The organism is Rhizobium leguminosarum bv. viciae USDA 2370, assembly GCF_002008365.1.
Taxonomy (GTDB): domain Bacteria; phylum Pseudomonadota; class Alphaproteobacteria; order Rhizobiales; family Rhizobiaceae; genus Rhizobium; species Rhizobium leguminosarum.
The window spans coordinates 55,294-111,282 of the sequence record NZ_MRDL01000007.1; the positions used below are offsets into that span (position 1 = coordinate 55,294).

Sequence of the window (55,989 nt, forward strand, 5' to 3'; positions counted from 1 at the left end):
AATGCGGGCAATCAGGATGATGACGTTGGACATGGATGTTGTCTCCGTTTGAAGGACTCTGGAGATCTGGGTGCCCCGGCACCGGATGGACCTCGGATGTCACCTATGTCGCCTTTTTCTTGCTTTATGGAAAGATAAACGGAAGCGGACAGTTCGTTCAATAATATGGAACGATGATCGGCCATCGCTTGCCTTTGTGAAGCCTCGTCTCCTATGGTCGGCTGATAACATGGAGGCTCCGATGGCAGATCTTTCCGCATTTCCGATCACGACGCGCTGGCCGGCTAGAAATTCCGATATCATCCAGCTCTATTCCCTGCAGACGCCGAATGGGGTGAAGGTCTCCGTCGCCCTCGAAGAGCTCGCTCTCGCCTATGAGCCGCATTATATTTCCTTCGCCGCCAACGAGCAGAAGTCGCCAGAATTCGAATCTCTCAATCCGAACGGCCGCATTCCGGCGATCATCGATCCAAACGGTCCCGACGGGAAGCCGATCGGTCTTTTCGAATCCGGCGCCATCCTGCTTTATCTCGCGGAAAAAACCGGCAAGCTCATCCCTGCTGATGCTGCCGGTCGCTACGAAACCATCCAGTGGGTGTTTTTCCAGATGGCGGGTATCGGCCCGATGTTCGGCCAGTTCGGACATTTCCACAAATTCGCTGCCGACAAGGTCGCCAACAACGCCTACCCGGTGGAGCGCTATCGCGATGAATCCAAACGCTTGCTCGGCGTGCTCGAGGGCCGGCTGAAGGGTCGTCAGTGGATCATGGGCGATCAGTATACGATCGCCGACATCACCACCTTCACCTGGGTTCGCGGCGCCGATGTCTTCTATGGCGGTCGCGAGGTGCTCGAATATGCGAAATTCCCCGCCGTCTCGGACTGGCTGGAGCGCTGCATCGCCCGTCCGGCAAGTGCCAGGGGCCTCAACATCCCGGTCAAGCCGGAGTAACCAACAGATCGCTGGAAAGTAGAAAGGCCGCCCTCGAAGACGTCGGGAGCGGCCGTTGATTTTGCTCTTCCGGCCTATCGCCGGCTCCTGCACAACTCTTTAGATCGGAACCGATTTAAGGAGTTTGCAGCAATTTGCGGGCTACAGCGACTTTTGCGCATCTGAAAAGACCCGCGGCGCTGTCGTGATCTGGCTTGCCCCTTCCAGCTTGAAGCGTGGAAAGATGAAGACGCCAACCATGCTGCCGCTGTATTTCTGCTCAAGCCCGTTCGACTCGCCCATGCAGAACAGCGGCTGGCGGAAGCCGTTCGGCATGATGATCGTCGTCGAAAAACAGAAGGAGGAGCAGAGCGTCGCCGCCTGCTCAAACAGCTCCAATATGTGGCTGCGCTCCTTGGCGTCGTAGCAGCGGATCAGGCTTAAGAGTCCACATTCCTGTGCGGCAAGGCCGTGCAGCATCGCGCTCCATTCGCCGAGACGGAGCATCCCGCTCGAAAAATCTCCAGTCCAGGCTTCGGAAACGGAAAACTGCGCCAACATCTCGTGATTTTGATTGGCGTCATCAAGCGAGCCGGGCGTCAAGGGTGCGGCTGCATTGGCTCTGGCGATCTTAAACAAGGCGTTCCCCAGTTCGGATGCGGCTATTCCGCCGCACGCTCGGCAAACACAAAGAAACAGGATCACGCAGCAGCGGGCATGATGCCCGCGCTTACCTCCGGCGATGATTGCCACGGCCATCTGGCCTCCGTAACCGGAGCCCTTCGAAGCCGAACGTTCACGCATCGCCTTCCGCGCTCCGGTCTCGTCTATTGGCGAAAAATTATCGCCGGGCGCGCTTTAATTGCAGCGCGGATTTATAGGGGCTTTTGGACAAACGGCAACGGCTTTTTAAGGGGTATTCGGATTCGCATCCTTTCACGGGATGTCTGCATTTGCGCGCGATTTCGCGAGAAACAGCATCGGAAGATCATCCTTGAGGGTTTTGGAAGCGTTTTCACTCCGCGTCAGGCCGGAAATCTTGCCGCAACACTGTGTTCTCTCGCATGTTGGCAAGCTGAGAAAGACGCGGGCAGCGCAAGCCTGGCGCAAGCTTCGCGCCGCGGAGTCGGCAATAGGAGCCAGGCAAACGTTTCATCGCTATGCCAATTGGGCCGGGCGTCGAATCGCTTTGGACAAAAGAAAGGGCGACCCGAGGGCCGCCCTTCCTGTTCCGGATACCGGAATGGTGGTCAGTGATGGCTTTCGCCGATCACATCATGTCCATACCGCCCATGCCGCCCATGCCGCCCGGCATGCCAGCTGGGGCATCCTTCTTCGGCAGTTCGGCGATCATGGCTTCGGTGGTGATCAGCAGCGATGCGACAGAAGCGGCGTTCTGCAGCGCCGTGCGAACGACCTTGAGCGGGTCGACGATACCCATGGCGATCATGTCGCCATATTCGGATGTCTGGGCGTTGTAGCCGAAGTTGTCTTCGTTCTTGTCGAGGACCTTGCCGACAACGATCGAGGCTTCGTCGCCTGCGTTTTCAGCGATCTGACGAACGAGCGACTGCAGGGCGCGGCGAACGATGTTGATGCCGGCTTCCTGGTCGTCGTTTGCACCCTTGACGGTGATCTTCGTGGAGGAGCGGAGCAGAGCGATACCGCCGCCGGGGACGATGCCTTCCTGAACAGCAGCGCGGGTCGCGTTGAGCGCGTCGTCGATGCGGTCCTTCTTTTCCTTCACTTCAACTTCCGTCGAGCCGCCGACGCGGATGACGGCAACGCCGCCAGCGAGCTTGGCAAGGCGTTCCTGCAGCTTCTCGCGGTCGTAGTCGGAGGTGGTTTCTTCGATCTGAGCCTTGATCTGGGCAACACGGCCTTCGATGTCGGTCTTGGCGCCCGAACCGTCGACGATCGTGGTGTTTTCCTTGGAGATCGAAACCTTCTTGGCACGGCCGAGCATGTCGAGCGTGACGGATTCGAGCTTGATGCCGAGATCTTCAGAGATGACAGTGCCGCCCGTCAGGATGGCGATGTCTTCGAGCATGGCCTTGCGGCGATCGCCGAAGCCGGGCGCCTTGACGGCAGCGATCTTGAGGCCACCGCGCAGCTTGTTGACGACGAGCGTTGCGAGGGCTTCGCCTTCTACGTCTTCAGCGACGATGAGGAGCGGCTTGCCGGTCTGGACGACAGCTTCGAGAACCGGGAGCATCGACTGCAGGTTCGAGAGCTTCTTCTCGTGAAGGAGAATGAAGACATCTTCGAGGTCTGCGATCATCTTTTCCGGGTTGGTCACGAAGTAGGGGCTGAGGTAGCCGCGGTCGAACTGCATGCCTTCGACGACTTCGAGTTCGGTTTCGGCGGTCTTGGCTTCTTCAACCGTGATGACGCCTTCGTTGCCGACCTTCTGCATGGCTTCAGCAATGTCGAGACCGACCTGCTTGTCGCCATTGGCCGAAATCGTGCCGACCTGTGCAACTTCTTCCGAGGTGGAGATCTTCTTGGCCTTGGCCTGGAGATCCTTCACGACGTCAGCAACAGCAAGATCGATGCCGCGCTTCAGGTCCATCGGGTTCATGCCGGCGGCAACGGCCTTGTTGCCTTCGCGAACGATCGCCTGGGCAAGAACGGTTGCAGTCGTGGTGCCGTCGCCGGCGATGTCGTTGGTCTTCGAAGCAACTTCGCGGACCATCTGGGCGCCCATGTTTTCGAACTTGTCTTCGAGTTCGATCTCCTTGGCGACCGAAACGCCGTCCTTGGTGATGCGCGGAGCGCCGAAGGACTTGTCGATGATGACGTTACGGCCCTTCGGGCCGAGCGTGACCTTCACTGCATCGGCGAGAATGTCGACGCCACGCAGCATCTTTTCGCGCGCGGTGCGGCCAAACTTGATTTCTTTAGATGCCATATTCTTAACTCCTGAATTCGAGTTGTTCGGGCAAAGAGCCCGTCAGCCATTTCGGGAAAGCAGGTCGGCCGATCAGCCGATAATGCCCATAATGTCGGCTTCCTTCATGATCAGAAGGTCTTCGCCGTCGATCTTGACTTCGGTGCCGGACCACTTGCCGAACAGGATGCGGTCGCCAGCCTTGACGTCGAGTGCGACAACCTTGCCGGACTCATCGCGCGCGCCGGAGCCGACGGCGACGATTTCGCCTTCCTGCGGCTTTTCCTTGGCGGTATCGGGAATGATGATGCCACCCTTGGTCTTGGCTTCGGACTCAACGCGGCGAACAACGACGCGGTCGTGAAGGGGGCGGAAGTTGGTGCTTGCCATTGTCTAATCCCTCGATCGAATGACATTCGCGGACCGGAGTGGCCCACATGGATAGGTGTTAGCACTCCCTTGCGGTGAGTGCTAGCGACGAGCATTTAGGGATGGCTCCGAAAGGAGTCAATGAGAGCAATCACGAATTTTTGCGCCGGAATTGTGAAGAGGCCGGAGAATAGTCGGAGATTGCGGCCGAAACCCGGCGCAGCCGTACCCCTCCGCCTCGGGATGGGATCGTCAAGCTTTGCCCATCCACTCCCGCCGATCGCCGGTCGAAATCTTCCCATTGGCCGGCAGCAAAGAAAATGCCTTGCCATCGCCTTGCGCCTTTGCAATGTCACCGGTGACTGAAGCAAATCGGGAAATCGGAATGGCGAAGCGGATAGAAAACTTCTCGGAGATAACAAGTCACTATGATGTGGTGCTCTGTGATGTCTGGGGCGTCGTTCACAACGGCGTCGATCCGTTCCCGAAGGCGGCAGCCGCCCTTGAAGCGGCACGCGAGAGTGGCGTCGCCGTCGTCCTCATCACCAATTCGCCGCGTCTTTCCTGGCAGGTGGTCGAGCAGCTGCGCCAGATCGGCGTTCCCGACAGCGCCTATGACAGGATCGTCAGTTCAGGCGACGTCACTCGCGGTCTGATCTCCGAAGGGCCGAAGACGGTCTTTCTGCTCGGTCCCGAGCGCGACACCCCGCTCCTCGACGGCCTCGACGTCGAGCATAAGCCCGCGGGCGAAGCGCAATCGCTGGTCTGCACCGGCTTTTACGACGACGAGACCGAGAAGCCGGAGGATTACACCGATATGCTTCTCGACTTTAAAGCCCGCGACGTGCCGATGATCTGCGCCAATCCCGACCTCATCGTCGAGCGCGGCCATCGCATCATCCCCTGCGCCGGCGCCATGGCCGCCTATTACGAACAGCTCGGCGGCAGCACCCGCATCGCCGGCAAGCCGCACCGGCCGATCTACGAGGCGACGCTGGCCGCTGCCCGCGAGCTTCGCGGTGATTTCCCCGTCGACCGAGTGCTGGCGATCGGCGACGGCATGCCGACCGATGTGCGCGGTGCCTTGAATTATGGCCTCGACCTTCTTTACATCAGCGGCGGTATCCACGCCAAGGAATACACCCTCAACGGCGAAACAGACGAGGCGATCCTCAACGCCTATCTCGAACGGGAAAAAGCCGCGCCGAAGTGGTGGATGCCACGCCTTGCATGAAGAGAAGCCAGCCGATGACCGTCTTCCACCGCAATGAAACCCGGGAACCCTTGCCCGCCCATCTGAAGGGCGGCGTCATTGCCATCGGTAATTTCGACGGCGTGCACCGCGGCCATCAATCGGTGCTGAGCCGCGCGCTCGAAATCTCCAAGGCGCGCGGTATCCCCGCTTTGGTGCTGACCTTCGAGCCGCATCCGCGCACGGTCTTTCGGCCGCAGGCGCCGGTCTTCCGCCTGACGCCCGCGCCGCTGAAGGCCCGCATCCTGGAAACGCTGGGTTTCAGCGCCGTCATCGAGTATCCCTTCGACTACGAATTCTCGCAGCGCTCGGCCGATGATTTCATCCATTCGATCCTGAAGGATTGGCTCGGCGCCTCCGAAGTCGTCACCGGCTTCGATTTCCATTTCGGCCGCGGCCGCGAGGGCGGTCCCGCCTTCCTGATGAATGCCGGCCATAGCTACGGCTTCGGCGTCACCTTGATCGATGCCTTCCGCGACGAAAACGCCGATGTCGTCTCTTCAAGCCATATCCGCGCGCTCCTGAAGGAGGGCAGCGTCAGCGAAGTCGCCGGCATGCTGGGCTACCGCTACACGGTGGAAGCCGAGGTGATCGACGGCGAAAAGCTCGGCCGCCAGCTCGGTTTTCCAACAGCCAACATGCGCCTGCCGCCGGAGGTCGATCTTGCCGCCGGCATCTACGCCGTCCGCTTCCGCCGTCAGGACGGCACGCTCCACGATGCCGTCGCAAGCTACGGCCGCCGGCCGACGGTGACGGAAAACGGCGCGCCGCTGCTCGAAACCTATCTTTTCGATTTCAGCGGCGATCTCTACGGCCAGCTCTGCTCAGTCTCCTTCTTCGGCTATATTAGACCCGAGCTGAAATTCGACGGCCTCGATCCGCTCGTCGCCCAGATCAAACGCGATGAGGAAGAGGCGAGGGCGCTGCTTGCGGGTGTTACGCCGCTCAGTGCGCTTGATGGGAAACTGTGCTTTTCCTAAGGTCGCCTTGAGTGCGGCTGTCGCTGGCATACCGTCAATTTCAGCCGTTGATGCCGATTGCTAGCCGCCAATTCTTCTCTTCCTTTTCCCGGCAAAAACGCCTATGAACCGGCGCGATGACGAAATTTCGGCTGGCAATGATGATGCGAATTATCGGCCCGGCCTTCCGCGCGCGCTAAGCGGCCGGAAGGTCCGGGTTTTCAGCGCTTGGAAACGAGCGCTTCCGCCACCAGCTATTTCACGCCCGCTGCGCCCTTTCCGGGCCGCCAGAAACGATTGCCAGACATGACCGACACAGCCGAAAAGATCGACTATTCGAAGACCCTCTATTTGCCCGAGACTGATTTCCCCATGCGCGCCGGCCTGCCGCAGAAGGAGCCGGAACTCGTCAAGCGCTGGCAGGAGATGGGTCTCTACAAGAAACTGCGCGCTTCCGCCGCTGGCCGCGAGAAATTCGTCCTTCACGACGGTCCGCCCTATGCCAACGGCAACATCCATATCGGCCACGCGCTGAACAAGATCCTCAAGGACGTCATCAACCGCTCGTTCCAGATGCGCGGCTACGACGCCAATTACGTGCCCGGCTGGGATTGCCACGGCCTGCCGATCGAATGGAAGATCGAAGAGAAGTACCGCGAGAAGGGCAAGAACAAGGACGAGGTCCCGGTCAACGAATTCCGCCGGGAATGCCGTGAATTTGCCGCCGGCTGGATCAAGGTCCAGGCGGAAGAGTTCAAGCGTCTCGGCATCGAGGGTGACTTCGACAATCCCTATACGACGATGAACTTCCACGCGGAGTCGCGCATCGCCGGCGAACTGTTGAAGATCGCCGCAAGCGGTCAGCTTTATCGCGGCTCCAAGCCGATCATGTGGTCGGTCGTCGAGCGCACCGCGCTGGCCGAGGCCGAGGTCGAATACCAGGACTATGAGAGCGATACGATCTGGGTGAAATTCCCCGTCGTCGAAGGTCCGGCTGCGCTCAAGGATGCATTCGTCGTCATCTGGACGACCACGCCCTGGACGATCCCCGGCAACCGCGCGGTCTCCTTTTCCGAGCGTGTTTCCTACGGCCTCTATGAGGTGACGGCCGCCGAGAACGATTTTGGCCCGCGCCCGGGCGAAAAGCTGATCTTTGCCGATAAGCTGGCCGAGGAATCCTTTGCCAAGTCCAAGCTGCAGTACAAGCGCTTGAGCGATGTCTCTTCGGCTGACTTCGCAGCGATGACCTGTGCGCATCCCTTCAAGGGTCTCGGCGGTGGCTATGAATTCCTCGTGCCGCTGCTCGATGGCGATCACGTCACCGACGATGCTGGCACCGGTTTCGTGCACACGGCGCCAAGCCACGGTCGCGAAGACTTTGATGCCTGGATGTCGGCTGTCCGCACGCTTGAGGCCCGCGGCGTCGAGACCAAGATCCCGTTCCCGGTCGACGACGGCGGCTTCTACACATCAGACGCCCCCGGCTTCGAAGGCGCCCGCGTCATCGACGACAACGGCAAGAAGGGCGATGCCAACGACCGCGTCATCAAGGAGCTGATCGCCCGCGGCGCGCTCTTTGCCCGCGGCCGGCTGAAGCACCAGTATCCGCATTCCTGGCGCTCGAAGAAGCCGGTCATCTTCCGCAACACGCCGCAATGGTTCGTCTATATGGACAAGACCCTTGCCGACGGCACGACGCTGCGTTCGCGCGCGCTCGGTGCAATCGACGATACGCGCTTCGTGCCCGCCGCCGGCCAGAACCGCCTGCGCGCCATGATCGAAGGTCGCCCGGACTGGGTGCTCTCGCGCCAGCGCGCCTGGGGCGTGCCGATCGCCGTCTTTGCCGACGAGCAGGGCGAGGTCCTGGTCGATGAAGCCGTCAACGCCCGCATCCTCGAAGCCTTCGAACATGAGGGCGCCGACGCCTGGTTTGCCGAAGGCGCCAAGGAGCGATTCCTCGGGAATGATCATGACCATTCCCGCTGGACGCAGGTCATGGATATTCTCGACGTCTGGTTCGATTCTGGCTCGACGCACACCTTCACGCTCGAAGACCGTCCGGATCTGAAGTGGCCGGCCGATCTTTATCTCGAAGGTTCCGATCAGCATCGAGGCTGGTTCCATTCGTCGCTGCTGGAATCGGCTGCCACCCGTGGCCGTGCGCCTTACGACGCCGTCCTCACCCATGGCTTCACCATGGACGAGAAGGGCGAGAAGATGTCCAAGTCGAAGGGCAACGTGACCGCACCGCAGGAGGTGATGAAGGATGCCGGCGCCGATATCCTGCGCCTCTGGGTCATGACCTCGGATTATGCCGACGACCTGCGTGTCGGCAAGACGATCATCCAGACCAATGTCGACGCCTATCGCAAGCTGCGCAACACCATTCGCTGGATGCTCGGCACGCTCGCCCACGACAAGGGCGAGGAGATCGCGTTTTCCAATCTGCCAGAGCTGGAGCAGCTGATGCTGCACCGGCTTGCCGAGCTCGACGAGCTGGTGCGCGAGAACTACGATGCCTTCGACTTCAAGAAGATCGCCCGCGCGCTGATCGATTTCGCCAATGTCGAGCTTTCGGCCTTCTATTTCGATGTCCGCAAGGATGCGCTCTATTGCGATGCGCCGTCGAGCCTGCGCCGGCGTGCCAGCCTGCACGTCATCCGCCAGATCTTCGATTGCATGGTGACCTGGCTCGCCCCGATGCTGCCCTTCACCACCGAGGAGGCCTGGCTGTCGCGCAACCCGTCCGCCGTGTCCGTGCATCTTGAGCAGTTTGCTCCGGTCGCAAAGGAATGGCGCAACGACGCCTTGGCCGAGAAGTGGAAGAAGATCCGTACAGTGCGTTCGGTTGTGACCGGCGCCCTGGAAATCGAGCGCAAGGACAAGCGCATCGGCTCCTCGCTGGAAGCGGCTCCGCTTGTCCACATTGCCGATCCGGAGCTGTTAAAGGCGCTGGAAGGCCAGGACTTCACCGAGGTCTGCATCACCTCGGCAATCGAGATCAAGGCCGGCGAAGGACCGTCGGATGCTTTCCGCCTTGCCGAGGTGCCTGAGGTTAGCGTCGTGCCGAAGCTTGCAGAGGGTGAAAAATGCGCTCGGTCATGGCGCATCACCAGGGATGTCGGCTCCGATCCGGAATATCCCGATGTTTCGGCCCGCGACGCTGCTGCCCTTCGCGAGCTTGCCGCGCTCAAGTGAAGAATATTGCCGGATGAATTGCGCTTTCGCGGTTCATCCGGTAAAAGCTGCCTGAAAATGGCCGGATTTTTGCGTCAGGGGGACGGTTGTCCGGTTGGGCGAGGATTGCACCGGCAGGGCTGGAAGGGTTTTCATGTTAGCAACGCATTGGTTCCGTATGGGCGCCTGCCTGTCTGTTGTAGTGGCGGGATGCTCCCTGGTGTCCAGTTGCGCCAGCAGCCCGACCTACGGCACGGACAAGACCGCCATGGAACAGCTGACCGACGATCTCGGCCAGTCCGTGTCGTTGACCGGACCGGACCCGAAGAACAAAGGCGTCAAGTACACGCCGCGGCCGACGCTGGTGCTGCCGGCACAGGCGCAGAAAGAGACCCTCGTTGCGCCGCAGCAGACCGTCGCCAACAAGGACAATCCGCAATGGCTTGAATCGCCGGAGGAGACCCGCGCCCGTCTCGTTTCGGAAGCCGACGAGAATTCGGACAATCCGAATTACCGCTCGCCGCTCGCAAGCTCTGCGATCGAAGGCGGCCGACGGACGACGGAAGCCCAGACCAAGGCCTATCGTGAAGCCCGTGCCCTGCAGAAGGGCTCCTATGTCGATCAGCGCCGCTATATATCAGATCCGCCGCCCGGCTACCGCACCGTCGACGATCCGGCAAAGCTCGATGATGTCGGCGAGCCCGAGCTCAAGAAGCAGAAGAAGCGTAAGAAGGATGCAGCTGTCGCCAACACCGGCAAGCAGTGGTGGAACCTCCTGCAGTAGCTTTTTCGGCGCGCCGGCAAGGATGACGGCGCTGCGTACCGGCGCTGGAGACTAGGGCGCCTCTCTCCTTTGCGAAAAGAACTTTCGCAGCATATCGGCCGATTGGACCTCGTTGAAACCGGAATAGACCTCCGGGGCGTGGTGGCAGGTCGACTGCCCATAGAATCGCACGCCATTGTCGACGGCGCCGCCCTTCGGGTCCTCGGCGCCGTAATAGAGCCTGCGGATACGCGCAAACGAGATGGCTGCTGCGCACATGGTGCAAGGCTCCAGCGTCACGTAGAGATCGGCACCGGTAAGACGTTCCTGTCCGAGCGCTTCGCAAGCGAGCCGGATCGCGGCGATTTCGGCATGCGCGGTGACGTCTTTGAGCTCGCGCGTACGGTTTCCCGAGCGTGAAACGGCAATATCGTCGATAACGACGACGGCGCCGATCGGCACCTCACCGCGTTTTCCGGCCGCGCGCGCTTCTTCAAGCGCCATCTCCATGAAACGATTTGTCTTCACGATCGCAAGAATTTCCACTTAACCGCAGATGCGTGACCTGATAGACAGGCCCAAAAGGCAGGCAAACAACAAATGACACCCAAAGACAAGCCAAAACGCCCGGGCGCAAAGCCCCTTTCACGGGATATCAGGTCGAAAGCCGGCCCGAAGGCGGACGGCGAGAAGCCGGCAAAGCCTGCGGCCGCACGCGCGATCGCCGCCGAGACCGATGGTGAGGCCAAGGCCGAACGCATTTCCAAGGTGATGGCGCGCGCCGGCGTTGCCTCCCGCCGCGACATCGAACGCATGATTATGGAAGGCCGTGTGACGCTGAACGGCAGGGTGCTCGAAACCCCCGTCGTCAACGTCACGCTAGCCGATCGGATCGAAGTCGACGGCGTGCCGATCCGCGGCATCGAGCGCACCAGGCTGTGGCTCTATCACAAGCCCGCCGGTCTCGTGACCACCAATGCCGATCCGGAAGGCCGCTCGACCGTGTTCGACAACCTGCCGGAAGAGCTGCCGCGCGTCATGTCGATCGGCCGCCTCGACATCAATACCGAAGGCCTGCTGCTGCTGACCAATGATGGTGGTCTCGCCCGGGCGCTCGAGCTGCCGGCGACCGGCTGGCTGCGGCGCTACCGCGTCCGCGCCCATGGCGAGATCGATCAGGACGCGCTCGACAAGTTGAAGGACGGCATCGCCGTCGACGGAGTGCTCTATGGCTCGATCGAGGCGACGCTCGACCGCACGCAAGGCTCGAACGTCTGGATCACCATGGGCCTTCGCGAAGGCAAGAACCGCGAAATCAAGAACGTGCTCGGCGCGCTCGGCCTCGACGTCAATCGCCTGATCCGCATTTCCTATGGCCCGTTCCAGCTCGGCGACCTGCCGGAAGGCCATGTGATCGAAGTGCGCGGCCGGACACTGCGCGACCAGCTCGGCCCGCGCCTCATCGAGGAGGCCAAGGCGAATTTCGACGCGCCGATCTACAATGCGCCGGCCGTCGCTGCCGAGGAAGAGGCAGAGCCAGCAGCACCGGAAAAACGCGAGCGTCCGCGCCGCGACGAGGACAAGCGCGAACGGGCGCTGAGCCGCCTCGACACCAAGCGCGACGACCGCCACGGTGGCGCGCGCAAAGAGGACGACCGCCGCGATGGCGGGCGCCGGGACGATGAAAGGCCAAAGCGTCCGCAGCCGCTCGGTCAGCGCCGCAGCGCCAATGTCTGGATGGCGCCGGGCGCCCGGCCGCTCGGCGAAAAAGCAGCTGCAAAAGCTGCCAAGAATGCGCAGACCGCGCGCCGGCGTGGCGAGCCGGCGCCGGCAAAGAATGATCGCATCGAGGATCGCCCGCGCACACAGGTGAACCGCGTGCGCGAAGAGGATGGCGAATGGATCCGCTCGAGCGAGCAGCCCCGTCGCAAGGATGAGGGCGAGGGCTTCGGCCGCAAGCGTTCCTTCGGGGATCGCCCCGCCCGCGAAGACCGCGGTTTTGGCGACCGCCCGGCGCGCGGCGAACGGCCGTTCAGTGATCGTCCCTCGCGTGGGGATCGGCCCTTCGGCGACAAACCGCGCGGTGATCGCAAGCCGCGTGCGGAAGGTGTCGAGCGTCCTCGTGCCGCCAGAACCTCCGCCGGCGAAGGCCGTTCTGCGCGTCCGCGCGGCGAACGGCCGTTCGGTGATCGCCCCTCGCGTGGGGATCGGCCCTTCGCCGACAAACCGCGCGGTGATCGCAAGCCGCGTACGGACGGCGACGAGCGTCCTCGTGCCGCCAGAACCTCCGCCGGCGAAGGCCGTTCTGCGCGTCCGCGCGGCGACCGGCCGTTCGGTGATCGCCCCTCGCGTGGAGACCGGCCCTTCGGCGACAAGCCTCGTGGCGATCGCAAGCCGCGCGAGGACGGTGATGAGCGTCCGCGGGCAGCCAGAAGCTTTGCCGGCGAGGGGCGCTCCGAGCGTCCGCGCGGTGAAAGACAGTTCGGCGACAAGCCCTCGGGTGACAGGCCTTCTGGTGACAGGCCGCGCGGCAAGGGCTTTGCGGCCAAGCCCGGTGGGGCCAAGCCTGGTGGGGCCAAGAGTTTTTCCGGCAAGCCGAAAGGCGCCAAGCCGGGCGGTGACAGGCCGGGCGGCGACAGGCCTGCAGGCGGGCCGTCCAGAGGTGGTGCTAAAGGAAAGGGAATGACGCGCGGTGCGGATCGTCGGCGGTGAGTTTCGCGGACGGCCTCTCGCCGTGCCAAAATCCAACGAGATCCGGCCGACTGCCGACCGGACGCGCGAGAGCCTGTTCAATATATTGAGCCATGCCTATCCGGAATGCGTCGATGGCACCCGGATCCTCGACCTTTTTGCCGGCACCGGCGCCGTCGGCCTCGAAGCCGTTTCACGCGGCTGTCGCCATGCGCTCTTCGTCGAAAACAGTGTCGAGGGCAGGGCGCTGCTCTGGGAGAACATCGATGCGCTCGGCTTGCACGGCCGCACGCGCATCCTGCGCCGGGATGCGACCGATCTCGGCAGCGTCGGCAATCTCGAACCCTTCGACGTGCTCTTTGCCGACCCGCCCTATGGCAAGGGTCTCGGTGAGAAGGCGATGGCGGCGGCGGCCGAAGGCGGCTGGCTACGGCCTGGCGCAATCGCCGTGCTCGAAGAACGCGCCGATATTGTCGTTTCCGTCCATCCTTCCTATGTTTTCCTCGAAAGCCGCATCTTTGGCGATACGAGGGTGCATTTCTTCCGATATCAGCCGCAATAAGCGGGGGCGGGCGTGCAGCAGGCAGAGATCATCAGCCCGAAATTGCCCGCGATCAGCGATCTGCCAACGGTTGCGGTCGCTTTCGGCGGCGGCGGCGCGCGCGGGCTTTCTCATATCCACATCATCGAGACGCTGGATGAACTCGGCATCCGCCCGGTGGCGGTATCGGGCTCGTCGATGGGCGCGATCATGGGCGCCGGCATGGCTGCCGGCATGTCCGGCGCCGAAATCCGCGAACATGCGCTGACGACCGTCGGCAACAAGACGGCGGTCGTCGCCCGCATCTGGGGGCTGAGGCCGGCGACGGTGCGCGATGCGGTGGCCAAGGGTATCCGCATCGGCCAGTTCAATCTGGAGCGGATCCTCAAAGCCTTCCTGCCGTCCGAACTGCCGGCCCGCTTCGAGGACCTGCTGGTCCCGATGAAGGTCATCACTACTGATTATTACGGGCAGTGCGAAGTCATCATCGAGCAGGGCGAACTGTTTCCGGCGCTGGCCGCCTCGTCCGCCATCCCCGCCGTCTTCATGCCGGTGCGCCTGCGCGACCGCGTGATGATCGACGGCGGCATCAGCAATCCGGTGCCCTATGAATGCCTGATGGATCTTGCCGACATCGTCGTCGGCATCGATGTCGTCGGCGCGCCGGAAGGCGACGGCACCCATATTCCGAACCGCATGGAAAGCATTTTCGGCTCCGGCCAGCTGATGATGCAGACGGCGATCTCGCTGAAGCTCAAGCTTCGCCCGCCGCATATCTTCCTGCGCCCGACGGTCGGCCGCACCGGCGTTATGGATTTCCTCAAGGCCCGCGAAGTCCTCGCCATGTCCGTCGGCGTCAAGGACGATTTGAAATTCGCCCTCGACCGGGAAATCGAGGCGCGGCTGAAGCGCTAGAGCAATTCCAGGAAAAGTGCGAAGCGGTTTTCCGCCCGGAATTGCGTAAGAATAAAAAGTTAGAGCGGCTCTGCGCTTCAATGAAAAGCTGAACCGCTCTGTCGGTCGGATTGACCGTTGGTCCACGGATGAAGGCTTGGTCAGCCGATGTTCGGTGCGATGGGCCGTGTAGAACCGCGCGAAGATGGACGGGTCAAGGAAGCAGAGGCTGGGGCCTGTGCTGTTTTTCGGGAGGTTCCAAACCGGTCGGGCAGCCCAAATTCCGCGGGCGTTTCACCGAGCATCGCTTCGGCTATCAGCTCGGCATCGTCATTGTCGATCTCGAAGAGGCCAAAGCGCAGTTGATAGCCCCAGCTTGCCCGACCGCTTGTGAAGGATAGTCGGTCGAGCAGTGGCCGGATAGGCGTTTCGATGGCCGGCCACCAGGCGACATCCCGCCTCCAGGGGCGGAAGTCGGGATGAACTTCCACCTGATATGCATCAGTTTCCTTGACCATGCCAATTGCAGTCAACGCTTGCAGCCGATCCCTGCCGCCAAATGTTTCGGTCGGCGAATAGTAGATCACGCGGTCACCAGGCGCGCTCCGCCTAAGCGGAGCGGCCTTTCCGTGACAAACCTGCATGAAACCCGCTTCCCGCCCGATGCGCACATGGTTTGCCGATGCCACTGCGATCCAGTTGCGGGACATGTTTCAGCCTTCCGCCACGTTATAGACGCGCAGGCGATGCCCGTCGGGATCCGCCGCGACAAAGCTACGGCCGAAATCGAGGTCGGTCGGCGGCAAAAGGATGGTCGCGCCCTTGCCTTGCCATTCGGTGTGAAGCGTATCGACGAGGTCTGCTGTCGCGACCTTGAAACCGAGGTCGCAGCCGCCGCCCGTGGGAGCTGGCGCCGGCTCAACGCCCTTCTCGCCCCAGAGTCCAAGTGCCAGACCCGAAGGCAGGATGAACATGGCGAAGGTCGGGCTGGCCTCAACGGCGTCCAGCCCGAGCAGTCGGGTATAGAAGCTGGCGCTCTTTGGCGCGTCGACGACGAAGAGTAGAATGCTGTTGCTGTCGATCACGGTAAGCTCCTGTTTGTCAGTCAGGAGGACATTTACAGAAACATGCTGACAGATTCTGGCAGTAGCGAGTCCCCGGCGGCGAGTTCGCCACGCTCAAGCTTCGCACGTCCTGGAGTTGATCTAAGCGTCCGCCGTCGCATCCGCCGTTCCGGCCAGCGGATCGTCCTCGAAGGGATCGGCAGCACGCTTCGGCTTGACCAGCGGTTCGGGGCGGACGGGGTGGGAAAACAGCATGTCGCGCCCGGCCTGCAGCCCTTCGGACACCTGCAGCACCAGACGCGCCTCGTCGCGCTTGCGGATATCCTCGCCGATTTCATAGGCGTCGACCTCGGAAACGCCAAGCGCCTCCAGTGTTCGCCGCCCGAAGAGCAGGCCCGATTCCAGCGTTTCACGCAGCTCGTAGTCGACACCCTTGTTGCGCAGTTCGATCGAATGGATGCGGTCGTAGGAGCGCACGTAGAGCCGCGTCTGCGGATAGTCGGCCTGCACCAGCTCCACCACCTTGTCGGTGATTTCCTTCTTCTGGGTGCAGACGAGCACGATCTTCGCCCGGTCGATGCCGGCCGAGCGTAGCACGTCCTTGCGGGCGCCGTCGCCGAAATAGATGCGGAAGCCGAAGGAGGAGGCCTGGCGGATGCGGTCGGCCGAAAAATCGATGACGGTGACGCTGCGCCCTCCGGCAAGCAGGATCTGGGCGGCGATCTGGCCGAAACGCGAGAAGCCGACCATCAGTACGTCGGCGCTGGCGCCCTCGAAATCCTCGTCCAGCTCCTCCTGCTCGTCGCCGCGCAGCAGCCGCTTCGAAAGGGCCGATCCGATCGGCGTCAGCGCCATGGACAGCGTGACGACCGCGACCAGCAGCGAGGCCGTACTCGTCGACATCAGCCCGACCGTACCCGCCGTGGTGAACAGCACGAAGCCGAATTCGCCGCCCTGCGGCAGCAGGAAGGCGATGCGGATCGCATCGTCGTGCAGGGAGCCCGAGATCCGGCAGAGCCCATAGATGACGATCGCCTTGACGGCCATGACGATCGGCACGGCGACAATGACGAAGAGCGCGTTGTCGGCGAGAACGTCGAGTTCCAGCGACAGGCCGACGGCGATGAAGAAGATAGCGAGCAACACGCCGCGGAAGGGCTCGATATCCGCCTCCAGCTCGTGCCGGTACGAGGATTCGGCAAGCATCACGCCGGATAAGAAGGCGCCCATCGCCATCGAAAGCCCGGCAAGTTGCATCAGGCTCGCCGATCCCATGACGACGAAGAGGGCGGCGGCAATCATTGCCTCGCGCGCGCCGGTCCGGGCGATGATCTGGAAAAGCGGCGTCAGCAGGTAGCGTCCCATGACGATCATCGCCGCAACCGCACCGACGGCGACCGCGAAATCCAACAGCGGTGCGTTGTTGCCCTTGTCGCCGCCATCGAGGATGGTGATCAGCGCCAGCAGCGGCACGATTGCCAGGTCCTGGAACAGCAGCATCGAAAAGGAACGTTGCCCGTATCTGGTGTTGACGTCGCCGTCGCCCTCGAGGATCTGCATGGCAAAGGCGGTCGAAGACAGCGCCAGGCCAAATCCGGCAACGATGCTGCCGCGCCAGTCGAGAACTTGGGAAAACCAGGCAAGTGCGGTCAGCGCCAGCCCCGTCACCACCACCTGCGCCGTGCCGAGGCCGAAGATGTCGCGCCGCATCTGCCACAGACGGGTGGGCTTCAGCTCCAGTCCGATGATGAAGAGCAGGAAGACGACGCCGAGTTCGGCGACGGCGAGGATCTGTTCGCCATCGGTGATGCCGTGGAAGACCGGGCCGATGACGATGCCGGCGGCGAGGTAGCCGAGCACCGTGCCGAGCCCGAGCTTCTTGAAGATCGGAGCGGCGACCACCGCGCCGCCAAGCAGCAGGATCGTTTCGGAAAAAAGGGCATTGGGCGCTGACATGCTGACAATTTCTTTCAACGGCAGGGAGCACGCAGGCAGCCCCGATAAAGAATCGGCGGCGGCGGCCTTGATGCTTGGGAGAGTGCACAATAAATGGAAGCCGAAGGAAAGGCCAAATCATGTCCTCTGAAATTGATTCCTCGACACTTCTTTCCCGCGCAACTCAATTGATCGATCTGGCAAGGAAGGCAGGGGCTGATGCCGCCGATGCCGTCGTCGTCCGGTCGCGCTCGCAATCGGTCAGCGTGCGCCTCGGCAAGGTCGAGGGCACGGAATCCTCCGAAAGCGACGATTTTTCCCTACGCGTCTTCATCGGCAAGCGCGTCGCCAGCGTTTCGGCCAATCCGGGCTTCGATCTTCAGGCGCTTGCCGAACGCGCCGTTGCCATGGCCAAGGTTTCCCCGGAAGACCCCTTCGCCTGCCTGGCGGATGAGGCGAGCCTTTCGAGATCCTATCCCGACCTGCAATTGCTCGATACCACGGAGGTCTCCTCCGAAATGCTGCGCGAGGCGGGTCTTGCGGCTGAAGCGGCCGCGCTTGCGGTCAAGGGTGTCACCAATTCCTCCGGCGCCGGCGCCTCAGCCGGCATGGGCGGCCTCGTTCTTGCCACCTCGCACGGATTCGAAGGTAGTTACATGGCCTCGCGTTTCGGCCATTCCGTCAGCGTCATCGCCGGTGAAGGCACCGGCATGGAGCGCGATTATGATTTCGACAGCCGTCTCTATTATGCCGAGCTCGACGACCCCGCTGAAATTGGCCGTCGCGCCGGCGAACGGGTGATCAAGCGCGTCAATCCGCGCCAGGTGCCGACCGGCAAGGACGTCACGGTGATCTTCGACCCGCGTGTCGCCCGCGGCTTCGTCGGCCATATCGCCGGTGCGATCAATGGTGCTTCCGTCGCCCGCAAGTCCAGCTTCCTGCGCGACAGAATGGGTCAGCAGGTGCTGAAGTCGGGCCTGTCGATCACCGATGATCCGCTTATCGTGCGTGGGCCCTCCTCGCGGCCCTTCGATGGCGAGGGTGTGTCCGGCGAGCGGCTTGTCATGATCGAGGATGGTGTTTTGAAGCACTGGTTCCTCTCGACCTCGACCGCGCGCGAGCTCGGCCTTGAGACCAACGGCCGCGGCGTACGCGGCGGCACTGCCGTCTCGCCTTCCTCCACCAACCTTGCGTTGGAACCCGGCGACATTTCGCCGGAGGATTTGATCCGCAGCGTCGGCAACGGTTTTTATGTCACCGAATTGATCGGCCACGGCGTCAACATGATCACCGGCGAATACAGCCGCGGCGCCACCGGCTTCTGGATCGAGAACGGCGAACTCACCTTCCCGGTCTCCGAGGTGACGATCGCCTCGAACCTCAAGGAGATGTTCATGCGCCTGACGCCGGCAAACGACATCGATCGCAAGTTCGGCGTCGCGGCCCCCACCTTCGCCATCGAAGGCATGACGCTTGCCGGACGCTAGAGCATGATGCCGAAAAGTGTGCGCGGTTTTCGGACGACATCATGCTCCAACTGTAGTTCAGAAATGGATTGATCTGATGAGCGACATGGAGAAAGCCCGGTGGCAGAGCGATCTCACGCTGATCGCCGATGCTGCGAGAGAGGCGGGCGCCGTCGCTTTCGGCTTCTTCAACCAGTCTCCCGAGGTCTGGTGGAAGAATGAGGATCGTTCTCCCGTCAGCGCTGCCGATTTCGCTGCAAACAAGACGCTCGAGACCTTCCTGCGCAAGGCCCGGCCGGATTATGGCTGGCTGTCGGAGGAAACCGACGACGATGCCGACCGTCTCTCACGCGAGACGCTGTTCATCGTCGATCCGATCGACGGCACGCGCGCCTTCCTCGGCGGGCAGAAGGTCTGGTGCGTCAGCGTTGCGGTGGTTCATCGCGGCCGGCCGGTGGCCGGCGTGCTCTATGCCCCGGCGCTTGAGGAGCTCTATGAGGCGGTTGAGGGCGGCGTGGCGCTGAAGAATGGCGTGCCCTTCACCGTCTCGGCCGCCGGACCGGAAGAGATGAGCCGCCTTGCGATCGGCGATGACCTGCTGAAGACCTTTCCGACGGCGTTCCGCGACCGGGTGACGCGCGAGAAATACATTCCCTCGCTCGCCTATCGCATCGCCATGGTGGCGGACGGTCGTCTCGAAGGCACCTTCGTCAAGGGCAATTCCCATGATTGGGACCTTGCCGCCGCCGATCTGATCCTTGTCTGCGCCGGCGGCGGCCTCGTCGACATCGAAGGCCAGCCGATCGTCTACAACCGTGCCGAAGTCACCCACAAGGTCCTCTGCGCGGCCCCAACACCCCGCCTCGGCGAATTCCTCGCGGCCTTTGCGGAGCGACGAGACAGTTGACGTTTCCGTCAAAATCCCGCAGATGGGTGGCGGAGGAGAATAGGCAGAAAGAGAACAAAAAATGACTGAATCCGGTGACAAGAAGCAACTTCTGCATCTCGTTTTTGGCGGTGAACTGGAAAGCCTCGATGACGTCCAGTTCCGTGATCTGCAGGGTCTCGATATCGTCGGCATTTTCCCGGATTATGCCACGGCGCTGACGGCCTGGAAGGCGAAGGCGCAGCAGACGGTCGACAATGCGCATATGCGCTACTTCATCGTCCACATGCATCGTTTGCTTGATCCGCAGGAAAAGGCCAGGGGCAACTGACCTTGGCAAGTGCTGCCGGCCGGCCTCGTCGAGCGGGGCTTTGGTGCATCGGGCGCCCGTCGATCCGGATTGTTGGACGCATTCTGAACAAATTAATCGGCCATTGCGGCCGCAACGATAATTAGGGAATGGGTTTGATGTCGATCGGTTTTGATCGGAGGCTGGCGCAATGAGCTCCCGGATGGCGCGCTTCGGTCTGAACGCATACCGTCTGGCGGGAACCGTGGCCTCTCCTGTGGTCGGCCTCTACATCACCTACCGCACGGCCAAGGGCAAGGAAGACCGGGCCCGCCGCCTGGAACGTTTCGGCTATCCGAGCGCCAACCGGCCGCAAGGCCCGCTCGTCTGGTTCCATGCCGCAAGCGTCGGTGAAACCAACGCCGTCATCCCGCTGATCCGCGAAATCCGCCGCCGCGACATCCATGTCATCCTGACGACCGGCACCATCACCTCCGCCAAGCTCGCCGCCGAGCGCCTCGGCCAGGAAGCGATCCATCAATATGTGCCGCTCGACCTGAAGCCCTCCGTCAGCCGCTTCCTCGATTATTGGCAGCCCGATTGCGCCATCATCGCCGAATCCGAGATCTGGCCGGCAACGGTGTTGGAACTCGGCCACCGCCGCATTCCGCAGATCCTGATCAATGCCCGCATGTCGGACCGCTCCTTTGCCCGCTGGCGCCGGCGCCCGGCGATCGCCGAAGCCTTGTTCGAGAATCTTGCCCTCGTCATCGCCCAGTCGGATGTCGATGCCGAACGTTTCCGCGATCTCGGCGCTGTCCCTGTCCTCACCTCGGGCAATCTGAAGGTCGATACCGACGCACCGCCTTATGACAGCGCTGTCCTCGCCCGCTATAAGAAGCAGATCGGCGAGCGCAAGACCTGGGCGGCGATCTCGACCTTCGACGGCGAGGAGAATGCCGCCGCCATCGTTCATCGGGCGCTGAGGGAGCGCGACCATCAATTGACGATCATCGTGCCGCGCCATCCCGAGCGCAGCGACGAGATCGAAGCGGCCCTGGTCAAGCAGGGGCTGAAGGTCGCCCGCCGCACCCGCGACGATGTCTTGTCCGCCGATGTCGATATCTTCCTTGGCGATACGATCGGCGAAATGGGCCTCTATTTGAGACTGACGGAAATCGCTTTCGTCGGCCGCTCGCTCTTTGCCGAAGGCGGCCAGAACCCGCTGGAGCCTGCCATGCTCGGCTGCGCTATTCTCTCCGGCGGCCATGTGCAGAATTTCCGCGATGCCTATCAGAAGCTTGCCCGCAGCGGCAGCGCCCGCATGGTGCGCGATACCGAAATGCTGGCCAAGGGCGTGCATTACCTGCTGATCAATGACGACGCCCGCCGCAACATGATCGAGGCCGGCATCACTGCCGTGCACGAGATGCGCGGCGCGCTGACGGCGACAGTGAAGGGGCTGGAACCCTATATCAATCCGCTGACGGTGAAGGCGCGGCTGTTGCCCAAGGCCGTGGCCCAGGTCTAAGGAGATATGATGTCGGTAGCGTCCCCTATCAAAGGCATTCTCTTCGACAAGGACGGCACGCTGCTCGACTATGATGAGAGCTGGCTGCCGGTCAACCGCGAGCTTGCCCGCATCGCAGCCCAGGGGGATGAGCTTCTCGCCGACCGGCTGCTTTCCGCTTGCGGCATGGATCCGGTGACCGGCCATATCGTTCCCGACAGCCTGCTTGCCGCCGGCAATACCCGCCAGATCGCCGAGGGTCTCGTTGCCGCGGGCTCGATGGTCGATGTCGGCGAACTGACGGTCCGCCTTGACGAGCTCTTTTCCAGCGCTGCCGAATTTTCCGTGCCGGTGACCGATCTTGCCGGTTTCTTCGCCCGGCTGCATCGGCGCGGCTTCAAGCTCGGTGTCGCCTCCAGCGACAATGAACGATCGATCCGCCAGACGGCGGAACGTTTCGGTTTTGCCCCCTATGTCGATTACATCGCCGGCTACGACAGCGGCTTCGGCGTCAAGCCGGAGCCGGGCATGGTGCTCGGCTTCTGCGCTGCAACCGGTCTTTCGCCTGAAGAGGTCGCCATGGTCGGCGACAACAACCACGATCTGCATATGGGTCTGAATGCCGGGACGGGGCTGCGGATCGCGGTGCTGACCGGCACCGGTTCGCGGGATTCGCTTGCTGCCGCAGCCGATCACGTGCTTGACGATATCACCGCCATCGAGACCCTGCTGCCCGATCTGCAGCTCGCCTGACCGCCGGCACTTAACCCCGAAATTCGGAATCGATTTTCGCGGTTAAGTGCCGGTTCAAAATCATAGAGCGTCCTTGACGCGTCCTGTCGGAGGCGCAGTGCTGTAAGGGCTTGCATTTTTTCAGGTTTTGGCTTCTCAATCCGGCCGGTCGAAAAGCAAGGGGCTGGCTGTGGCTAAAGCAATTCCAGCAAAAGTGCACAGCGGTTTTGCCGGGAAAAGCGCGCAGCGACTTTCCCAAGGGATTGCGTGAGAACAAGCCGGGCAGGGGAGCGGGACGGCAAGATGATATCCGAAGCGCCACCGTTCTGGTGGAGGAAAGCCGATTGGCGGGCCTGGCTGCTGCTGCCGCTTTCTTTTCTGTATGGCCGTATCGCGGGCCACCGCATGGCCCATGCGCGCCGCGCCTCCGTTCCGGTTCCCGTCATCTGCGTTGGCAATTTCACCGTCGGCGGCGCCGGCAAGACGCCGACGGCGCTAACGATCGCCCGCGCCGCCAAGGCGAAGGGGCTGAAACCCGGCTTTCTCAGCAGGGGTTACGGCGGTTCGCTCGATGTGACGACGGTGGTCGACCCTGATCATCACCGGGCGGGCGCCGTCGGCGACGAGCCGTTGCTGCTTGCCCAGGAAGCGCTGACGGTGATTTCCCGCCGGCGCGTCGAAGGGGCTGCGCGCCTGGTGGCGGAGGGTGCCGATCTCATCATCATGGACGATGGCTTCCAGAGCGCCCGGCTGGCGATCGACTATGCCCTGCTCGTCATCGATGCGACCCGCGGCCTCGGCAACGGCCATATCGTGCCGGGCGGGCCGGTCCGCGCGCCGATCCGTCAGCAGCTGCGTTCTGCGACGGCCTTGCTCAAGGTCGGCGGCGGCAATGCCGCCGACAGGATCGTCCGGATGGCGGCGCGCGCGGCAAAGCCCTATTTCACCGCATCGCTGAAAGTGCGCGGCGACAATACGCTTGCCGGCACGAAGGTACTCGCCTTCGCAGGCATCGCCGATCCCGCCAAATTTTTCCGCACCGTTGAATCACGCGGCGCCGAGATCGTCGTCGCCAAGTCCTTCGGCGATCACGAGCACCTGACCGAGGAGGAGATCGACGACATCCTGACGACTGCCGAGCGTCAAGGTCTCTTGATCGTCACCACGTCCAAGGATTTCGTCCGCCTCTCCGGCCATCAGGGCAAGGCGGCACGGCTCGTCGAAAAGAGCCGGGTGATCGAGGTCGACATGGTCTTCGAGGATCACCTCGCCCCCAGCTTAATCATTGACCGGGCGATCGTCGCCTGCCGCGAGCGGAGGCTGCGGGAGATGAAGGCCGGAGTTAAAACGATTCCAAGAAAGGCTGAACGGCTCTAACAGGCAGCTGCAAACGCCTCGTCCTGCGTACATCTCCACATGCAACGCTATCACGCGATCGAGTGAAGCAAAGTTTCGCGGGCGGAAGTCAGATGCAACCGGCATGCGCGATCGATCAAGGCGATATTGCGGCTTTCGAGGGCTTCGATCAGGGCGAGATGTTCCTTGATGGCGACCTCATTCCGGGCGCGTTCATCACGCTTGTTCCACTGATAATGATAGTGGAAGACCATGGCTATCACGTCTTGGAAGCTTTCGATAAAGCGGTTTGGCGCGACTGCGGTAATTAGCCGGTGGAACCGGCTGTCCAGCTCCGAGAAATCCTGAAACCGGGCGTCGATATCCGCGAGCAGTTCCAAATGTGCCGCCCGCATAGATTGGATCTGTTTCCAGACGGGCGACCCGTCGGGCAGGGCAGCGAAAAGCCGTGCGGAGCGCATTTCGAACATCTCTCTGATCTCGAACAGCTCGAGTGCGAAACTGGCTGTGAACCCTTTAAAAACCCAGCCTGCATTCTGACGCTTCTCGATCAGCCCATATTTCTGAAATCGATTGAGAAACTCACGGACAATCGTTGTCGCGACGCCGAATTTCCGAGCTAGTTCCGCCTCGTTGATTTCTGTGCCCGGACAGGCATCGCCGCGCAGCATCCATTCCATGAAGCTCGTCTCGACCTGTTCCGAAATTGCCAAGGTCTCTTTCTTCGGATAGCGCTCTTTCTGTCGTGGCTGCTCACGTATGATCCGCCTGTGTGCTTCAGATATGATGATCCCACGTGCGGACATCCCCGCCAGCACCTTCCGCACCGTTGTTCTGCTCACGCCAAGCTGGGCGCGCAGTGCATTTTCGGACGGCAATTCCGCCCCAAGATCGAGCGTGCGAATGATATCGATCATATCATTGAATGCCCGCTTGAAAGTCGTATCCGTTCTAATAGTGCAACTCGTGATATGATTAGATATCCATAAAAAACAATTTGACGCACGTGTATCATATGTTTCTTATGTATAAAAAACGGGGGAGGCTAGGGGAATTTGGAAGACTCCGGGATTCTGCCTCAGAATTCGTCCCGGCCTGGTGGTTCGCACGATGCAACCTTCCAGCCGAGACAATCTGGCATCACATTCGCACTGAAGCTATTGAGCCTTGGCCCTCTATTGATCCTGATTATGCTCATCGCCGTCGTCAGTTTGATCACACCGGCTTTTCTAAAGCCGGTTAACCTGGGGAACATCCTGGCGCAGACTGCAGTGATTGCTGTTGTAGCAATGGGGCAGCAACTCGTTATCCTGACGCGCGGCATCGACCTGTCTGTCGGCTCGAATCTTGCGCTGGCAACAGTCATCGGCGGACTTGTCTATCAGCAGGTTGATTCTTCAGTCGTCGTCATTATGGCCATGCTGCTTGCCGGCGCTGCCATTGGTGCGGTCAACGGCCTGGTCTTTGTCTACGGTCGGCTGCCACACCCCTTTATCATTACACTTGCGACCTTGAGTATCTGCCGCGGTCTGGCACTTGCATTGGCGCCCGGCCACACCACCATGCGCGGGATGCCCGATGCAGTGACCGCGATCGGTGGCGGTACGACGCTTGGTGTGCCCAATTCCTTCTTTGCCGTTGCGATGTTCGCGCTTCTTTTTCTGATCCTGACGAAGTCGATTGTCTTTGGCCGTTGGATCTATGCGGTCGGCGGCGCGCCGAATGCCGCCAGAAGCATGGGTATCCCGGTAAAGGGCGTTCTGCTCGCAACCTACATTATTTGCGGCTTTTGTGCAGGTGTCGGCGCGGTGCTGCTCGCAGGACGGACCGCCGCCGCCTCGCCAATCTACGGCAATCTTTTGGAACTCGACACGATTGCTGCGGTGATTATCGGTGGCGCCAGCTTCCTTGGCGGACGAGGCCATCTCGGCCACGCCCTGATCGGCGCGGTGCTGATCGGCGTCATCCGCAACGCCCTTAACCTTCTAGGGGTCGACGTGTTCTTTCAAATGATCGCGATTGGGCTCGTCATCGTCATCGCCGTAGAGGCCGACGTGCTTCGTAACCATCTCGAGGCGCGCGCGCGTGTGCTTCAATCGGCGAGAGTGCAATGAACACTGCATCCACCACACCGGCACTTTCGGTTCGAAACGCCCAGAAGCGCTTTGGCGCCATCCATGCCCTGAAAAATGTAAGCTTTGATGCCTATGCAGGTGAGGTAACCGCTCTCTTGGGTGACAACGGCGCCGGCAAGTCGACGCTCGTCAAATGCATCAGTGGGCTTCATAGTCTCGACGAAGGAGAAATCCTCGTGGATGGTGCGCCCGTATCGCTCCATTCAACGGCCGCCGCCCGCCGCGCCGGTATTGAAACCGTCTATCAGGATCTGGCGCTTTTCGACAACCTGACCCCCGTACAGAATTTCTATTGCGGACGAGAAATCTCTTTCCCCTCCTGGCTGCCGCGTCCGCTCCGCATCCTCAACACGGGCCTGATGAAGCGGGAAGCAGCGAGCGTCATCGATCGCCTGAAGGTTAAGCTGCCGAGATTCGATGCGCCGGTCGCGCTGATGTCTGGGGGACAGCGACAGGCGATCGCGGTCGCGCGCGCCATTGTTTTTGCGCGCAAGCTGGTAATCCTTGACGAACCAACCGCCGCCCTCGGTCTTCGCGAGTCTCGCCAGGTTCTTGACCTTATCCATCAGCTCAAAGCCGACGGCAATGCCGTGATCATCATCACGCACAATATGGAGCATGTCGTCGAAATCGCCGATCGGGCGGTTGTGCTGCGGCAGGGGCGCAAGGTGGGTGAACTGAAGCCAACGCAAGCGAACAAGCAGGACCTTGTCGCGATGATTGTCGGCGCCGAGGCTTAAAAGGAGATCGCTGCTTCTTTGGGGCAGCGGACAACGAGATCGCTCTAGAGGAGGGCGGTCGAAACATGGGAGGTCTATCATGAAACTGCAATCCCTGCTGGGCGCTCTTGCGCTCCTGGCCGTCGCTATAGTCCCGTCCTGGGCGCAGGAGCCGGTCAAGCTCGGCTTTATAACCAAATTCCCTGTACCGTTCTTCGCAACAATGGAGAACGCAGCCAAAGATTATGCAAAGAGAAATCCCGGCGTCGAGATCATCTACGGGCAAGGTACATCGGCAACCGACATCGAGGGCCAGATTGCACAGATCGAGTCCATGGTGACACGAGGCGTGCAGGGCATTGCCCTCACGCCCGTCGATCCCACCGTGTCCACTGCGCTGGACAAGGCGGTGGCGGCCGGTGTCAAGATCGTGCTGATGGATAACAACATTCCGGATTGGAAAGGCAGGACGGCACTTGCCACGACCAATAATTTCGCTGCGGGCAAAATCGCTGGCGAATATCTCAAAACCGTTCTTAAAGCCGGCGACACGCTCGGGATTCTCGAGGGCGTGCCCGGTGTGCCGGCGCTTGATGACCGCGTGAACGGTATGCTTGAAGGGCTGAACGGCCTTGATGTCAAGATCGTCGGGAAAGGCGCAACAAACTGCACCGAGGAGCTCGGGATCAGTGTCGCCGAGGATCTGCTCACGAAGAACCCGGATCTCAAGGCCATTTATGCCGCTTGCGGCCCGCCCGCTGCTGGCGCGGCGCGCGCAATCAAGAACGCTGGCACTGCCAATGACAAGATTGTGCTGGTCGGTTTCGATTTCTGCTGCGGCGAAGAGGAAGCGCTGAAGAGTGGAGTCGAGGATGCGTCGGTTGCGCAGTTCCCCACCAAGATGGCTGAACTCGGTGTGGATGCGCTGGTAAAATCGATTCGCGGAGAGAAGGTTGAGTCCTTGATTGACTCCGGCGCTGCGCTCGTGACGCCGGAGAATATGGCGAAATTCAAGTGAACCGTCGCCCCTGTGGGGATCGGATCACGCAAACGGTCCGTCCTTCGCTGGGCGGGCCGGCGGGTGACCGCTCGTTGTGCCCAGATTTCAATCTTTTATCGGGACGGCCAGCACGCCTTCAGCAAAGCCTTGGCTGATCGTTATCGATGGTGAGGCGCGCGACGCTTTAGCGCCGCTGGTTCGGCAGCACGCCGGCGCGTTTGTCGGCCTCGATCGCCGAGATCACGTCGGCATAGGGCTCCTGCCGGGCAACACTCCAGTAGCGCAATTCATCGAGCGGGATCTGTTTTCCCGTCATCGCGCAGACGACATAGGAGCCGGGCGAGAGAATCTGGAAATCGCCATCGAGATACCGGATCTTCGCTTCGCGGTTTCCGTGTCCTTCGAACAAATTCATGCGCTCCGTTCCCTGCAGTCTGTCATTAAAGCATGTTGCGCAAAAGTGTGCCGCGGTTTTGCGATCACGACATGCGGAACACCAAAGACCTAAAGCGTGGCAAGCGAATCTGAAAGATCGCGACACGCTTTAGTCTGCCATACTCCCGAAAGGGTTGCTTTTCCAGCTTTTTTAGCTTCTGCCGAAAAGCCGCTCGATATCGCTGAGCTTCAATTCGATATAGGTCGGCCGGCCGTGATTGCACTGGCCGGAGCCGGGCGTCACTTCCATTTCCCGCAGCAGCGCGTTCATTTCCTCCGGTCGCAGCCGCCGTCCGGAGCGCACCGAGCCGTGGCAGGCCATGGTCGCCGCCACATATTCGAGCTTGGCCGATAGGCCCGACGCCGTGTCCCATTCGGCAATCTCGTCGGCAAGCTGGCGGATCAGCCCATGCGCATCGACCTCGCCGAGCATTGCCGGCGTCTCGCGCACGGCAATAGCGCCTGGGCCGAAACGCTCGATCGCAAGGCCGAGTTCGGAAAGCTCGGCCGCATGCTGCATCAACCGGTCGCAATCCTCTTCCGGAATGTCGATGATTTCGGGGATGAGCAGCACCTGAGAGGCCAGCCGCTTGGAGTGCAGCGCCTTGCGCATTGCTTCGAAGACCAGCCGCTCATGCGCGGCATGCTGGTCGACGATGACGAGCCCGTCCTCGGTCTGGGCGACGATATAGTTGGCGTGGATCTGCGCCCGCGCCGCGCCGAGCGGATACCGTGCGTTTGGTTCGGGGGCTGACGGCGGCGAAAACTGTGGCTCGGCCCGCGCCGTCGGCATCGAAAGTCCGTCGAAGGACGCCTGTGGTCGCTCGCCGAAACCCGTTGTCGGCTGAAAGGGCCGGGAGGGCGATGTCTCGGCCGACCATCCGCCCTGCGGCCGCTGGCTATTCGGCTGGAAGCCGGGGCGGAAGGAACGCAGCATGTCGCTCGCACCGGTCGTTGCCGCTCGGCTGCCGTCGCGCGCCAAGGCCTCGCGGATGGCGCCGACGATCAGACCGCGCACCAGGCCAGGATCGCGGAACCGCACGTCGGATTTTGCCGGATGCACATTGACGTCGACGAGAGCGGGATCGAGCGTGATCGACAGCACCGCCACCGGATAGCGTCCGGATGGGATCGTCTCGGCATAGGCGCCGCGGATCGCCGAGAGGATCAGCTTGTCCTGCACCGGCCGGCCGTTGACGAAGGCATATTGATGAGCGGAGTTGCCACGGTTGAAGGTCGGCACGCCGGCAAAGCCGGTCAGCGAGATCTCTTCGCGCACGGCGTCGAGCGCAATCGCATTGTCCCGGAATTCCTTGCCGAGCACCTGCGCCATGCGCGCCAGATGATCGTCGGCGGTCGCCGGGAATTCCAGCGTCGTACGGTCCGAACCCGACAGCACGAAGCGCACCGCCGGAAAGGCGATCGCCATGCGCTTGACGATCTCGGTAATGGCGCCGGCCTCGGCCTTCTCCGTCTTCAGGAATTTGAGCCGGGCCGGTGTGGCAAAGAACAGGTCGCGCACTTCGACGATCGTCCCGGGATTGGCGGCAGCCGGCCGCATATGCGCGATTTTGCCGCCGATCACGGCGATCTCGTGGCCGCCGGTGCTGTCGCGCTTGCGGCTTGCGATGCTGAGCCTCGCGACCGAGCCGATCGAGGGCAGCGCCTCGCCGCGGAAGCCGAGCGTACGGATATCTTCGAGCGTCTCCGATATCTTCGAGGTGCAGTGGCGCCTGACCGCCAGTTCCAGATCGGCCGCGTCCATGCCCGACCCGTTGTCGCTGACGCGCAGCAGCGCCTTGCCGCCGCCAGCCGTGGCGATTTCGATGCGCGTCGCGCCCGCGTCGAGCGCGTTTTCGATCAGTTCCTTGGCAGCGCTCGCCGGCCGTTCGATGACTTCGCCGGCGGCGATCTGGTTGATGAGAGTTTCGGAAAGCTGTCTGATGGCCATGGGCTATTTTCGGGGATTCGCGGGCCGGAGGGAAGGGCTTTCGATGCGCTTTCCCAAAGCGTGATCACCGCCGTCTCCGAATTTGGGGGTGGCTAGTGTTAAGCCGGTTTTAACATAAAAATGGCATTTCTAATCACATACTTCCGGAAGCTGTGAAATCGAACAGATGTGGGACGCAATGGAATGAGTGCCGGCTTCGAAAAGGCGGACACATCATCAGAAATCGATGGGTCTCCCGCCGAGGCCGATCTGCAGACGGCGCTTTTCGATGTGGTGTGCGACAGCCTTTCCGCAGCTTTCATCATCTACGACAAGAACGATCACCTGATCTTCGCAAGCCGCCAGACCCTCGAATTCTTTCCGCTGCCCGCCGAAATGCTGAAGCCGGGCACGCGGCTTCGCGATTTCCTCGGTGCGATGTACGACACCGGCATTCGCCAGCAATATGATGTCAGGCAGGGCGGCTCGCTGAGCCGCGAGGACTGGCTGTCGCAGAAAATCGCCTCGCATTGGCGTGAGCGCTTCGACGCCGTCGAGCGCCACGGCGCCGATAGCTGGGTCCGCTTCGTCAAGCGCAGGCTGCCGGGTGGTTACGGCGTCACCATCATCTCCGACATTTCCGAAAACAAGAAGCGCGAAGAGCAATGGCGCTCCGATCTGGAGCGCGTGCAGCTGACCGAGGACATTCTCGACAATCTGCCGTTTCCGCTTTTCGTCAAGGACCGCAACCTCACCTATGTCGCGGTCAATCTCGCCTTCTGCGAGAAATATCAAACGAGCGCCGACGAGGTGCTCGGGCGCAAGAGTGGTGATCTTTTTTCAGAGGAGATCGCCAAGCGTTTCGAGGAGAGCGACCGCCACGTACTGGAGACCGGCGAGATGTCCGTCTCTCGCCAGCGTCAGATCTCCCGCGACGGCATCGAGCGCGACATCGTCAGCCGCAAGCACCGCATCGGCAAACCCGGCCGCTATTTCCTGGTATCGACCATGCAGGACCTGCCGCGCGACGGCGCCGATCTCGACGAGTTCGGCCAAGCGTCCGCGATCACCGCCTCCAGCAATCAAAGCTACCGCCGGGCCTATGTGCCGGTACCAACCGGCGTCGAGCGGCGCGAACCGGCGGCGATGGAAGCGATCGTTCCGGAGAATTTCTCCGGCCGCAAGGTCCTCGTCGTCACTGCCGACCTCGCAGCCGAGACCGCCGCGTTGCGGACGCTGACGAAATACGGCTTCGAATCCTGCTCGGTCCGCGGCGAGGACGAAGAGGAGCGGTTCCTGGAGATCGCCACCTCCTCCGGCATCTCGCTCGATCTCTTGATCATCGACAACCAGATGGGCATGCGCTGCCTCGAGCTCGCCGAGCAATGCGGCATCCCGGCGCTCGTCATGGACGGTTTCCAGATCGCCAACGAGCTCACATTCCAGATCGCCCGCCATTTCAATCGCAACAGCCGCAGTGCTGCCGGTTCGGATACCGATTGGGAAATCAGCATTTCCGACGATGTGGTCGGCCTGCAGGTTCTCGTGGCCGAAGACAACGACATCAACCAGATCGTCTTCTCGCAGATCCTCGAAGGCCTCGGCTACCGCCATATGCTGGCAGCGACCGGCGACGAGGCCGTGCGCCTCTGGGCCGAGCACCGGCCACAGATCGTGCTGATGGATATTTCCCTGCCCGGTTTTAACGGCTTCGAGGCCGCGCGCCTCATCCGGCAGATGGAGGAAACCGGCGGCGGCACCCGCACTCCGATCATCGGCGTGCTCACCCAGGCCTTCGAGCGCGACCGCGCCGAATGCGTCAAATCAGGCATGGACGACGTCATCATGAAACCCGTCAGCCCCGATATGCTTGAGACGGTGTTTCAGAAGTACCTGATGGACGAACCTATGCGGGCGCGAAACTAGAAGGCGATACCCGTCAACTCCCTAGAATTTGGGCGTTTCAGGCGGCAGAGGCCGCTGATTTCCTATCGAATTGTTAAGACATGCCGGTCATTCTTTTGCATGGCTGCGGGGGAAGCTCGGGTTTGCATGATGAAATCGGCGGAAATAGCTTTCTTGACCGTGGGTCAGAATGAGCTTCAGGCGATGGCCTATACCGATCCGCTGACCGGATTGGGAAACCGCAATCGCATGCGGGAGAAGGTCCTGCAAATCTCTTCCGAGCGCGCCAGCGATCCGGCCCCCTTCACCATCGGCATCGTCAACCTCGACAGTTTCAAGCCGATCAACGATCTGTTCGGCTCGACAGCCGGCGATGAAATCCTCTGCCAGGTCGCCCATCGTCTCAGGGCCTGTATTCCTGATGGTGCGCTTGTGACCCGCCATGACGGCGACGAATTTGCCTTCGTGCTGCCGTTGATCTTCGAGCGGGCGAGCGCCGAGAAATTCGGCCAGATGATCCGCGAGGTGCTATCGGCCCCTTATGACCTCGGCGACCGCAACGTCCGTCTCTCCGCTTCCCTCGGCTTCTCCATCTATCCGTTCGCCGGAGAGGATTGCGAGGAACTGCTGAAGAGCGCCGAGACCGCCCTTTACCGTTCCAAGCGCCGCGGTCGCGGCCAGATCACCGTCTATTCGCGCGAGATCGCGCAGGAAATGAAGCGCGCCACGCAGCTGGAGCAGGCGCTCAGAAACGCCATCATCTCGGATGCGATCGACGTGCATTTCCAGCCGATCGTCTCGCTGTCCAACAATCAGGTCGTCGGCTTCGAGGCGCTTGCCCGCTGGAACGATCCCGATCTCGGCTTCGTGTCGCCCGGCGTCTTCGTGCCGCTCGCCGAAGAGCGCGGCTTCATCGACGCGCTGTCGGAGGCGTTGCTGCGTAAAGCTGCCGAAGCAGCACTTTCCTGGCCGCGCGAACTCTTTCTGTCGTTCAATCTTTCCTCGGCCCAAATGATGGATCCGGGCACGAGCAGCAGCGTCCTGTCGATCCTTGGGCGCGTCGGCTTCGATCCGCATCGCCTGGAGCTGGAGATCACCGAGACCGCGGTGATGAGTTCGGCCGATACAGCTCATCGCATCATCGCTGATCTGCGTGCCGCCGGTGTGCGCATCTCGCTGGACGATTTCGGCACCGGTCAGTCGAGCCTCGGGCGCCTGCGCGACTTCATCTTCGACAAGATCAAGATCGACCGTGCCTTCGTCTCGCGCATCAATTCCGATCGCGCCTCCGAACACATCATCAAAGCGATCCTTACCATGTGCGAGGGCCTGGAGCTGGAAGTTGTGGCGGAAGGTATCGAGGATTATGCCGAGGCGGTGAAGTTGCGCACGCTCGGCTGCGGCATGGGCCAGGGCTATCATTTCGGCCGTCCGGCGGACGGTATCGCGACGCTGCGCTTCCTGCACGAGAATTATTATGATCCGACCGTGATGGAGCGTGTCAGCGCGTAAAACGATGGCGCCCCTGGGAGCGCCATCGCCTACGCTATACTACCGCGCACGGATTACTTAGGCGTGGTCGAGCCGGTTGCCGTGGTGTCGGTACCGGTCGCAGCCGGAGCCTTTTCGGCCGCCAGCATTGCCAGCGTCTTGAACTCAGGTGCGGCCTTCAGCGATTCAGACGTTTCGCTGGTCGTCAGCTTGACGCTGCCGTCCTGGGTGTTCTGCGCGACGGTAATCTTTTCCATCGGCACGGCGACGTTCTTTTCGCCAATGCCGAGGAAGCCGCCGACACCAACGATTGCAGCAACAAACCCGCCGTCCTTCTTCAGGATCAGGTCGTTGACGCTGCCGATGCTTTCATTGTTGCCGTTATAGACCGACTGGCCGATATAGGTGTTGGCGCTGACCTGGTCCGGAGACTGTTCCGTCAGATAGCCGGCCTGAGCCGTATCTGCCGTCGGTGCTGCGGCCGGAGCCTGTGCGGCATCGCCTGCGGGCTTGGTGACGTCAGGCGTCATCGGCTTCGGTGCTGCCGGATCGGCGGGGGCCGCCTGGGTCGGAGCAGCGGGATCCGCAGGCTGCGGGGCTGTCTGCGAGAATGCCGCCGGTACGAAAGCCGTGGCAAACAGTGCGCCAGCGGCAACGGTCGTCAGAAGTTTGCGTGTCATTTCGAACCTACCTTTGTTTTTCCCTAGAGTGTTCGCTGGCGCGGCAACACCTGTTTCTCAGGTCTCGTTGCCGCGCCGGTTCGAAGGGAAAATGACTGGTGGAGCGATTGGTTCCGGTTGAAAACACGGAAAATTTCTCGATTTTCACGGAACATTTATCGAAGAACCGCCGCTAAAACGAGAAAAGGCGCCCCGGTCGGGAGCGCCTCTGATGGCCTCTGATCACCCCGTGATCAGATCACGTAGACGGGATCGAACACGCCTTTGACCTCGATGCCGAGTTCCAACAGCGCGCCGGCACTGGGCTGCGCCGAACGGGCATCCTCATCCAGCCCTTCCCAGGCGGTCGTTACCGCCAGGCGGTCGGCATTGACGCCGATGAAGGCAGGGCAGGATGGTTGGACGGCAGGAACCTTGTAGCGCGAGATGCGCAGGCCGTCCGGACTGTAGCGGTCGACGACGCCGGCGCCCCAGCGCGCATTCCACAAATAGCCGTCGGCATCGACCACCGAGCCGTCGATGTCGCCGGGGTCGTCCATGCTGTCGACAAGCACGATCGGCTCGCCCGAAGGCAGGCCGGTCAATGGATCGACCATGACGCGCATCAGCCGATTGATGCGGGAATCCGTATAATAACCGATCGTGCCGTCAGGCGAGAAGCAGATTGAATTCGGGATGCTGATGCCGTTGAAGATCTTCGTCACCTTGCCGCTAGCGACGTGATAAATGGCGCCGGCCTGGTTTTCCGCCCGCTTGCTCATCGTGCCGATCCAGAGTGCACCGGAAGGATGCGTGCGGCCGTCGTTCGAACGGTTTTCCGGCCTGTCGTTTTCGAGCGCGGCGTAGAAGGTGAGGTTGCCGCTTGCGACGTCGCGCACGAAAAGCCCTTCTTCCGTCGCGATCAGCTGCCGCCCGGCGTCGATGCGGGCAAGCACGCTCGCCATGACAGGCAGCGGATGCACCTTTTTCGCGCCCGTCGAAAGATTGAGCTCGTGCAGTTCCTTGCCGAGGATGTTGAACCACCAGACGGTATTGCTGTCCGGATCATAGGTCGGGCCTTCACCGAGAACGGAATTGGTATTGCAAAGTGTCTTGCCCTCGAACTCATAAATATCGGTCATACGTTCACGCTCCCAATGGCTGCATCATAGGCGTAAATGGTCGCCTTGGCGCGCTCGGCAACCTCTGATGCGGTCATTCCTGGCTTGTAGATGCTGGTGCCGAGGCCGAAGGCGAAGATGCCGGCCTTGGTATAATCGCCGAAATTCTTATCCGACACACCACCGACGGCGGCAATCATCAGCTCCGGCGGCAGGATTGCCCGGATCGCCGTGATGCCGGAAGGGCCGAGCACGCTGGCCGGAAAGAATTTGAGACCGGTGGCCCCGGCGCGCGCTGCTGCCAGCGCCTCGGTCGGCGTAAAGACGCCCGGCATCGTCACCATGCCGTAGTCGCGCGCCCGGATGATCACCTCGGGCTCGACATTCGGGGTGACGAGCAGCTTGCCGCCGGCCGCATGCAGGCTGTCGACCGCCTCGACGGTTAGCACCGTGCCGGCGCCGATCAGCACGTCGGCCGGTGCCATCTTCGCGGCGATCTCGATGGATTTGAACGGCTCCGGCGAGTTGAGCGGGATCTCGATCGCCGTCAGGCCATTTTCGATCAGAGCACCGACGACGCTTTCGGTCTCGTCAGGCCGGATGCCGCGAAGGATGGCGATCAGCGGGCGCTTCATGTCGGGGAAGGGGATACGGTTCATCGTGTCAGCTTTCTCAATTCGGCCAGATGGCTTCGGCGGCAGCCGAAAGCCCGCGGCGCACGGCGGCGTCGGCGTCGATGGCGGTGAAGGCAAGGGAGAGGGTTTTGAAGGCCTGCTCGTAGAGCGCCTGCAGGCGCCCTGAGGCGACGAGGGTGATGTCGGTGCCGTTTGCCGCATCTTGCAGCGCGCCGGCGATTTCGAGGCCGATCAGCGTGCCGGATAGCCGGGCTTGCGCCGCTGCGGCAGAAATCCCGTGCAGGAGCTGGCCGGAGCGGGCGGTAAACAGCAGGTTGGAGGCAAGGGCCGGGCGCGCGAAAGCGGCCGAGACGGCGGCCTCGAAGGCTGCCGCATCCGCCGGCTGCTCTGCCGCACCGGCAACGGCATGCGAAAGGATCGTGTGTTTGCTGATGACGTCGAACAGCTCGCCGGTCATGAAGGTCGAAAAGCCGGTCACCTTGCTGTCCGTCACATGCACCCATTTCGAATGCGTGCCGGGCATGCAGACCGCCTGCGCTCCGGAGCTTGCGCGGCCGAGCGCGCCGAGAAGCTGGGTTTCTTCGCCGCGCATGACGTCGGGCGTCGCCATGTCCCGCTGGGCAAGGCCCGGCAGGATGCGGATGTCGCGGCTTTCGCCTGGTACGGAGACCGCCCCGGTCAGGATCGAGGCAAGCGGCGCCGGCACGTCGATATAACCGGCCTCGACCCAGCCCTGCCGTGCGCCGGCCATGCCGCAGATGATCACCGGCAGGTTTTCCGGCGCCTCGATGGCTGAGAGATGGCCGGTAAGCACCGTGGAAAAGCCGGTCTTTGCCGCGCTCGTCATGCCTTCGCCGCTGCGGCGTTCGGCAAGGACGGTGCCGTCCCTACCCATCAGCCACAAGCGGAAGCTGCTGGTGCCCCAGTCCACCGCGACATAAGCGGGATTTGCCATTACAGAACGCCTCCATCGACAATCAGGGACTGGGCGGTCATTCCAGCCGCACAGTCGGATGCAAGAAACAGGCAGGGACCGACGATCGCATCGGGTTTGAGCGCGACCTTCAGGCACTGGTCCTCGACCGAGCGAGCAATGCTCTCCTCGGTGAGCCAGTGCTGCATCTGCCGCTCGGTGACGACCATGCCGGGCAGAATACAGTTGACCCGGATGTTCTCCGGCCCGAGCCTGCCCGCCAGGCTCTTCGTCAGCCCGACGACCGCCGCCTTGGCTGCCGCATAGGCGGGAAAGCCGCCCATGTTCAGCTTGAAGGCAATCGACGACATATTGATGATCGCCCCGCCGCCGGCCACCCGCATCGACGGCACGACTGCCTGCGAGGTGAAGAACACATGCTTGAGGTTGACCGCCTGGTTGTTGTCCCAATAGGCCTCGGTCACCGCGTCGAATTCATGGCGGTCGTCCCAGGCGGCATTGTTGACCAGCACGCGGATCGGCCCTGAGCTGGCAATGACGCTATCGACCGTGCGCCGGATCGCCTCGATGTCGCGCAGATCGGCATGGTGAAAGGAGACCGGATGCGTGGTCTCTCGCGACAGCCTTTCGGCGAGTTCGCGGCCGGCAGCCTCGGCGATATCGATGAACGAGACCTTGGCGCCTTGGCGCGCGAAACCTTCGACGATCGCAGCACCGATGCCCGATCCGCCGCCGGTCACCAGCACGGCTCGGTCTTTGAACTCGGGAAATTGTGCTGCTGGCATCATGGTCACCGTCGCCTCCCGACCGTATCGTTGTTCCATTATTTGGAACTTAATTTGACTATATGGAATTATCGAATTACAGTGGCCTTTCTGTCAAGGGTGGATGAGGCAATGGATTCAAACGGCGGCGGCGCAGCACAGGCACGTGAGACCGGCACGCTCGGCAAACTGATGGTTCTGCTCGATCTCGTCACCCACGCGGATGCGCCGCTGCGTTTTACTGATGTTCTGGCTCTCGCCGGCCAGCCGCGCGGCACGCTGCATCGCCAGCTCAGCCATCTGGTCGAGGAAGGGCTGCTCGAGCTCGATGGCGACGGCCGTTATGCGCCCGGCCTGCGCCTGCTCGATTTCGCCGCGCGCAGCTGGGCGCGCAACGAATTCCGCATGATCGCCGAGCCGCACCTTGCCGATCTGCAGCGGGCAACCGGCGAGACGGTGCATCTCGGCGTTCTGAGAGGCCAGTCGATCATCTATCTCGACAAGGTCGAAGGCCGACAGCCGGTGCGCATGTATTCTCAGATCGGCAATGCCTCGCCTTGCTACTGCACCGGCGTCGGCAAGGCCGCCCTTTCGCTGCTTCCGGCCGAAAGCCTCGTCGATCTCGTCGCCGGCCTGAGCTTCACCAGCTTTACCGCCTCGACCCATGTCTCGGCCGAAACGCTGCTTGCCGAAATCCGCGAGATTGCCGATCAGGGCTATGCTTTCGACCGCGAGGAGCATGAGGCCGGCATCCGCTGCGTCGCCGCACCGGTCTGGTCGGAGGATCGGACCTTTATGGGGGGTATTTCGATTACCGGCCCGGCCTATCGGTTGTCGATGGAACTTCTGCACCAATGGGCCGTTCCGGTTCAACTGGCGGCTGCGAGGATCATGGAAGGCATGCGCGTCCGTCTCGGTCCGCGCCGTTGAGAGAAAATTGCAATCAGCCCGCTGCTGGACGCAATCGCAGAGCATGCTTATGATGAGCGCGATATTGAGATTTGCCGACGAATCACCACAACTAGAACGGTCCGCGAAATCTACAACCAGTCACCGGCCGAACGCTCAACGCTGAAGCCGATTCCAACCAGCGATCGTCGTTCCCCGATGCAATCGAAACACCCATAGCGGGCAGGTTTCGCAAACGGTTTGCCGGCCGCTGTGCCGAAGATGAAGAAATGTGATGGCACCCTTGTCGCAAACATCCACGGAAGAAGACGATTATATCAAGGAAATAGCGGGCCTGAAGACCCAGTTCGATATTTTCCGTTTCATGAAACGGGTGACGGAAGCCTATCGCAGCCGTGCCTTCATGGTCCTCAACCTGCCGCCGATCACCTCCTTCGATCTTCAGGGCAGCACTGTCATCACCAGCTGGCCGGCCGAGCTTCTGGCTCTCTACGACCAGGAAGGCCTGATGGTGAACAGCCCGGTCCTCAGACGCCTCAGAACATCTGCGCGGCCCTTCTTCTACGACATGTCAAGACAGAACTGGTCGCGGGACGACGGCAAGTCCATCCTCGTCGCCTCCCTGTTCGAGCGCTTCAAGATGATGCGCGGCGCCTATTTTCCGACGCACGAGCCCTCCGGACTGCGCGGCGCCGTCTCTTTCGCCGGCGACCGCGAACCCTTCAGCCCGGCCGAGATGCGCGAACTCTGCTATATCGCCATCCATGTGTTCGACAGGCTTGCCGAGATCCGCAACCTCGATACGCGCATCACCGACACGCTGACCGACCGCGAGATCGATTGCCTCAACTGGACGGCGGCCGGCAAGACCAGTGCCGAAATCGCCGAAATCCTCACCCTGTCCGAGCACACGGTCAATCACTACCTCAACCGCGCCACCAAGAAGCTCGACACGGTGAACCGCACCCAGGCCGTCGCCAAGGCGCTGCGCATTGGCTTGATCAAATAAGTTGCAAAAAACAACCGAATGCTTTCGAAGCCGCCCAGCGCATAGGCAAGTCCTTCCCGGTGGCGAGCTGTCCCAAGCGCTTTTGCGCTGATTTTCCATCTGGCACGCTTTCTGCATCTCGTTTTGCGAGAGGTCCAGAGGGGACTTTGAGACCAGCGCCAGGAAATGGCGCGGCCGACACACCGCTGCCCGACGCCGATGCCGCTTTCTCCCGGCCCTTCGGTGTCGGCGGCGGTTGTTGCGTTTTGGCACCGCTTCTTTCGCAGCTGTTTGCGATTTCCTCTTCCCGGTTCACTTTTCACTGGCCTTTTGCTCGGCTTGCTCTAGTTCGCCCCGGATTGCGCCGGTTCTCGGGGAGACCGTTGCGGCCATCAGGGCGAAAGCCCGGCGGACTTGATGGCCGCAACGGATTGCCAATTCCCCGGCGCTCTTTTGGCACGCCGTCAAATCGATTTTCTTCCCGATGATTTTGTTTGGCGAAGGCTTCCGTCTCCACTATCTCTACTGCATGATTTCAGCCTTGATCGATTTCGATCAAGGCTGAAATCATGCAGCAATTCAAAGTGCTACAGCGTCCTTTGCGCGTCTTGAAAGACGCGCGGCGCTGTAGTCTGCAAGAAAAAGCAGTGAGGGTGGAATGACCGACGTCACCAAGGAACAGGTTCTCGAAACGCTGAAGACCGTGCGTGGACCGGATCTCGAGCACGATATCGTCGCGCTCGGCATGGTCTCCGACGTCTTCATCTCCGACGGAAAGGTTTATTTCTCGATCACAGTTCCGGCCGACCGCGCCAAGGAGCTTGAGCCGATGCGGCTCGCTGCCGAGCGCGTCATCAAGGAAATGCCGGGCGTCAAGGGCGCCCTCGTCACACTGACCGCGGACAAGAAGGCGGCCGCCGCCGCTCCGGCTGCCCGCCCTGCGCCGAACCCGCCGCACGGTCATCCCGGCCACGATCATGGGAGCCATGCCCACGCCCCTCGACAGCCGCCGCGCGCCGGCAAGATCGGTGTGCCTGGCATCGGCGCCATCATCGCCGTCGCCTCGGGCAAGGGTGGGGTTGGCAAATCGACCACCGCCGTCAATCTCGCGCTCGGGCTGCTCGCCAACGGTCTTCGCGTCGGCATTCTCGATGCCGATATCTATGGTCCCTCGATGCCGCGACTGCTGAAGATATCCGGCCGCCCGACGCAGATCGACGGCCGCATCATCAATCCCATGGAGAATTATGGCCTCAAGGTCATGTCGATGGGCTTCCTTGTCGATGAGGAGACGGCGATGATCTGGCGCGGGCCGATGGTCCAGTCGGCGCTGTTGCAGATGCTGCGCGAAGTCGCCTGGGGCGAACTTGATGTCCTCGTCGTCGACATGCCGCCCGGCACCGGCGACGCGCAATTGACCATGGCCCAGCAGGTTCCGCTTGCCGGCGCCGTCATCGTCTCGACGCCGCAGGATCTCGCTCTGATCGATGCCCGCAAGGGCCTCAACATGTTCCGCAAGGTCGAGGTGCCGGTGCTCGGCATCGTAGAGAATATGAGCTATTTCATCGCTCCTGATACCGGCACCCGCTACGACATCTTCGGCCATGGCGGCGCCCGCAGGGAGGCCGAGCGCATCGGCGTGCCCTTCCTCGGCGAAGTGCCGCTGACGATGAACATTCGCGAAACCTCCGACGCCGGCACGCCGCTGGTCGCCTCCGAGCCGAACGGCGTCGTCGCCGGCATCTATCGCGGCATCGCCGCCAAGGTCTGGGATCAGATCGCCGGCCAGTCCCAGCGCCCGGCGCCGATGATCGTCTTCGAATAATGCATGTCGCCCGGAAGTGTGCAGCGGTTCCGGGATAACGACATGCATAAGGAATAATGCATGTCGCCCGGAAGTGTGCAGCGGTTCCGGGATAACGACGGTGCTTGAGCGAGCCGAATCACCGCGGCGGATACCCCAAATTGTGGGGGAAACGTGGTGAAAAGCCGCGCTTCACGGAAGATGTCTTGATTATTTCACGGCTTTGCTTCATATGCCGCGGCGCCATGATGGCGTTTTGCTGCAGATGCTCAATGACGGTCGTCTTCGTTTCGAAGAGGCGGCCCGCCTGCAAGTTCGGAGTTGTCTTGTCGATCGAAGGATTGGGAACTGCGATGCGGTTGAGCACAATGCGCATGCCGGCCTTTGAGGTTGGATGCAGCCGGAGAGACTACCGGTGATTACCGCTTACTGTTCGAATTGCAAGTCGGTCGAGATCCGCGATCTGTCGCATGCCGCCTCCTTTCCCGAGGATGTCGTCTGGATCGACATGATCGAGCCGACCCGCGACGAGGAGCTCTATGTCGAAAAAATTCTCGGCATCGAGGTCCCGACCCGCGACGATCTCAAGGATATCGAGCCTTCCGCCCGTCTCTATGTCGAAAACGACGCCGTCTTCATGACCGCCTCGCTGCTCTGGAAGGCTGACACCGACGTACCGACTCTGACCGATGTCGCCTTCATCCTGGCCGGAAACCGCCTGGTCACCATTCGCTACGCTCATCCCAAATCCTTTGCGCTGTTCATTGCCGCGCTCCACCGGCTGCCGGAAAACTGGCGCAGTGGTGCCGCCCTTCTCGCCAAGCTCTTGGAGACGATCGTCGACCGCACCGCCGAGATCCTCGAAATCTCCGTTTCGCGCCTCGACATCTTGTCGACACATGTCTTCGGCGACCGGGCAAGGAAGGTGCGCAAGCCCTCGAACTACCTCGAGGAGAAGCTGCGCGATATTGCCGGCCATCACCGGATGATCAGCAAGGTGCGCGACAGTCTCGGTTCGCTTGCGCGCCTGCTGACGTTCTTTCACACGATCCCGGCGATCCAGCAGGACCGCGAGGCGAAGGAGCTCTGCCGCACCGTCTCGCGCGATATCCAGTCGCTGTCGGAGCATGCTTCCTTCGTCGCCGCCAACATCACCTTCCTGCTCGATGCTTCGCTCGGGCTGATCAACATCGAGCAGAACTCGATCATCAAGATTTTCTCGATTGCCTCGGTGGTGTTCTTGCCGCCGACATTGGTCGCCTCCATCTATGGTATGAACTTTCAGATCATGCCGGAGCTGACCTGGGTCGCGGGTTATCCCTACTCGCTGGCCCTGATGGTGATATCCGCCGTCATCCCCTTCTTCTTTTTCCGCTGGAAAGGCTGGCTCTAAGGAGCCTGTTGCAACTTCATGTCCGAAGAGAGCCATCCGAACGAACGCCATATGACGCCGCGAAAGCTGTTCTATCTCGGGCTGGGTTCCGTCGGTGTCGTCTACGGCGATATCGGTACCAGCCCGCTCTATGCCTTTCGCGAGGCGTTGAAGCCGGTGGCCCATGACGGCGTCACCCGTTTTGAAGTCATCAGCCTGATCTCGCTGATGATCTGGGCACTGACGATCATCGTCACCATCAAATATGTGCTCTTCCTGCTGCGCGCCGACAACGACGGCGAGGGCGGCACGCTGTCGCTGCTTGCCCTGCTGATGAAGACCGCCAACGGCCATACCGCCATCCTGATGCTGCTCGGCCTGATGGGTGCTGCCCTCTTCCTCGGCGATGCGATGATCACGCCGGCGCTTTCAGTGCTGTCGGCCGTCGAGGGTCTGAAGCTCGTCACACCCAGCCTCGCGGAATATATCGTGCCGATCTCGGTGGTGATCCTGGCGCTGCTCTTCGTCGTGCAATCGCGCGGCACCGGCGCCGTCGCGAAGTTCTTCGGCCCGATCACCGCCGTCTGGTTCCTCGTCATGGCTGCCGCCGGCATTTCCCATATCTCGGACGATTACGGCATCCTGGCCGCCTTCAATCCCTATTATGCCGTCAGCTTCCTGCTGCATGAGGGCTTCTACGGCGTCGTCGTGCTCGGCGCCGTCTTCCTGACGGTGACGGGTGCCGAGGCGCTCTATGCCGATCTCGGCCATTTCGGCCGCCGCCCGATCCAGTGGGCCTGGTTCCTGCTGGTTTTCCCGGCGCTGACGCTGAACTATCTCGGGCAGGGGGCGCTCGTTCTCGGCAATCCGATGACGATGTCCGATCCCTTCTATCTGATGTATCCGAAATGGGCGCTGCTGCCGGTCGTTATCCTGGCGACCGCTGCGACGATCATCGCCAGCCAGGCGGTCATCACCGGCGCCTTCTCGATGGTGCGTCAGGGCATCAACCTCGGCTTCCTGCCGCGGATGGAAATCCTCTTCACTTCGGAAACCAATACCGGGCAGATCTTCGTGCCGTCGGTCAATGCCGTGCTGTTCATCGGCGTCATCTTCCTGGTGCTGAGTTTCAAGACTTCGGACGCGCTGGCGACCGCCTATGGCATCTCCGTCACCGGCGCCATGGTCGTCACCTCGATCATGGCCTTCGAATTCGTCCGCGCCCGCTGGAACTGGTCGCTTCCCGTCGCGGTGATCGCGCTTGCGCCGCTGGTCGTGCTCGAAATGATCTTCCTCGGCGCCAACCTTTTGAAGATCCACGACGGCGGCTATATCCCGATCATGATCGCCACCGCCTTTACGGTCGTCATGTGGACCTGGCGTCGCGGCACGGCGATCCTGATGGAGAAGACCCGCCATACCGATATTCCGCTCGCCTCCTTCGTCAGCTCGATCGAGCGCAAGAGCGAACATTCGCCGGCCCAGGTCCCGGGTACGGCGATCTTCCTGACCAGCGATCCGGAATCCGCCCCCGCCGCCTTGTTGCACAATCTCAAGCACAACCATGTGCTCCACGACCGCAACGTCATCCTAACGATCCGCACGATCAACAAGCCGCGCGTCCCAAGCCACGACCGCTACAAGGTCGAGCAGATTTCCGAGCGTTTCTCCCGCGTCGAGCTGCTGTTCGGCTTCATGGAATCGCAGAACGTCTCGCAGGCCTTGGCGACGCTGCGCAAAACAGGACTGAAGTTCGACATCATGTCGACCTCCTTCTATCTCGGCCGCCGCAAGCTGGTGCCGGACGCCAAGTCGGGCATGCCCTATTGGCAGGACCGGCTCTACATCGCCCTCGCCAACGCCGCTGCCAATCCCTCGGACTACTTCCGTCTGCCGGCCAACCGCGTGGTGGAACTGGGCTCGCACGTTATTATTTGATTGCGCTTCGCCGCCGGCCTTTCTCCCCGTGTCGACGGGGAGAAGCCGCGGGTATTTCGACAGCACGCATCCCTTCGGGTTGTGCTGATCTGCCCCTAGGCACATTCCGGCACGGCCTGTTAACCGGACGTCAAGGTTAATGCGAGATTTTCAATGGAATGTTCCCGCGTTCCATGCCCGGAGTCCGTGTTGCGTCGAAAGAGCCCTTCCCGTAGCAAGCTGCGTCTCATTCCCGAGAATTGGGTGTCGCCCGTAATCTTCGGTCTTGCCGGCTGGCTGATTTTCCCGAGCGTCGCATCTCATGCCGATCTGGCCGCCATGCTCGCCGGCCTCGATCATGAGGGGGAGAACTGGCGCATGGTGCTGACCAATTCGCCGGCCGGCTCCATCCACCAGGCCGAACTCGCCTTCGCCGAGCCGATGGTGACGGGTTCGATCTCCGCCGGTGCCGGCATGGTGCTGCCCGATGGCCGCAAGGTCGCTTTTACCACCAAGGACAAGGGCCACGAGGACACGCCGGACGAGGATCGGGTCAATCGCAGCACCAAGAAGGGCCGCGTCGTCGCTGTCGAGAAGATGCAGCCGCCGAAGGACTTTTCCGCCGGCTCGATCCTCGAGCGCACCAAGATGCTCTTCACCCCGAGCTTCGATCTCAAGGACAGGTCGGCCTTCGTCAAGCCGAAGATCCAGGGCAAGGAAATCCAGATCGCCACATCTTTCTATAAGACGCAGCCTGTTGTGACCGATAATGGCGTGCCGGCAATGCTCGCAAGCCTCGTCACCAGCAACAAGGCCGATGTGCTGGCCACGGCCTATGCGCCGGCAACACCTGACTATGCCCGCCAATCGCCCTTCGATTCCATCCTGGCCGAGCCGGACAGCGGCCGCTTCGTTCCGGAGATCGGCCCGCGCGATCATGCCTGGGCCGCAAGCGTGCTGGCACCGAGCGTCTTTTCTGCCCGCGAACAGCAGTGCCTCGCCTCCGGCATCTATTTCGAGGCACGGGGAGAATCGGTGAAGGGCCAGGCGGCCGTCGCCCAGGTCATCCTCAACCGCGTCCGCAACCCTTCTTATCCGAAGACCATCTGCGGCGTCGTCTACCAGAACGAGGACTGGCGCAATCGCTGCCAGTTTTCCTTCGCCTGCGACAGCATCAAGGACAGGGTGAACTCGGAATATCACTGGCGAGTCGCCCGCGATGTGGCGATGGCGGTGACATCAGGCAAGATCTGGCTGCCGCAGGTGGGCTCGGCGACGCACTATCATGCCGTCTATGTCAGACCGAAATGGGCAAAGACCATGGAAAAGGTCGGTCGCATCGGTCTTCACGTCTTCTATCGCACCTATGGCGGCGGCTGGAGTTGAGATAAATCGCTTGGGCAAGCAGATTTCCGGCCCGGAAAAGCGGATTCTTTCCGTCGAATTTGCGCGATCGATCCGGAGTCGATTTATCTCTTTGATTTGATAGAATTATTTTCTCGCTGGACAGAAGCTGTCTACGCCTTGACTATGCTAATCCCTAAAACTATGTTGCGCGCGACTTCAGAACGGGCCGGAAGGGTCTCAACCTTCGTGTCCGGGGTCCGAATGACCGGGGTAGCGGGAGTGCGGGCGACGGGCAGACGAGGAGAGATCCATGGCGGACGACCGCGAGGAAAGTCTTGAAAAGCGCCGTGCGCAATTGGGAGCGAAACTCGCGACCAAGGGCGTCGAGACGGGAGAAGATGAGGCTAGGGAAGCCCGCGCCGAGGTAAGCCGCAAAGGTTATGCCCAGGCGATGAAGCTTTCCAGCGAGTTCATTTCCGCAATCGTCGTCGGTGCTCTCCTTGGCTATCTCCTCGACCGTTTTGTTGGCACGGCGCCTTGGGGTTTGATTGTTCTTCTGCTTCTCGGATTTTGTGCCGGCGTTCTGAACGTGCTGCGTTCTGCGGGGGTGGTGGCCCATCCCCTGGACGACAAGGACGACAAGAAATAAGGACCGGTTCCGGTCCAGTGCAATGACCCCGCGTCCTGCGGGCCAAAGAGAGAGAACAAGCGGTGTCTAACGATCCGACTCATCAGTTCCTGATCCAGAAGATTGTGCCGATCGAAATCGGCGGAATTGATTTTTCGTTCACCAATGCATCGCTCTTCATGGCCGCTTCGGCTGCCGTTGCCGTAGGCTTCCTCTATTTCGCGACCTCGAACCGCGCCATCGTGCCGGGCCGTTCGCAGTCGGTCGCGGAAATGTCCTATGAGTTTATCGCCAACATGCTGAAGGAAGGCGCGGGCAAGCAGGGAATGAAGTTCTTCCCGCTGGTCTTTTCGCTCTTCACCTTCGTTCTGACGGCGAACCTGCTCGGTATGTTCCCGTATTTCTTCACGGTCACCAGCCAGATCATCGTCACGTTCGCGCTGGCGCTCTTGGTTATCGGTACGGTTCTCGTCTACGGTTTCTATAAGCACGGCTTCCACTTCCTGAATGTCTTCGTGCCCTCGGGCGTGCCGGGCGTTCTGCTGCCGCTGGTCGTCACGATCGAAATCATCTCCTTCCTGTCCCGTCCGATTTCACTCTCTGTTCGTCTTTTTGCGAACATGCTCGCCGGTCACATCACACTGAAAGTGTTCGCAGGCTTCGTCGCCTCGCTCGGAGCCCTTGGTGCTGTCGGTGTCGGCGGCGCCGTTCTTCCCCTCATCATGACCGTCGCCCTGACCGGTCTCGAGTTCCTCGTCGCCTTCCTTCAGGCTTACGTCTTTGCGGTGCTGACTTGCATGTACCTCAACGACGCAATCCATCCGGGCGGGCACTAAGGATAACGACATCGACGTCAAAGGGCGTCAGTCATTCGCCGCAACAACCATTTCAAAGGAGTTCAACATGGAAGCGGAAGCAGCAAAGTACATCGGTGCAGGCCTGGCTTGCTTTGGTATGGCCGGTACGGCTCTCGGCCTCGGCAATATTTTCGGCAGCTACCTCTCCGGCGCTCTGCGCAATCCGTCTGCCGCTGACAGCCAGTTCGGCCGTCTGGTATTCGGCTTCGCCGTTACGGAAGCTCTGGGCATCTTCTCGCTGCTCGTCGCTCTCCTCCTCCTCTTCGCCGTCTGATATCGGCGAATAGATGGATCACGGCCTGCGACCGCAAGCCGTGATCCTTTGCATTTGCAGTCCACCTGGAGGTGAGCATGTTTTTTGTGACCCCGGCTTACGCTGAGGAAGCACCGGCGGCAGCGACGGGTACGGATGCGCACGCCGCTCCGGCCGCAGGCGAGGTCCATACCGAGACTGGTGTTGCCGAAGGCGAACACGCCCGCGGCCCTTTCCCGCCTTTCGATTCGACGACCTTCGCGTCCCAGCTGCTCTGGCTGGTGATTACGTTCGGCGTCTTCTATTTGCTCATGCAAAAGGTCATCGCGCCGCGCATCGGGGCCATCCTTGATCAGCGTCACACGCGTATTTCCCAGGATCTGGAAGAGGCAGCCCGCCTGAAGGCGGAAGCCGACGCCGCCGTCCGGACCTATGAAGGTGAACTGGCCGCTGCCCGCGCCAAATCCAACGCGATCGGCGCCGCCGCCCGCGACGCCGCCAAGGCCAAGGCCGAAGAGGATCGTCGCGCTGTCGAGGCGAGCCTGTCGGAAAAGATCAAGGCTGCCGAACTCCGCATCGGCGAGATCAAGGCCAAGGCCTTCGCCGACGTCGGCACCATTGCCGAGGAAACGGCGGCTGCCGTTGTCGATCAGTTGATCGGCGGCACCGTTGCCAAGGCCGATGTCGCTGCCGCCGTCGCGGCTGCCAAGAAGGAGGCTTGATCGATGGAATTTGCCTTTGACGCGACTTTCTTCGCCTTTGTCGGCCTCGTCCTCTTCCTGGCGCTGGTCGTTTACCTGAAGGTTCCGGGCATGATGGCACGGTCGCTCGACGACCGCGCCGACCAGATCCGCAACGAATTGGCCGAAGCCAAGCGTCTGCGCGAAGAGGCCCAGCACCTGCTCGCCGAATACCAGCGCAAGCGCAAGGAAGCGGAAGCCGAGGCGGCCCATATCGTTGCCGCCGCGGAGCGTGAAGCCCAAATGCTGACTGCTGAAGCGAAGAAGAAGACGGAAGAATTCGTCACCAATCGCACGGCGCTCTCCGAGCAGAAGATCAAGCAGGCCGAGGCCGAAGCGATGAAGGCGGTACGTTCCGCTGCTGTCGATCTGGCGATCGCCGCCGCAGAAACCGTGCTTGCCAAGCAGGCCGATGCCAAGGTTCAGTCCGAGCTCTTCGGCAATGCCGTCGGCCAGGTCAAGACGCGGCTCAACTGAGCGCTTCGAAAAAGATTGAGAGGAAAGGCCGGGCATGTCCCGGCCTTTCCGTTTGAGCGGTTTTTTCTTCTGCTTGGCTTTTTTTGAATGGCCTATTGGGAAAGCAGCTCGTCCGTCTCAGGACCGTCCTCGACCTTTCGCAACGGCCTGAAGCTCATCCGGTGCAGGGAACAGGGGCCGTGCCTCTCGATGCCGGCGCGGTGCTGCGCCGTGCCATAGCCAACATGCGCGGCAAAACCGTAATCCGGAAATACATTATGCGCTCGTGCCATCATCCGGTCGCGCGTCACCTTGGCGACGATCGAGGCGGCGGCGATCGAGACCGAGCGGGCATCACCCTTGACCACGGCCTGCCCGGGGCAATCAAGGCCGGGCGGCACATCGAGCCCGTCGGTCAGCACGTAGCTTGCTGGAATGGCGAGGCTGCAGATGGCTCGGCGCATGGCGTCGAGGCTTGCCTTGCGGATATCCGTCTCGTCGATGCGCGTCGAGCTGGAGGAGGCGATCGAGACGGTCGCCGTCGCCAGAATCTGCACGAACAGTTCCTCGCGCCGTTGCGCCGAAAGCTGCTTGGAATCGTTCAGACCCTCAGGGATGCGCCGCGGATCAAGGATGACCGCAGCAGCAACGACCGGTCCCGCCAGCGGCCCGCGTCCTGCCTCGTCGGCACCGGCAACCGGCCAGTGGCCGGCCTTGCGGGCTTTGAGTTCCAGCCGGAAATCCGGCACGAGCGGAACCGTGTCGAAAAGCAGGGGAGAATCGGGTGACGTGCGAGGTTTCATGCGGCTGAACCTCGCACGCCAACCCGATTGCCCGCAAGTCCCCGGATCAGGGCGGCGGCCGGGGACGCTCCGGCGGATGGTGGCGGTCAGGGCCATCCGCGGGAATTGCGCTCGGGCTCGAAAACAGGCGGTTTTCTCGAGAGCCGATGCGCAAGCTCGAAGCAATTCCAGGAAAAGTGCCGCGCGGTTTTCCGTCCGGAATTGCGTAAAAGGTTAGAGGCAATTCCAGGAAAAGTGTGGCGCGGTCTTCCGTCCGGAATTGCGTAAAAACAAAAGGTTAGAGCAGCGACAACTGCACGCCGCTGCCATCGGGCGGCACGAACAGATCGTCGCGCAGCGGCACGCTGCGGCGTGTCAGGCCGAAACGTCGGGCTGCCATTTCAAAACGCCGGGCGATCTGCCAGGCATAGGGGCCGGCGCCCTTCATGCGCTTGCCGAATTCGGCATCATAATCCTTGCCGCCGCGCATCGAGCGCACCAGCGACATCACATGCCGGTAACGATCGGGGTAATGCTGCAGCAACCAGTCGCGAAACAGCGGGCTGACCTCGAGCGGCAGCCTGAGGATGACATAGCTCGCCTCTGCGGCGCCGGCAGCCTTTGCCGATTCGAGGATGCGCTCAAGTTCGTGGTCGTTCAGCGCCGGGATGAGCGGGGCGGCCATGACAGCCGTCTGCACGCCTGCTTCGGCAAGGGTGCGGATCGTCTCCAGCCGCCGCGGCGGCGTGGCGGCACGCGGCTCCATCGTCCGGGCAAGCTTGCGATCCAGCGTGGTCACCGAGATGCCGACGCGCACCAGGTTCTTAGCTGCCATCTCCTGCAGAATGTCGAGATCACGCAGGATCATCGCCGACTTGGTGACGATGGATACCGGATGGTTCGCCTTGTTCAACACCTCGAGAATGCCGCGCATGATGCGCCATTCCTTTTCGATCGGCTGATAGGGATCGGTATTGGTGCCGATCGCAATCACCCGCACCTTGTAGCCGGGCTTGGCGAGTTCCCGCTCCAGGAGTTTTGCTGCATCGGGCTTGGCAAAAAGCTTCGTCTCGAAATCGAGCCCTGCAGAAAGCCCCATATAGGCGTGTGTCGGCCGGGCGAAACAATAGATGCAGCCGTGCTCGCAGCCGCGATAGGGATTGATCGAGCGGTCGAACGGAATGTCCGGCGATTCGTTGCGGGTGATTGCCGTGCGCGGCTTCTCGACCTGCACTTCGGTCTTGAAGGGCGGTAGCTCTTCCCACGTCTGCCAGCCATCGTCGACGGTCTCCCGCTGCAGCGCCTCGAACCGACCTGTCGGGTTCAGCCCGGCCCCACGTCCACGCCGCCGATCGACCTCGACTCTCAGCCCGGAGGAAACGATCATCGCATCGGCAATATCTGCCGTATTGGCAGGCGCGAATGCGGCCTGCCCTGCCAGGGACTGCTCTCTCATCGGATTCTCCCGTGGCGGAAAGCCATCGCCTCCGCCCGTTCTGCTGATTAAATTCCTATCTGCAAAACGAGAACAATGCAAGAACAAAATGAGGAAAACGGTGCTGGCAAAAATTTGTGCGGCGCATTATAAATGGTCAATGTTGACGGTTGTTCTCGAATGTCAGGATCAGGAATCTGAGCTGGCGCAGACCTTATCGGTATTGGTGGCAGGCGCGGTGGAGGGGCTGGTGAGCGATGTGGTCGTGCTCGATCACGGCTCGCGCGACGGCACCTCGCGGGTGGCCGACGCCGCCGGCTGCCGCTTCCATTCGCAGTGGGATATCAAGGACATCGTCCGCTCCGCCCGCGGCGAATGGCTGCTCTTCGTCGAGCCGGGCGCGAGACCCCAGGCCGGCTGGATCGATGAGATCGCCGAATATGTCGCGCTGAACAAGCTGCCGGCGCGCTTCACCGCCTCGCGTGGTTACAGGCGCCCGTTCTTCCAGCGTGTCGGCCGTGCCGTGCCGCCGCTGGAACTCGGCTTTCTCCTGCCGAAGAAGCAGGCGCTCGCCATCGCCAAAAGCGGGATGCGGCTTACCGAATTCGTCAAGGGCCAGAAGCCGCGCAAGCTCGCGAGCGAACTGATTCCCTCCTGGGTCGCCCGCGCTGCACGATAGGTGCCGCAATCCTCTCCATGAGCAAAAGATGGCGCCCAATAGGATTTCGCGCTATAATTCGAACATGGCGCCGTCGAAGCGCCGCGCTTCGCAACGGAATGGCCATGGAATGCCGGTGAACGGCAGAACAGGTCAGCGAAAATCTCCTCTTCTGCCGGGTTTCCGGCGAAAGGAGGTGCGTCATGGTACGCAATATGATCTACGGCCTCATAGCCGTCATATTGCCGACATTGGTGATCGCGCATCCGCATTCGGCAGCATCGCAGATGATGCGCAGTTGCGCAGGCCGACCCGAAATCGTCAATTTCCTGGACAAAAACTTCGCCGAAAAGCTCACGGCAGTCGGACTGATCAACGAGAACGCCATTCTTGAGGTCTATGCCGCCGAAAGCGGCACCTGGACCCTCATCGTCACGGATGTTCACGGCATAAGCTGCGTTCTGCTGTCGGGTGATAGCTGGGACACCATGCCCGTCTTGCCGGGCCTGGCCACATAGTGAATGCCCCTGGTTCGCCAGGGGCAACCATGCCCTACTTCGTCGCGCCGCGTTTCAGGTGTTCGTCCAGACGCGGCATGATCTCGACGAAATTGCACGGCGCGCTGCGGTAGTCGAGCTGTCCTTTCAGAATGCCGTCCCAGGCATCCCGGCAGGCACCGGGCGAGCCCGGCAGCACGAAGATGAAGGTGGAGTTGGCAACACCTGCCGTGGCGCGCGACTGGATCGTCGCCGTGCCGATCTTCTCGTAGGAGATCCGGTGGAAGATGGCGGAAAAGCCGTCCATCCGCTTTTCGAACAAAGGCTCCAGCGCCTCTGGCGTCACGTCGCGGCCGGTAAAGCCGGTGCCGCCGGTGGTGATGACAACGTCTATGTCTTCTCTGTCAGTCCAGGCCTTCACCCGCGCGGCAATCTCCGCGCGATCATCAGGCACGATCCCCCGGTCGACCAACCTATGGCCCGCCTCTGTAATCCGCGCCGCCAGCGTGTCGCCTGACTTGTCTGTCTCCGGCGTGCGGGTATCCGAGATCGTCAGAACCGCAATGCCGACCGCGATGAAGGGCCGCTTTTCGTCCAGACCTGCCATCATGCGCCTCCCGAAACCGTTTCCGTCGCCTGGAAATACCAGTCGGGCCGCTCGTCGTGAAGAGCTGCCGCCGCATCTTCGGCAGCAGCCATGGTCGCAAAGATGCCGAAACAGGTGGCGCCGGAACCGGACATGCGGGTCAAAAGCGCGCCGTTAGCCTGCAGCATCGCCGAGATCGCCGCAATCTCCGGCACGAGTTCGCGCGCCGGCGGCTCCAGGTCGTTGCGGGCAGCGGCAATCGCCGCGAGCCAGTCGGCAGCTAGAGGCCGGCTCGGTGGCAGGCTCAGGGCCGGATTGTTCTTTGTCGCCAGTTGGCGGAAAACCTCGGGCGTGGAGACGCCCTTCAGCGGATTGGCGAGCACCATGGCAAGGACGGGCAGCTCCGGCACGGGTTCGATCTTTTCGCCGATGCCGCGGGCAATCAGCGGCCGGCTCGCAAGGCACATCGGCACGTCGGCGCCGAGCTTCAGGGCGAGAGCTGCGAGCGCCTCCTCGGGCAAGCTCGTGCCCCAGAGCCGCATCAGCCCACGCAGCGTCGCGGCCGCATCGGCCGAGCCGCCGCCGATGCCGGAGGCAACCGGCAGATTCTTTTCGAGCTGGATACGGACGGGAAAGGCGAGGGGACCGATCGCCTCGCGCAGGAGATCGCGCGCCTTCAGCACCAGGTTGGTGCCGCCGTCGCCGGCAAGTGTTTCGCCGAAACGGCCAGACAGGGTAAATTCGTCGGTCGGCGACCGCATGAAGTCCAGCCGGTCGCCATGATCTGTGAAGGTCACCAGCATATCGAGCAGATGATAGCCATCCGGCCGCTGGCCCGTCACATGCAGGGCCAGGTTGATTTTCGCACGAGCTTCCTCGGAGATGCTGGAGCATGATGCCGAAAAGTCTGAGCGGTTTTCGGACGACATCATGCTCTACTTCTTTGATCTCGAAGCGGCCAAGCCCTCTTCAGGGCCCTCTTCAGGCAAACGTCCCGCCCGTCAGGATTTCTTGTCGACCGGCGGCGGGATGACGGGTGCCGGATCCGGCTGCTTCTTGTCGGCCGCCTTGGCATCGTCGCTGGCGGGAGGCAGGCCGTTGGCGACCTTGTCCTTGATCTTCGGAATTTCGGCGGCTTCAGGCTCCGAGCTGAGCGCCCGGTTCCACTGGTAGACGGCCTCGAGCTTGCGCCCGACGCGCCAGTAGGCATCGCCGAGATGGTCGTTGATCGTCGCGTCGCCGGCCTTGATCTGTGCGGCCCGTTCCAGCTCGTCGACGGCATCGTCGAAGCGGTTGAGGCGGAAATAGGCCCAGCCGAGCGAATCGATGATGTAACCATCGTCAGGGCGAAGATCGACGGCCTTCTTGATCATGCCGAGACCTTCGTCGAGGTTCCGGTTCATGTCGATCCAGGAATAACCGAGATAGTTCAGCACCTGCGGCTGGTCGGGATTGAGCTCCAGCGCCTTGCGGAAGTTCGGTTCCGCCTGGTCCCACTTCTTCAGCCGCTCATAGGCGATGCCGCGTTGGAAGAAGACGCTCCAGTTGGCGCGGCCGGGAATGGGGCCGATCGCATCGACGGCCTTGTCGTAATTGGTGGCCATCGCCTGGTAGTCCTTGGCGTCGGAGAGCACGCTGCCATAGGCGAGGTAACTGCGGATGTCCTTCGGGTCGGAGGCGATCAGCGCCTGCAGGTGCTTGCGCGCCTCATCCACCTTGCCGCCCTGGGCAAGGGCAAGGCCGAGCTGCAGCTCGGAGATGCGCCGCATCGGTGAATTCTCGGGCACCTTCTTGTAGAGCGCGATGGCGCGGTCCATCTGGTTCTGCTTCTCGGCAATGCCGCCGAGCAGCACCAGCGTATCGGCGCTGTTCGGATCGAGCGCATTGGCCGTCTGCAGGTAAAGCGAGACGATATCCTCGGCGCCGTCGCGGTTCAGCGCGCCGCCGACGGAGAAGAGCACGCCGGCAGCCCCTTCTTCGGCCGTCTTGACCTGCTGTTCCTGCTTCTCGTTCTTTTCGACGCTGTCGCGCAGCGCATTCAGCGGCGCATAGTTCGGCAGCAGGTTGTCGCCGACGGAAACGGCGTCGAGCGCCTTCTGCTTGTTGCCTTGTGTTGCTTCGAGGCGGGCAAGCGCCATCACCGCGCGCATGAAGGTATCGGGCGCCGTCGCTCCGCCTTCCTTGTCGAGCACGGCATCGTTCAGATGCTGGCGGGCGGATTTCACGTCGCCGATGGCGATGGCGATCGCGCCGGCATTGTAATTCTGGAAGATGCGGAACCAGTCCGGCCCCTTCATCTTCTCGACCATAGCAAGCGCCTCCTTGCCGCGGCCGGCGCCGACACGAGCCCAGGCGAGCAGCAGGTCGTTCATCATCCGGTCGAGATCGTTCGGCCCCTTATATTTCAGGATGGACTCGGCGGTCTTGTAGTCGTCGCGGCGCACGGCATCCATGCCGCGCACAATCGTGGTGATGCGCTCGACGGAAGGATCGCCTTTCAGGTCGTTGGCGTATTTGACGCCCTCCTTGATGTCGCCATTGAGCAGCAGCGAGATCATCAGCCGCTGGCGAATCTCGGGATTGCCGGGCTCGATCTGCAGCGCCTTCTTGTAGAGCTCGATCGCCGTTTCGTAGTCATGATCGACATCGGCCGTGCGCGCGGCAAGGAAGGCTCCGGAGAAGCTGGTAACGCTATCGGCATCAAAGTGAGCGGCCGTACCGGCATCGTCTGCCTTGGCCGCATCCTCGGCGTTCACGCCGCCGACACTGCCCAGCGAAAGGACAGCTGCAAGCGCTGCGCTCGTAAGAAGACGGATGGCAAGTCTCTGCCGCATTAGGAAACCTTTCTTCGACAGCGTCCCGACAATGGTGCCGGCCGCAAAACAAGTTGCGATCACTGATTCATAACAGGATGGCTTTTTTGAAGCGGCGCCGCAAGAAAATCAGCCTGCGATCAAGGACGTTTGATCAATTGACGCGCTCGATGCAGAAGTCGATCACTTCCATCAGGGCGGATTTCCACACCGTATCGGGAAGCGGCGCAAGCGCGTCCCGCGCGATCGTGCCATAATGGATCGCGCGGCCGATCGTGTCGCTGAGCGTGCCATATTTGGTGATCAGCCCCAGCGCTTTTTCGAGGTTGGCGTCGGTGCTGTTGCCGGCTTCGATCGCATCGCGCCAGAAGGCGCGCTCGTCCTCGGTGCCGCGGCGATAGGCGAGAATAACAGGGAGGGTGATCTTGCCCTCGCGGAAATCGTCGCCGACATTCTTGCCGAGATCGGCAGCCTTGCCGCCGTAGTCGAGCGCATCGTCGACGAGCTGGAAGGC

54 protein-coding genes and 2 pseudogenes (2 of these 56 cut by a window edge) are annotated in these 55,989 nt (G+C 61.7%); 32 read left to right on the plus strand and 24 right to left on the minus strand.

All coding sequences use genetic code 11. The features are described 5' to 3' along the window. Window positions 1-33, minus strand: partial view of a DoxX family protein gene (locus BS629_RS03195; RefSeq protein WP_018244967.1) — the start only. It extends 381 nt beyond the left edge of the window; 33 of the gene's 414 nt are visible here — the first part of the coding sequence; it begins with the start codon at window positions 31-33; its stop codon lies off the left edge, out of view. A 208-nt stretch (window positions 34-241) separates the two neighbouring features. Between BS629_RS03195 and BS629_RS03200 the strand changes: the two genes are divergently transcribed. After that, entirely contained in the window at window positions 242-952 is a 711-nt protein-coding gene (locus BS629_RS03200) for a glutathione binding-like protein (RefSeq protein WP_018244968.1), read from the plus strand. A gap of 141 nt (window positions 953-1,093) precedes the next feature. Here the strand turns inward: BS629_RS03200 and BS629_RS03205 are convergent, their stop codons facing one another. From BS629_RS03205 to groES, 3 genes are all read right to left on the minus strand, one after another. After that, window positions 1,094-1,570, minus strand: coding sequence for a hypothetical protein (locus BS629_RS03205; protein ID WP_026188633.1), 477 nt, complete (start codon window positions 1,568-1,570; stop codon window positions 1,094-1,096). Between the two features lie 631 nt (window positions 1,571-2,201). Then, a complete protein-coding gene (gene groL / locus BS629_RS03210) occupies window positions 2,202-3,842 on the minus strand; it encodes a chaperonin GroEL (RefSeq protein WP_018244970.1) in 1,641 nt (546 codons plus the stop codon). Between the two features lie 72 nt (window positions 3,843-3,914). Next, window positions 3,915-4,211: a co-chaperone GroES gene (gene groES, locus BS629_RS03215; protein ID WP_003545797.1), complete on the minus strand. Its 297-nt coding sequence runs from the start codon at window positions 4,209-4,211 to the stop codon at window positions 3,915-3,917. A gap of 364 nt (window positions 4,212-4,575) precedes the next feature. On the opposite strand from groES, the gene BS629_RS03220 reads away from it, so the two are divergent. The 4 genes from BS629_RS03220 to BS629_RS03235 all read left to right on the plus strand — a co-directional run bounded on the left by BS629_RS03220 (window position 4,576) and on the right by BS629_RS03235 (window position 10,362). Next, on the plus strand, window positions 4,576-5,424 hold the full coding sequence (locus BS629_RS03220; protein WP_018244971.1) for a TIGR01459 family HAD-type hydrolase: 849 nt from the start codon (window positions 4,576-4,578) through the stop codon (window positions 5,422-5,424). A 14-nt stretch (window positions 5,425-5,438) separates the two neighbouring features. Beyond that, complete coding sequence (locus BS629_RS03225; protein ID WP_026188634.1) at window positions 5,439-6,422, plus strand: bifunctional riboflavin kinase/FAD synthetase; 984 nt, start codon at window positions 5,439-5,441, stop codon at window positions 6,420-6,422. Window positions 6,423-6,707: 285 nt separating this feature from the next. Then, on the plus strand, window positions 6,708-9,599 hold the full coding sequence (gene ileS / locus BS629_RS03230; protein ID WP_026188635.1) for an isoleucine--tRNA ligase: 2,892 nt from the start codon (window positions 6,708-6,710) through the stop codon (window positions 9,597-9,599). A gap of 133 nt (window positions 9,600-9,732) precedes the next feature. Further along, window positions 9,733-10,362 carry a hypothetical protein gene (locus BS629_RS03235; RefSeq protein ID WP_018516568.1) on the plus strand — a complete coding sequence of 210 codons (630 nt, stop codon included), beginning with the start codon at window positions 9,733-9,735 and terminating at the stop codon, window positions 10,360-10,362. A 51-nt stretch (window positions 10,363-10,413) separates the two neighbouring features. On the opposite strand, the gene BS629_RS03240 is transcribed toward BS629_RS03235, so the two are convergent. Continuing rightward, window positions 10,414-10,851 carry a nucleoside deaminase gene (locus BS629_RS03240; RefSeq protein ID WP_032981423.1) on the minus strand — a complete coding sequence of 146 codons (438 nt, stop codon included), beginning with the start codon at window positions 10,849-10,851 and terminating at the stop codon, window positions 10,414-10,416. A gap of 90 nt (window positions 10,852-10,941) precedes the next feature. Between BS629_RS03240 and BS629_RS03245 the strand changes: the two genes are divergently transcribed. From BS629_RS03245 to BS629_RS03255, 3 genes are read left to right on the plus strand one after another with little or no spacing between them, the layout of a single operon-like run. Beyond that, window positions 10,942-13,053, plus strand: coding sequence for a pseudouridine synthase (locus BS629_RS03245; RefSeq protein ID WP_077987938.1), 2,112 nt, complete (start codon window positions 10,942-10,944; stop codon window positions 13,051-13,053). Continuing rightward, a complete protein-coding gene (gene rsmD / locus BS629_RS03250) occupies window positions 13,034-13,594 on the plus strand; it encodes a 16S rRNA (guanine(966)-N(2))-methyltransferase RsmD (protein WP_017959156.1) in 561 nt (186 codons plus the stop codon). Before BS629_RS03245 ends, rsmD begins: the two co-directional genes overlap by 20 nt. 12 nt (window positions 13,595-13,606) lie before the next feature. After that, complete coding sequence (locus tag BS629_RS03255; protein ID WP_018244977.1) at window positions 13,607-14,488, plus strand: patatin-like phospholipase family protein; 882 nt, start codon at window positions 13,607-13,609, stop codon at window positions 14,486-14,488. 95 nt (window positions 14,489-14,583) lie between these two features. Here the strand turns inward: BS629_RS03255 and BS629_RS39560 are convergent. From BS629_RS39560 to BS629_RS03270, 4 genes and pseudogenes are all read right to left on the minus strand, one after another. Continuing rightward, window positions 14,584-14,725 (minus strand): annotated as a pseudogene (locus BS629_RS39560) (IS481 family transposase); the annotation flags it as partial. Window positions 14,726-14,769: 44 nt separating this feature from the next. Continuing rightward, window positions 14,770-15,177, minus strand: a pseudogene (locus BS629_RS03260) (EVE domain-containing protein); the annotation flags it as partial. Window positions 15,178-15,180: 3 nt separating this feature from the next. Then, window positions 15,181-15,552: a VOC family protein gene (locus BS629_RS03265; protein WP_018244979.1), complete on the minus strand. Its 372-nt coding sequence runs from the start codon at window positions 15,550-15,552 to the stop codon at window positions 15,181-15,183. A gap of 120 nt (window positions 15,553-15,672) precedes the next feature. Next, entirely contained in the window at window positions 15,673-17,487 is a 1,815-nt protein-coding gene (locus tag BS629_RS03270) for a monovalent cation:proton antiporter-2 (CPA2) family protein (protein WP_018244980.1), read from the minus strand. Between the two features lie 119 nt (window positions 17,488-17,606). Here BS629_RS03270 and BS629_RS03275 point away from each other — a divergent pair, with 119 nt between their 5' ends. The 6 genes from BS629_RS03275 to lpxK all read left to right on the plus strand — a co-directional run bounded on the left by BS629_RS03275 (window position 17,607) and on the right by lpxK (window position 23,726). Continuing rightward, window positions 17,607-18,953, plus strand: coding sequence for a TldD/PmbA family protein (locus BS629_RS03275; protein WP_018244982.1), 1,347 nt, complete (start codon window positions 17,607-17,609; stop codon window positions 18,951-18,953). Window positions 18,954-19,029: 76 nt separating this feature from the next. Continuing rightward, window positions 19,030-19,839 (plus strand): 3'(2'),5'-bisphosphate nucleotidase CysQ, encoded by an 810-nt coding sequence (locus tag BS629_RS03280; RefSeq protein ID WP_018244983.1) that lies wholly within the window; start codon window positions 19,030-19,032, stop codon window positions 19,837-19,839. Between the two features lie 61 nt (window positions 19,840-19,900). Next, complete coding sequence (locus tag BS629_RS03285; RefSeq protein ID WP_018244984.1) at window positions 19,901-20,149, plus strand: DUF4170 domain-containing protein; 249 nt, start codon at window positions 19,901-19,903, stop codon at window positions 20,147-20,149. A gap of 169 nt (window positions 20,150-20,318) precedes the next feature. Beyond that, window positions 20,319-21,638: a lipid IV(A) 3-deoxy-D-manno-octulosonic acid transferase gene (waaA, locus tag BS629_RS03290; RefSeq protein ID WP_018244985.1), complete on the plus strand. Its 1,320-nt coding sequence runs from the start codon at window positions 20,319-20,321 to the stop codon at window positions 21,636-21,638. A gap of 9 nt (window positions 21,639-21,647) precedes the next feature. Then, a complete protein-coding gene (locus tag BS629_RS03295; RefSeq protein ID WP_018244986.1) occupies window positions 21,648-22,370 on the plus strand; it encodes an HAD family hydrolase in 723 nt (240 codons plus the stop codon). A gap of 282 nt (window positions 22,371-22,652) precedes the next feature. Then, entirely contained in the window at window positions 22,653-23,726 is a 1,074-nt protein-coding gene (gene lpxK / locus BS629_RS03300) for a tetraacyldisaccharide 4'-kinase (protein ID WP_018244987.1), read from the plus strand. A 50-nt stretch (window positions 23,727-23,776) separates the two neighbouring features. Here the strand turns inward: lpxK and BS629_RS03305 are convergent, their stop codons facing one another. Then, entirely contained in the window at window positions 23,777-24,661 is an 885-nt protein-coding gene (locus BS629_RS03305) for a GntR family transcriptional regulator (protein WP_018244988.1), read from the minus strand. A 99-nt stretch (window positions 24,662-24,760) separates the two neighbouring features. Here BS629_RS03305 and BS629_RS03310 point away from each other — a divergent pair, with 99 nt between their 5' ends. The 3 genes from BS629_RS03310 (at window position 24,761) to BS629_RS03320 (ending at window position 27,577) form a co-directional block, all read left to right on the plus strand. Further along, on the plus strand, window positions 24,761-25,819 hold the full coding sequence (locus BS629_RS03310; protein WP_018244989.1) for an ABC transporter permease: 1,059 nt from the start codon (window positions 24,761-24,763) through the stop codon (window positions 25,817-25,819). Further along, a complete protein-coding gene (locus BS629_RS03315) occupies window positions 25,816-26,580 on the plus strand; it encodes an ATP-binding cassette domain-containing protein (RefSeq protein ID WP_018244990.1) in 765 nt (254 codons plus the stop codon). Before BS629_RS03310 ends, BS629_RS03315 begins: the two co-directional genes overlap by 4 nt. A 79-nt stretch (window positions 26,581-26,659) precedes the next feature. Further along, window positions 26,660-27,577, plus strand: a complete 918-nt coding sequence (locus BS629_RS03320) for a sugar ABC transporter substrate-binding protein (protein WP_018244991.1) — start codon at window positions 26,660-26,662, stop codon at window positions 27,575-27,577. Between the two features lie 166 nt (window positions 27,578-27,743). Here the strand turns inward: BS629_RS03320 and BS629_RS03325 are convergent, their stop codons facing one another. Then, entirely contained in the window at window positions 27,744-27,974 is a 231-nt protein-coding gene (locus BS629_RS03325) for a DUF2093 domain-containing protein (protein WP_003588271.1), read from the minus strand. A gap of 171 nt (window positions 27,975-28,145) precedes the next feature. Then, the gene (gene mutL, locus BS629_RS03330; protein ID WP_018244992.1) at window positions 28,146-29,945 is read right to left on the minus strand and encodes a DNA mismatch repair endonuclease MutL; all 1,800 of its coding nucleotides are present in this window, start codon (window positions 29,943-29,945) and stop codon (window positions 28,146-28,148) included. Between the two features lie 183 nt (window positions 29,946-30,128). On the opposite strand from mutL, the gene BS629_RS03335 reads away from it, so the two are divergent. Both BS629_RS03335 and BS629_RS03340 read left to right on the plus strand, forming a co-directional pair. Continuing rightward, window positions 30,129-31,850, plus strand: a complete 1,722-nt coding sequence (locus tag BS629_RS03335; protein ID WP_018244993.1) for a response regulator — start codon at window positions 30,129-30,131, stop codon at window positions 31,848-31,850. 126 nt (window positions 31,851-31,976) lie between these two features. Continuing rightward, window positions 31,977-33,341 (plus strand): putative bifunctional diguanylate cyclase/phosphodiesterase, encoded by a 1,365-nt coding sequence (locus BS629_RS03340; RefSeq protein WP_018244994.1) that lies wholly within the window; start codon window positions 31,977-31,979, stop codon window positions 33,339-33,341. 53 nt (window positions 33,342-33,394) lie between these two features. Here BS629_RS03340 and BS629_RS03345 read toward each other — a convergent pair whose 3' ends face one another. The 5 genes from BS629_RS03345 to BS629_RS03365 form a co-directional block, all read right to left on the minus strand. Continuing rightward, the gene (locus BS629_RS03345) at window positions 33,395-34,000 is read right to left on the minus strand and encodes a PRC-barrel domain-containing protein (RefSeq protein ID WP_018244995.1); all 606 of its coding nucleotides are present in this window, start codon (window positions 33,998-34,000) and stop codon (window positions 33,395-33,397) included. 233 nt (window positions 34,001-34,233) lie between these two features. Then, window positions 34,234-35,121 (minus strand): SMP-30/gluconolactonase/LRE family protein, encoded by an 888-nt coding sequence (locus tag BS629_RS03350; protein WP_018244996.1) that lies wholly within the window; start codon window positions 35,119-35,121, stop codon window positions 34,234-34,236. Beyond that, on the minus strand, window positions 35,118-35,759 hold the full coding sequence (locus tag BS629_RS03355; RefSeq protein ID WP_018244997.1) for a 2-dehydro-3-deoxy-6-phosphogalactonate aldolase: 642 nt from the start codon (window positions 35,757-35,759) through the stop codon (window positions 35,118-35,120). Before BS629_RS03355 ends, BS629_RS03350 begins: the two co-directional genes overlap by 4 nt. 13 nt (window positions 35,760-35,772) lie before the next feature. After that, entirely contained in the window at window positions 35,773-36,690 is a 918-nt protein-coding gene (locus BS629_RS03360) for a 2-dehydro-3-deoxygalactonokinase (RefSeq protein ID WP_018244998.1), read from the minus strand. Beyond that, complete coding sequence (locus tag BS629_RS03365) at window positions 36,690-37,457, minus strand: SDR family NAD(P)-dependent oxidoreductase (protein WP_018244999.1); 768 nt, start codon at window positions 37,455-37,457, stop codon at window positions 36,690-36,692. The genes BS629_RS03360 and BS629_RS03365 overlap by 1 nt, the downstream gene beginning before the upstream one ends. A 108-nt stretch (window positions 37,458-37,565) precedes the next feature. On the opposite strand from BS629_RS03365, the gene BS629_RS03370 reads away from it, so the two are divergent. The 3 genes from BS629_RS03370 to BS629_RS03380 all read left to right on the plus strand — a co-directional run bounded on the left by BS629_RS03370 (window position 37,566) and on the right by BS629_RS03380 (window position 41,155). Further along, window positions 37,566-38,363, plus strand: a complete 798-nt coding sequence (locus BS629_RS03370) for an IclR family transcriptional regulator (RefSeq protein ID WP_018245000.1) — start codon at window positions 37,566-37,568, stop codon at window positions 38,361-38,363. Window positions 38,364-38,616: 253 nt separating this feature from the next. Continuing rightward, the gene (locus BS629_RS03375) at window positions 38,617-39,351 is read left to right on the plus strand and encodes a LuxR family transcriptional regulator (protein ID WP_018449364.1); all 735 of its coding nucleotides are present in this window, start codon (window positions 38,617-38,619) and stop codon (window positions 39,349-39,351) included. Between the two features lie 637 nt (window positions 39,352-39,988). Further along, a complete protein-coding gene (locus BS629_RS03380) occupies window positions 39,989-41,155 on the plus strand; it encodes an Mrp/NBP35 family ATP-binding protein (RefSeq protein ID WP_018245002.1) in 1,167 nt (388 codons plus the stop codon). Between the two features lie 118 nt (window positions 41,156-41,273). On the opposite strand, the gene BS629_RS03385 is transcribed toward BS629_RS03380, so the two are convergent. Continuing rightward, window positions 41,274-41,510, minus strand: coding sequence for a hypothetical protein (locus tag BS629_RS03385; protein WP_018245003.1), 237 nt, complete (start codon window positions 41,508-41,510; stop codon window positions 41,274-41,276). 39 nt (window positions 41,511-41,549) lie between these two features. Between BS629_RS03385 and BS629_RS03390 the strand changes: the two genes are divergently transcribed. The 8 genes from BS629_RS03390 (at window position 41,550) to BS629_RS03425 (ending at window position 48,725) form a co-directional block, all read left to right on the plus strand. Then, on the plus strand, window positions 41,550-42,527 hold the full coding sequence (locus BS629_RS03390) for a magnesium transporter CorA family protein (RefSeq protein WP_018449361.1): 978 nt from the start codon (window positions 41,550-41,552) through the stop codon (window positions 42,525-42,527). Between the two features lie 18 nt (window positions 42,528-42,545). Continuing rightward, complete coding sequence (locus BS629_RS03395; protein ID WP_018449360.1) at window positions 42,546-44,444, plus strand: potassium transporter Kup; 1,899 nt, start codon at window positions 42,546-42,548, stop codon at window positions 44,442-44,444. Window positions 44,445-44,597: 153 nt separating this feature from the next. Then, window positions 44,598-45,809, plus strand: a complete 1,212-nt coding sequence (locus BS629_RS03400) for a cell wall hydrolase (protein ID WP_018245006.1) — start codon at window positions 44,598-44,600, stop codon at window positions 45,807-45,809. Between the two features lie 271 nt (window positions 45,810-46,080). After that, on the plus strand, window positions 46,081-46,419 hold the full coding sequence (locus BS629_RS03405) for an AtpZ/AtpI family protein (protein WP_012756239.1): 339 nt from the start codon (window positions 46,081-46,083) through the stop codon (window positions 46,417-46,419). 62 nt (window positions 46,420-46,481) lie between these two features. Further along, window positions 46,482-47,234 (plus strand): F0F1 ATP synthase subunit A, encoded by a 753-nt coding sequence (locus BS629_RS03410; protein ID WP_018245007.1) that lies wholly within the window; start codon window positions 46,482-46,484, stop codon window positions 47,232-47,234. 67 nt (window positions 47,235-47,301) lie between these two features. Continuing rightward, on the plus strand, window positions 47,302-47,529 hold the full coding sequence (locus BS629_RS03415) for a F0F1 ATP synthase subunit C (RefSeq protein WP_003545854.1): 228 nt from the start codon (window positions 47,302-47,304) through the stop codon (window positions 47,527-47,529). Between the two features lie 77 nt (window positions 47,530-47,606). Next, window positions 47,607-48,230: a F0F1 ATP synthase subunit B gene (locus BS629_RS03420; RefSeq protein ID WP_018245008.1), complete on the plus strand. Its 624-nt coding sequence runs from the start codon at window positions 47,607-47,609 to the stop codon at window positions 48,228-48,230. A gap of 3 nt (window positions 48,231-48,233) precedes the next feature. Next, window positions 48,234-48,725 carry a F0F1 ATP synthase subunit B gene (locus tag BS629_RS03425; RefSeq protein WP_018245009.1) on the plus strand — a complete coding sequence of 164 codons (492 nt, stop codon included), beginning with the start codon at window positions 48,234-48,236 and terminating at the stop codon, window positions 48,723-48,725. 92 nt (window positions 48,726-48,817) lie between these two features. Here the strand turns inward: BS629_RS03425 and BS629_RS03430 are convergent, their stop codons facing one another. Then, the gene (locus BS629_RS03430) at window positions 48,818-49,507 is read right to left on the minus strand and encodes a ribonuclease HII (RefSeq protein WP_018245010.1); all 690 of its coding nucleotides are present in this window, start codon (window positions 49,505-49,507) and stop codon (window positions 48,818-48,820) included. A gap of 277 nt (window positions 49,508-49,784) precedes the next feature. After that, complete coding sequence (locus BS629_RS03435) at window positions 49,785-50,942, minus strand: PA0069 family radical SAM protein (RefSeq protein ID WP_018245011.1); 1,158 nt, start codon at window positions 50,940-50,942, stop codon at window positions 49,785-49,787. Between the two features lie 139 nt (window positions 50,943-51,081). Here BS629_RS03435 and BS629_RS03440 point away from each other — a divergent pair, with 139 nt between their 5' ends. Beyond that, complete coding sequence (locus BS629_RS03440; protein ID WP_018245012.1) at window positions 51,082-51,600, plus strand: glycosyltransferase family 2 protein; 519 nt, start codon at window positions 51,082-51,084, stop codon at window positions 51,598-51,600. 182 nt (window positions 51,601-51,782) lie between these two features. Next, a complete protein-coding gene (locus BS629_RS03445; RefSeq protein WP_018245013.1) occupies window positions 51,783-52,097 on the plus strand; it encodes a hypothetical protein in 315 nt (104 codons plus the stop codon). Between the two features lie 34 nt (window positions 52,098-52,131). Here the strand turns inward: BS629_RS03445 and moaB are convergent, their stop codons facing one another. The 4 genes from moaB to BS629_RS03465 form a co-directional block, all read right to left on the minus strand. Continuing rightward, window positions 52,132-52,683 carry a molybdenum cofactor biosynthesis protein B gene (moaB, locus tag BS629_RS03450; RefSeq protein WP_018516570.1) on the minus strand — a complete coding sequence of 184 codons (552 nt, stop codon included), beginning with the start codon at window positions 52,681-52,683 and terminating at the stop codon, window positions 52,132-52,134. After that, complete coding sequence (locus BS629_RS03455) at window positions 52,683-53,594, minus strand: 4-(cytidine 5'-diphospho)-2-C-methyl-D-erythritol kinase (protein WP_018245015.1); 912 nt, start codon at window positions 53,592-53,594, stop codon at window positions 52,683-52,685. The genes moaB and BS629_RS03455 overlap by 1 nt, the downstream gene beginning before the upstream one ends. 69 nt (window positions 53,595-53,663) lie before the next feature. Beyond that, window positions 53,664-55,496 carry a tetratricopeptide repeat protein gene (locus BS629_RS03460; RefSeq protein WP_018245016.1) on the minus strand — a complete coding sequence of 611 codons (1,833 nt, stop codon included), beginning with the start codon at window positions 55,494-55,496 and terminating at the stop codon, window positions 53,664-53,666. A 133-nt stretch (window positions 55,497-55,629) separates the two neighbouring features. Continuing rightward, a protein-coding gene (locus tag BS629_RS03465; protein WP_018245017.1) for a polyprenyl synthetase family protein crosses the window boundary here: on the minus strand, window positions 55,630-55,989 show its end. The gene runs 657 nt beyond the window's last position; only the last 360 of its 1,017 coding nucleotides appear in the window; its start codon lies off the right edge, out of view; its stop codon occupies window positions 55,630-55,632.

Excerpts from the sequence above, each read along its gene's own strand:
- BS629_RS03200 (WP_018244968.1), top strand. The coding sequence starts at position 242 with ATGGCAGATCTTTCCGCATTTCCGATCACGACGCGCTGGCCGGCTAGA.
- groL (WP_018244970.1), bottom strand. The coding sequence starts at position 3,842 with ATGGCATCTAAAGAAATCAAGTTTGGCCGCACCGCGCGCGAAAAGATG.
- groES (WP_003545797.1), bottom strand. The coding sequence starts at position 4,211 with ATGGCAAGCACCAACTTCCGCCCCCTTCACGACCGCGTCGTTGTTCGC.
- BS629_RS03220 (WP_018244971.1), top strand. The coding sequence starts at position 4,576 with ATGGCGAAGCGGATAGAAAACTTCTCGGAGATAACAAGTCACTATGAT.
- BS629_RS03225 (WP_026188634.1), top strand. The coding sequence starts at position 5,439 with ATGACCGTCTTCCACCGCAATGAAACCCGGGAACCCTTGCCCGCCCAT.
- ileS (WP_026188635.1), top strand. The coding sequence starts at position 6,708 with ATGACCGACACAGCCGAAAAGATCGACTATTCGAAGACCCTCTATTTG.
- BS629_RS03235 (WP_018516568.1), top strand. The coding sequence starts at position 9,733 with ATGTTAGCAACGCATTGGTTCCGTATGGGCGCCTGCCTGTCTGTTGTA.
- BS629_RS03240 (WP_032981423.1), bottom strand. The coding sequence starts at position 10,851 with ATGGAGATGGCGCTTGAAGAAGCGCGCGCGGCCGGAAAACGCGGTGAG.
- BS629_RS03245 (WP_077987938.1), top strand. The coding sequence starts at position 10,942 with ATGACACCCAAAGACAAGCCAAAACGCCCGGGCGCAAAGCCCCTTTCA.
- BS629_RS03270 (WP_018244980.1), bottom strand. The coding sequence starts at position 17,487 with ATGTCAGCGCCCAATGCCCTTTTTTCCGAAACGATCCTGCTGCTTGGC.
- BS629_RS03275 (WP_018244982.1), top strand. The coding sequence starts at position 17,607 with ATGTCCTCTGAAATTGATTCCTCGACACTTCTTTCCCGCGCAACTCAA.
- BS629_RS03280 (WP_018244983.1), top strand. The coding sequence starts at position 19,030 with ATGAGCGACATGGAGAAAGCCCGGTGGCAGAGCGATCTCACGCTGATC.
- BS629_RS03285 (WP_018244984.1), top strand. The coding sequence starts at position 19,901 with ATGACTGAATCCGGTGACAAGAAGCAACTTCTGCATCTCGTTTTTGGC.
- waaA (WP_018244985.1), top strand. The coding sequence starts at position 20,319 with ATGAGCTCCCGGATGGCGCGCTTCGGTCTGAACGCATACCGTCTGGCG.
- BS629_RS03295 (WP_018244986.1), top strand. The coding sequence starts at position 21,648 with ATGTCGGTAGCGTCCCCTATCAAAGGCATTCTCTTCGACAAGGACGGC.
- lpxK (WP_018244987.1), top strand. The coding sequence starts at position 22,653 with ATGATATCCGAAGCGCCACCGTTCTGGTGGAGGAAAGCCGATTGGCGG.
- BS629_RS03315 (WP_018244990.1), top strand. The coding sequence starts at position 25,816 with ATGAACACTGCATCCACCACACCGGCACTTTCGGTTCGAAACGCCCAG.
- BS629_RS03320 (WP_018244991.1), top strand. The coding sequence starts at position 26,660 with ATGAAACTGCAATCCCTGCTGGGCGCTCTTGCGCTCCTGGCCGTCGCT.
- BS629_RS03325 (WP_003588271.1), bottom strand. The coding sequence starts at position 27,974 with ATGAATTTGTTCGAAGGACACGGAAACCGCGAAGCGAAGATCCGGTAT.
- mutL (WP_018244992.1), bottom strand. The coding sequence starts at position 29,945 with ATGGCCATCAGACAGCTTTCCGAAACTCTCATCAACCAGATCGCCGCC.
- BS629_RS03335 (WP_018244993.1), top strand. The coding sequence starts at position 30,129 with ATGAGTGCCGGCTTCGAAAAGGCGGACACATCATCAGAAATCGATGGG.
- BS629_RS03340 (WP_018244994.1), top strand. The coding sequence starts at position 31,977 with ATGATGAAATCGGCGGAAATAGCTTTCTTGACCGTGGGTCAGAATGAG.
- BS629_RS03345 (WP_018244995.1), bottom strand. The coding sequence starts at position 34,000 with ATGACACGCAAACTTCTGACGACCGTTGCCGCTGGCGCACTGTTTGCC.
- BS629_RS03350 (WP_018244996.1), bottom strand. The coding sequence starts at position 35,121 with ATGACCGATATTTATGAGTTCGAGGGCAAGACACTTTGCAATACCAAT.
- BS629_RS03355 (WP_018244997.1), bottom strand. The coding sequence starts at position 35,759 with ATGAACCGTATCCCCTTCCCCGACATGAAGCGCCCGCTGATCGCCATC.
- BS629_RS03360 (WP_018244998.1), bottom strand. The coding sequence starts at position 36,690 with ATGGCAAATCCCGCTTATGTCGCGGTGGACTGGGGCACCAGCAGCTTC.
- BS629_RS03365 (WP_018244999.1), bottom strand. The coding sequence starts at position 37,457 with ATGATGCCAGCAGCACAATTTCCCGAGTTCAAAGACCGAGCCGTGCTG.
- BS629_RS03370 (WP_018245000.1), top strand. The coding sequence starts at position 37,566 with ATGGATTCAAACGGCGGCGGCGCAGCACAGGCACGTGAGACCGGCACG.
- BS629_RS03375 (WP_018449364.1), top strand. The coding sequence starts at position 38,617 with ATGGCACCCTTGTCGCAAACATCCACGGAAGAAGACGATTATATCAAG.
- BS629_RS03380 (WP_018245002.1), top strand. The coding sequence starts at position 39,989 with ATGACCGACGTCACCAAGGAACAGGTTCTCGAAACGCTGAAGACCGTG.
- BS629_RS03385 (WP_018245003.1), bottom strand. The coding sequence starts at position 41,510 with ATGCGCATTGTGCTCAACCGCATCGCAGTTCCCAATCCTTCGATCGAC.
- BS629_RS03395 (WP_018449360.1), top strand. The coding sequence starts at position 42,546 with ATGTCCGAAGAGAGCCATCCGAACGAACGCCATATGACGCCGCGAAAG.
- BS629_RS03400 (WP_018245006.1), top strand. The coding sequence starts at position 44,598 with ATGGAATGTTCCCGCGTTCCATGCCCGGAGTCCGTGTTGCGTCGAAAG.
- BS629_RS03405 (WP_012756239.1), top strand. The coding sequence starts at position 46,081 with ATGGCGGACGACCGCGAGGAAAGTCTTGAAAAGCGCCGTGCGCAATTG.
- BS629_RS03415 (WP_003545854.1), top strand. The coding sequence starts at position 47,302 with ATGGAAGCGGAAGCAGCAAAGTACATCGGTGCAGGCCTGGCTTGCTTT.
- BS629_RS03420 (WP_018245008.1), top strand. The coding sequence starts at position 47,607 with ATGTTTTTTGTGACCCCGGCTTACGCTGAGGAAGCACCGGCGGCAGCG.
- BS629_RS03425 (WP_018245009.1), top strand. The coding sequence starts at position 48,234 with ATGGAATTTGCCTTTGACGCGACTTTCTTCGCCTTTGTCGGCCTCGTC.
- BS629_RS03430 (WP_018245010.1), bottom strand. The coding sequence starts at position 49,507 with ATGAAACCTCGCACGTCACCCGATTCTCCCCTGCTTTTCGACACGGTT.
- BS629_RS03435 (WP_018245011.1), bottom strand. The coding sequence starts at position 50,942 with ATGAGAGAGCAGTCCCTGGCAGGGCAGGCCGCATTCGCGCCTGCCAAT.
- BS629_RS03440 (WP_018245012.1), top strand. The coding sequence starts at position 51,082 with ATGTTGACGGTTGTTCTCGAATGTCAGGATCAGGAATCTGAGCTGGCG.
- BS629_RS03445 (WP_018245013.1), top strand. The coding sequence starts at position 51,783 with ATGGTACGCAATATGATCTACGGCCTCATAGCCGTCATATTGCCGACA.
- moaB (WP_018516570.1), bottom strand. The coding sequence starts at position 52,683 with ATGGCAGGTCTGGACGAAAAGCGGCCCTTCATCGCGGTCGGCATTGCG.
- BS629_RS03455 (WP_018245015.1), bottom strand. The coding sequence starts at position 53,594 with ATGATGTCGTCCGAAAACCGCTCAGACTTTTCGGCATCATGCTCCAGC.
- BS629_RS03460 (WP_018245016.1), bottom strand. The coding sequence starts at position 55,496 with ATGCGGCAGAGACTTGCCATCCGTCTTCTTACGAGCGCAGCGCTTGCA.